This window comes from Nonomuraea sp. NPDC049695 (genome assembly GCF_040674955.1).
Classification (GTDB): Bacteria; Actinomycetota; Actinomycetes; order Streptosporangiales; family Streptosporangiaceae; genus Nonomuraea; species Nonomuraea helvata.
Genome location: NZ_JBFANV010000092.1, coordinates 1 through 40437, shown reverse-complemented (window position 1 = coordinate 40437; position 40437 = coordinate 1). Strand labels below are relative to the sequence as shown.

The window sequence follows — 40437 nt, the reverse complement described above, 5'->3', positions numbered from 1 at the left end:
GAGCACGGCGATGGCCCGTCCACCCAGCACATAGGCGAGCGAGCGGCCGTCCGGGGCCCAGGACAGGCCGCTCACCATCGAGTGCGTCAACGTCTGCCAGTCCCGGCGCCGGCCGGTGGCGACGTCGAGCACGGAGATCTTGGCGCCACCTCCGATGAGCGGCGTGGAGTAGGCCAGTCGGGTGCCGTCGGCGCTGAGGGCGAGGTCGTAGACGAGCGTCATGTCGTCGGGGTCGGTCTGGGTGACGGCCACCGGTTTCCCGGGCCGCCCGTCCTCGCCGAGGCGTACGAGGAAGAAATGAATCTCTGGGTTCTTCGGCTTGGTCCAGCCGGCGATGGCGAACGTGCGGTTGTCCCGGGCGGCGGCCACCAGGTGCCAGGAACTTTCGACGCCGGGCGGCAGCGGGATGTTCGCGATGAACGACCCGGTCTCGGCATTGTGTACGGCGGGCGGCACCGGGGTGAAGACAGCGGTCTTGGACTTGTCGGGGAAGTGGGCGAGCGGAGTGCGTGCGGAGAGGAAGAACCGTGGCGGACCCGTCGCAGCCAGGGGTGCTCCGGTCGCCATGGGCTCGGCCAAGGAGGTCGCCTGCGGGAACAGGTGCCGTACGGGACCCGAGGACACCATGGGTGAGGGCTGGGGCGGGACCACCGTGAGCGACGGCAGTGGCGGGGATGCCGGGGGCTGGGTCGCGCTGACGAGTGACACCCGGTCGGCGGCCGGATCGGCGCATCCGGCGGCCAGGACGGCCAGAGCTAAGCCCGCCAGGGTGACAGACGTACGGAACGACATGCAGAGATCATCGTATGGAACGGCCTTCTTGGCCAGCACCGGAGAAGTCCCGGCTCGAGGAAATCCACGCCAACCTCATCGTCCGGCTTGTCGAAGCCGAACAACAGGGCTGGCTCGGAGGAGTCGCCGCTATCGAGGCCACCTTCGCGGCAGCGGAGCAGAAGCTTCAAGCCATGCGTGAAGTGGCTGTTCGCACGAGCACCGTCGCCCTCGGGATGTCCGGCATCCGCAAGCCGGCCGGACGGTCCACCGATGCTTCGCCACTCCCGACAGCCGTGACCGGATCCGCACAGCGTCCGCTGCTCTTCCTCGACGTCGACGGACGACTCATCGCCGGCGGCACCCCGTCGCAGCAGTATCCGACCTACTGGACCGCCTCGTCGCCGCGAGCAGCGGCCAATCCGGGGGTCCCGTAGCGAACGGCGGAAATCCAGCGGATTACGGCCTGACCTGCTGTTTCTCGCGTTCCACGGTTTTCGTTGATCATCTCTGCTACGGGGGAGACCCGGAGAAACACGTGAAGCGCTAGTCGAAGACGCGGTCGACGACGGCGGCTTGCTCGGCCGTGCCAGCGCGGAAATACCGAGCCGAGGTGTCGAGGGACGCGTGGCCGAGGAGGGCCTGGACCTGAGCGACGTCGGCACCGCCTTCGCGGAGCCGGGTGGCGTAGGTATGGCGGAGCCGATGGGGGCGCAGGCCGGGGAGCTTGGCGTCGGCGCCGACGGCCAGTACGACCTGGACGATCCCAGAGATGGTCAGGGCTCCGCGCTGGCCGGTCCACAGCGGGCCGGGCTGGCGGCCACGGATGTCGAGCCATGCAGTAATGCGGGCCCGTGCGGTCGGTGGGATCGGGACTGTGCGGACTTGATCGCCCTTGCCGTGCAGGCGGATGGTGCCGGTGCGGGCGGTGATCGCGATGTCGTCGGCCTCCAGCCGTGCGCACTCCTCCTCGCGGGCTCCGGCAAACAGCAGGACCGCGATGATCGCCGCGTCGCGGGCACCGCGGCGGGCGGCAGCTCGTTCGACGGCACCCTGCTCGGCGGTGGTGAGGGCATCGGGCTCGCCCGGTTTGGGCACGGTGGCACGTTTGACGTCGATGCGCAGCCCCACCTGGGCGTACATGAGGGTGAGCGCGGCGATGCCCTGGTTGATGGTGTTGGGCGCGGCCCGGTCGTTGATCCGGCTCCGGCGCCAGGCGGTGACCGCAGCTTCGGCGCCCACCAGGTCGGCGAAGGCGTCGTCACGCTCGGCGGCGTGCTCGGCCAGCCACGCGACGTAGGCGGCGATCTGCCGCCGATAGGCCTTTACCGTGTTGGCCGACAGCTTGCACCGGTCGAGGTGACGGTGCGCCGCCACCACGGCCTCAAGAGCGGCAGCGCCGACGTCGCCGGCGGACTAGCGGAAAACGAACGGCGAAATGAACGCCGTGGCCGGTTGTGGCGGCCTCTGCGGCTGTGTCCCCGCTCGTGTTCATCAGACGTTCCTTAGATGAACGCCTAAGAAGGCCCCCTTCCCCGGGAGAGCCTGACGGTCCGTCCAGATCCTGCACGGGTCTGCGCCGCGGACGCTTAGGAGCGGCTAGTGCCGCAGCAGGCAACGTTTGCCCTGTTGTGAGATGACGCGCCGTCCGGGTGTCGCCCCGGGCGGCGCGGACGCGCCATGCTGTCCTCGTGGCAGAACGCGTGCGGGTTCGAGAGATCGATGACGAGGGACAACGACTGCTGCGGATCATCCGCCGAGGCACCGGGTCATTCGACTCCCTCTACCCGAAGTACCGAGGCGGGCGACCCAAAACGTTCACGCTTCCCGAACGCCGGGAGATCAAGAAGATCGCGAAATCCAAGCCGGCCGAGCACGGCCTGCCGTTCTCGACCTGGAGCCTGGCCAAGCTGGCCGACTTCCTGGTCGCCGAGGGGGTGGTCGACGACATCAGCCACGAGGGCCTGCGCATCCTGCTCCGCGAGGAAGGCGTCTCCTTTCAACGCGTGAAGACCTGGAAGACCTCCCGCGACCCCGACTACGCCGCCAAGAAGGCCCGCGTCGAGCACCTCTACGCCATCGCCGACGGCGAGGTCATTCCCGAAGTGGGCGAGCCTGAGGTCGTGTTCTGCCTGGACGAGTTCGGGCCACTCAACCTCCAGCCCCACCCCGGCCGGCAATGGGCCGAATGCGGGGGCAGGGGCAAGGATCCCGACCGCGAGCCGCGGCCCCGCCGCCGGGCCACCTACACCCGCCCGCATGGAGTGCGGCACCTGTTCGCCGCCTACGACCTGGGCAAAGACAAGCTCTATGGCCACGTGAAGAAAGCCAAGACGCGGATGAAGTTTCTGGAGTTCTGCCGCTACCTGCGCACCCTCTACCCGACGGATGTGCGCATCGCGATCGTCTGCGACAACTTCTCCCCGCACCTGGCCACCAAACGGTGCCGCAGGGTGGCCGACTGGGCCGAGGCGAACAATGTTGAGATCGCCTACACCCCCACCAACAGTTCCTGGCTCAATCGCATCGAGGCCCAGTTCACCGCCCTGCGCTACTTCGCCCTGGACGGCACCGACCACCCCACCCACAAGGCCCAGGGCAGCATAATCCGCCGCTACATCATCTGGCGGAACAAGCACGCCGCCGACGAGCGCCTCTGCAAGGTGGTCGCACGGGCGAGCGTCGCCTGATCGTCTCAGCGCTCGGCGAGCAGCAACTCGCCGACGATCTGCCCGTGGACCTCCTGCCCGGTCGGACGGAACCCGAGCCGCAAATAGAACTGTTCGGGACCGTGCTCGCCTGCCACCCACAGCACCGTTACCCGATCCTGCCCGCGACGGCGGGCTTCCGCACACACCGACTCCACCGCGAAACGCCCGTAACCCCGGCCCTGCTGACCGGCCGCGATGTTCAACCGCCAGATCCCACAGCGGAACACGTCGACCGGATTTTGCGGATCGAAGCCGCCCATGACGAAGCCCACGAGCTCGTCGGCATCGAAGATGAGCCGAGGCCAAGCCGTCTCGCCGTTCGCATACGCCTCGGCGAGCGACCACGCGACCGGAGCCACGAAATCCTCCTGCTCGGGCCGCACTCTCAACCGGCAGGCAGCGCCGACGTTGTCCGGCGTGATCGTTTCCAGGCGCAGCGATGAAGTCATTCCGCCACCCTACGGATCACCCCCGACAATTCAACGGGGCAAACGTTGCCTGCTGCGGCACTAGGCGAGTCGGTATCACCACGGATGCGGGCGTGGAGATGCATGCCTCGCCCGGAAGGTCAAGAAGTACGCCAAATAGCCACCCCCCAGAATCCAGTCACAGCGGTCAAAGTCATACACAAGCATCCATTTCGGTCTAGGCATCCCGGCTATCTATTCGTGCGCGGTCAGGTGATCGAGGAGGACCTGGCTGATCTCGCCGAGCTGCTGGATCTGCTCGGGAGTCAGCAGATCGATCAGGTGGGCGCGGACGCTGTCCACGTGAGCGGGAGCCGCGGCCTGCAGGGCCGCCAACCCCTGATCGGTCAGTACGGCGAGCCAACCGCGCCGGTCGCCCGCGTAATGCTCGCGCCGGATCCACCCGCTCTGCTCAAGCTTGTTGGCCGCGTGGGAGATGCGGCTGGGCTTGGAGTTCGTCCAGAGGGCCAGCTCGCTCATGCGCAGGGTGCGCTCAGGGGCCTCCGACAGCAGAACCAGCAGCTCGTAGTAGGTGGGCGGCATGCCGGCCGCCGTCTGCAGATCGCGTTCAAGCCGGTCGGTGAGTAGGCGCATCGTCAGCCCGAAGGTACGCCAGGTCCGCTGCTCGCCGTCGGAGAGCCATCTCGTCATATGAAGCATCCTACGCAATAGTTGCGCACTGAAATACTTCCATGTACTGTCCTGCTCAATCTTCCAGCACTGAAATATATTCGAAGGAGCGGGCATGTACCCCAGCAAGCTCACCGGCACCTACACCATCGACCCGGACCACAGTCGCTTCGGCTTCGTCGCCCGCCACGCGATGGTCACCAAGGTGCGCGGCAGCTTCCCCATCGAGGAGGCCACCGCCCACCTCGACGCCGCCAACCCGGGTGCCTCCAGCGTTCACGTCATACTGCGGGCGTCAGGCGTGGACACCGGCAACCCGCAGCGTGACGCTCACTTGCGGACCGGCGACTTCCTCGACGCCGAGGGCCACCCGTACATCACTTTCACCAGCACCGCCGTCAAGCACACCGGCGCCAACGGCTTCGAGGTGACCGGACGGCTGACCATCCGCGGCGTCACGCGCGAGATCACCATTCCGATCGACTACTCGGGCACCGCCATCGACGCCCAGGGCCTCACGCGGGTCGGCTTCGAGGGAGCAACCGTGATCAACCGCAAGGACTACGGCGTCAGCTTCAACGCCGTCCTGGAAACCGGCGGAGTGATGATCTCCGAGCAGATCACCGTGGAGTTCGACCTGTCGGCCGTCAAGGCCGCCTAACGATTCCGGCGCTACCCCGGACCGATCCACAGTTTCCTTCATTTCGACACCCTCATCCCCGTCCGTGGACGCAGCGGCCGGCGAGATGTATGCCGACTCCAAGGAACTCATCAACGCCGCCCAATAGGAAGCACTCAAGAATCAATTCATGACATCTCGGGTATGAGCCCCTCCGTCCCGGCGAAAGGTCTCGTGCGCAGGGGCCGCCAGCCGTTGTCGAGCTTGGCGAGCTCGGCTTCCACCTCGACGGGGATGGCGCCGAAGAAGTTGATGTTCTCGCTGCGGCCGGGGGAGATGTGGCCGAGCAGTTCGTCATCGACGGGCTTGCCGTCCGCACGAAGTTGCTGCACGGCGAGCCCGAAATATTCGGTCGTCCAAACCACTACACCGTTGGTCAAGATGGTCAGGCACCAGGCCTGTTCGGTCTGGTCGGACAGGTAGGGCCGGGCGGTGATGGTGCCCTGCTGGGCGTAGTGCAGGTCGCGGCGCAACGCGTGCAGGGACTCACCCTTGTTGAGCTGCCGGAAGATCCGCCGCCGGTAGACCGGATCCGACAGATAGCGGGCAGTGTGCAAGGTCCGTCGCAGCAGCCCCCATTCCTTGAGCGCGGTCGCCAGGGTGTTCTGGCGTGGCGCGGCCGACCACTTGCCGACCACCAGGGATGCGGTGGCCTGCCCGTACTTCAGCGAAGCGCCCATCCGCAGCAGGTCGTCCCACGTCCCCTCCACGAGGGGTTCGTTCCAGCGGGAGGTCAACAGCGGCCCGGTGTTCGGGTACAGCCGATTGATCGCGGTAGGGGTGTCATCCCGCACCAGGGTGACCTTGGTCAGGTCCCGCATCCGGGGGGTCAGGCGCTTGCCGACCAGGTCGAACAGACTGAAGTTGATCAACGTGGCGCCATGCGTGTCGGTCGCGTGATCATGCAGCGGGAGATCGGTCTTATTGCCGAGGAACTCATCCAGCGTGTACTGGCCTTCGCGGGTGGTCGGCACGAACTGCTGGGTGCCGAACGTTGACCACTGGTCGGAGACGTGGGTGTAGGACGACAGCACCTGGCCGCCGTAGATGGTCATGTTTCGGCTGGTCAGGCTCTTGCCGCGAACCGGGAAGCGCTGCCCGTCGGAGGAGGACATGGTGCCGCCGCCGAACACCTTCGACAGCTCCAGCCCGTGGTGGTGGTTGACGATCACGGTGTTGGCGTCCCGGAGCGTGTCCTCGCGGATGTACCACTCCATCGTCCAGGCGAGCACCTCATACGACACCCCGCAGGCCTCGCTCATCCGGACCAGGCCCATGTTCGTACCGAGGCCGATCAGGCAGGCCAGGATGTTGCGTTTGGTACCCGCCGATTTGGCCAGCTTGCGGCCTCCGGCGTGGGTGAAGCAGTCCAGGAACCCCGTCCGGGCGTCCAGTTCGATCAGCACTGAGGCGATCGGCGCGAACGGCAGCATCCCCGCCAGGTCCTCATGCAGGTCCTTGGCCTCCGACGGGATGTCCTCGGCCGACAGCGGCGGCACGATGAGGTTCCCGTCGGTGTCCAGGCGGACCACGCCGGCCTGGTCCGGCGGCGCGTTCCGCAGCGTGTCCTCCAGCTCGGTCAGCGCGGCGTGCAGCTCGGTCTTGCCGATCTCGACCGCGTCCTTCCCAGTGAGGGGCTTGCGGACCAGCTGGGCGTACTCCGTCCGCTTCGGCTTGCACTGATCAGCGGTGTACAGGTACGTCGATGGATCGGCGTACCGGCGCGACCCCGGCACGAAGATGTCGCCGGAGCGCAGCCCGTCGCGCAGACACAGGATCACTACCAGCTCCCAGTAGTGCCGGAACGCAGTGTCCTCCCCAAACGCGCGGGCCTTCTCCAGATAGTCGGCGTACCGGGCCGGCACAAAACCCGTCGGCGCCTTCGTGGGGACCTTGCGGCCGCCGGTCTCGTTCAGCACCCTCAAGATCTCGACAGCCGCCATCAGTTCATCGGTGCCGGGCCCGCCCTGGAAATGGACGGCCGCCAGCACGTTCGGGGTGAACTGGCGCAGATAGGAATAGGAGGAGTCCAGCTCCGACAGCCGTCCATGGTCCTTCGGCAGCGGCTTCCACGCATCGGAGGTGATCTCTCTCAGGCGCCGCATCCCGATCTGCTCACGCAGCATGCCGCCGACCTGCTCGTCCGGCACCGACGGATCGGCCAGCACGGGCAGGATCAGGTCCATCAGCAGCTGCCGGGCCTCGCCCTTCTTCGCCCGTTCAACCAGGGCCTCATCGGTCTTGCTCTTCGCCCGCGACTCACGCGCCGACACCGCCTGATCGAACAGGGCCACGACCTCGTCCAACTGGCCGATCGCGGCCTGCGCCACGAACGCCAGCAGGATCGGGTACTTGCGTTCCTCCCGCCGATGCAGCGCCTGGTTCGTCGACCGGCGCGCCACCGAGGCCAGGAACCGGCGCCGCTCGTTCGGCAAAGCCGACAGGTCCATGGTGTGAGCGTCGATCGCCCGCAGCCACAACAGCTTGTCGATCGACGTCTTCACCGCCGAGGCCGTGGCCTCCCGCGCCCCCTGCTTCAGCCACTCCAGCCGGTCATCCCCAAGCCGACATCGACGATCAGGAGCCGTTCCAGATCCGCCCGGATCTCGGCAGTCAGCAGATGCCCCAGCAGCTCCGTCGTCAACGCGTTCGCGCCGGTGCGGGCCTCGCCGACCATCTTGGCCAGCACCGTCGGCCCCGGCCGCACCACCTGCGCCGACATCAGAAACTCCCGCGCCAGGTTGAACAGCAGCGTCGGCGAGTCGTGCTCCATCACCCGATCCAGCAGGAACTGAGTCAGCTCCTTCAACGCCTGACTCCCGCGAGCGGTGGTCTTCCAATCCAGATACTTGACCACCGGCTTCAGATGATCAGTCCGGGTATGGTCCCGCTTGCCGTAATCGCGCAACGCCCCCGGATGCAGACCCAGCTGGACACCCTGCAGGTGGGCGGAACTCCCGGCGAGGGCAGCGGTAGCGACCTCGAGCGCGAGGCGAACTTCGCGCATCTGCGAAATCCGGTGTTGACGGCCCCACAAGCCGTCTGCACTGTTAGGTACACACTGAACCGAACGGTACACACTGAACCAAGCGGTACACACCTTCTCTCGAAAGGCGCCATGATGTCTCGTCCTCCCCTTCCCCCGTTCACTGAGGCCACCGCGATCCAGAAGGTCCGCGCCGCCGAAGACGCGTGGAACACTCGTGACCCCGAGCGCATCTCCCTCGCGTACAGCGAGGACAGCTGGTGGCGTAACCGCTCGACCTTCGTGCAGGGCCGCGCCGCCATCGTCGACTTCCTCGCCGGCAAGTGGGACCGGGAACTCGACTACCGCCTCATCAAGGAACTGTGGGCGTACACCGGCGAGCGGATCGCCGTGCGCTTCGCCTACGAGTACCATGACGCTGCCGGTCAGTGGTTCCGCGCCTACGGCAACGAGAACTGGCACTTCGACGAGGACGGCCTGATGACCCACCGCCACGCGAGTATCAACGACGTCGCCATCGATGAGTCCGAGCGCAAGTTCTTCTGGGACGCATCCGGCCCCCGCCCGGCGGACCACCCCGGCCTGAGCGAACTCGGACTGTAATGGCACGAACCGTCCTCGACCGCTCGGACGTCGTCCGCGCCCTCGCCAGCGTCTTCCGCAAGCGAGGTTTTGAAGGCGGCTCCCTGTCGGTCATTCAGCAGGAGACTGGCGTTGGCCGCGGCAGCCTGTACCACTTCTTCCCCGAAGGGAAGAAAGACATGGCCGCTGCCGTCCTCGAGCAGGTAAGTGAGTGGTTCGAGGAACGGATCTTCACCCCCCTGCGCACTGCCCACGACGCCGCCGAGGCGATCGAAGCAATGTCGCAGGAGGTGGCGCAGTACTTCACCTCGCGCGAGCGCGTGTGCCTGTTCGCCGCGATGACCTTGGGTGAAGAAAAGGACACGTTCGCCGACGCGGTGCGGACCTACTTCACCGACTGGGTCGACGCCCTCGCGGGAGCGCTGCGCACCGGCGGTCTCTCACATCAGGAAGCGGCAGACCGCGCACTGGACGCAGTCGCGGCAATACAGGGCGGGCTGATCTTAGCCCGTGCATACGGCGACGACGCGACGTTCCTCGGAATCGTCGCCCGCACCGAGCAGCACCTGCTCGGTCCCACTCGCTGAGCGGACACTCCAAACGGGCGTCAGTCAGGCGACCGGTCCGGTCCGCCCCCACTTCACAGCGCCCGCATGCGGCTGATCGCTCAGCCGCATGCGGCCTCTACCTCCGACCGGCCGGCACACCTCGCTGCTGCCGTCCTACCGGCGCAGCTCACCGTCGCGGCGAAGCCGTCGAGACGCCATGCGTGCCGCCGAACCCCGGCGGCACAGACAAGGAGTAAGACATGCCGTTCGTCACCACGCAAGATGGCACCGAGATCTTCTACAAGGACTGGGGCCCGCGCGATGCCCAGCCCATCATGTTCCACCACGGTTGGCCGCTGTCCTCGGATGACTGGGACGCGCAGATGCTGTACTTCCTCACCAACGGCTACCGCGTGATCGCCAGCGACCGTCGCGGACACGGGCGTTCCTCCGACATCGGCTCCGGTCACGACATGGACCACTACGCCAGCGACGTCGACGCCGTCGTGCAGCACCTGGATCTGCGCAACGTTGTGCACGTCGGACACTCCACCGGCGGCGGACAGGTCGCGCGGTACGTGGCCAAGTTCGGCCAGCCCCAGGGCCGCGTCGCGAAGGCGGTACTCGTCGCGGCGGTGCCCCCGCTGATGGTGCAGACCGCCGAGCACCCCGACGGTGTTCCCGTGTCGGTCTTCGACGGCTTCCGCGACGCTCTCTCGGCCAACCGGGCGGAGTTCTTCCACGCGGTGGCCTCCGGCCCCTTCTACGGGTTCAACCGTGACGGCGTCCCGCTTTCGCAGCAGGTCGTGGACAACTGGTGGCGCCAGGGGATGACCGGAAGCGCCCTTGCCCACTACGAGGGCATCAAGGCGTTCTCGGAAACCGACCAGACCGCAGACCTCAAGGCCATCACCGTGCCGGTGCTCGTCCTACAGGGCGACGACGACCAGGTCGTCCCGTACCAGGAAGCCGCCCTCAAGCAGGCGGAGCTCCTGCAGGATGCGACCTTGAAGATCTACGAGGGGCTGTCGCACGGAATGCTCACCGTGAATGCCAGCCACATCAACCCTGACATCCTCGCGTTCGTCCAGCAGCCCTGACTGTACTTGAGCCGAGACGTCCACGATCATCACCCGCCAAGCACCCGATGATCGTGAACGTCTCGGCTCAGCCGTCGCCCCCCCTTACGGACCGCGTGGAGGCCACGCGTTCGCGAGAAGTCGGCATCCTCGGATCGGATGCAGGATCAACAGCGTCCCCCGCTCTAACCCGCCGGCGCACAACAGCGTCCGGTGAACGATCCCCTATTGGGCAGCGCCCCAACTACACGCGTCGCCTCCGGTCGGGCTCGCGCGCTTCCGATTCCCACACCGGGGCGGCTCCGCGACCGAACCGCCCCGCGATTCTCACCGCTCCCCTGAACTCGCACCCTCGAAAGGAACACCACTCATGCACGCATCGCCCACCCTCACGAAGAACCTCCAGGCCGTCCTGGTGGACCTCATCGACCTGAACCTGCAGGGCAAGCAAGCCCACTGGAACATCCTCGGGACCAACTTCCGCGACCTCCACCTGCAGCTCGACGAGATCGTTGACGCCGCTCGTGGGTTCGCCGACGACACCGCCGAGCGCATGCGCGCGCTCTACGCAGTCCCGGACGGGCGGTCCTCCACGGTCGCCGCCACCAGCCACCTCGACCAGTTCCCCGAGGGCGAGATCACGACCCACGACGCCATCGACCAGGTGACCCTGCGCCTCTACCAGGCCATCGGAACCATACGCGACGTCCACGACGAGGTCGACGAGGAAGACCCGACGACCGCCGACCTCCTCCACGGCTTCATCGGGCGCCTCGAGCAGCTCGCATGGATGGTCTCCGCCGAGAACCGCGCGCCGAGCACTGCCGCGCAGCCGAGCGGTGGCCATGTCGAAGCCGAAGCAAAGTTGTAGACGAAGCGACTCGTCAACCCAGGACGTCGGCCACAGGAACCCCGCGCCCTCGGTGTCGACAGACTTAACCTCTGAATCTGAACCCGCCAGTGCACGCGCGATAGACCGGGCCGGAAAGTCCCGAAATTCCTGGGGCTCTTTCCAGGGGAGCGAGCACGAAGAGAGCCCCCGCCGCGCCCGCGGCATCGTCCGGGGTCCCGACACCTACGGCATGACCGCGTTGATCGCCGTCGAAAGCGCCCGCCGTCTCATCGCCGAACCTGCCAAACCGGGAGTACTCGCACCCGCCCAGGCCTACCACCCGACCGCCTTCCTCGATTTTCTCATCCCGCATGGAATCCAGTGGATCGTCGAGGACGCACCGGCAACCTGACAATGAGCCTTCTCCGGCAACAATCAGCCACGGTGTGTGATCGTCTGGGCAGTCGTCGGATCCCGATCAGGCCCGGCTCTTTCCCGACCCTCTTCGGGCTAGCCCCCGAAGACCTGTAGATCAGCTACCTGGCGGCTGGGGACACGTTCGGAAGCTGAGGGCCAACCCGATCGAGTCGACCTTCGCCACCGTCCGGCACCGCACCAAGGTCACCAAAGGCCCCGGCTCCCGCGCCGCCGGCCTGGCCATGGCCTTCAAGCTCATCGAATCCGCCCAGACCCGCCGGCGCGCGATCAACGGCGCCCACCTGGTCGCCCTCGTCCGCGCCGGCGCCACCTTCATCGACGGCAAACTCGTCGAACGCCCGACAGAATCACCCGTCCCCACAGCCGCCTAGGAACTCATGATCCACAGGTCTTGACTATTGCTCCATATCCTTTCGAACGTTTGCTGATATGTGGCCGGATAGTGGTCGTGGTCGGCGTCTTGGTTTCCTGCTGCCTCGATGCTGGCCCGGTCAGACCGAGGCCAGCGCCTTTTGATGCCGCGCGTCTCATCCAATCTGAAACGCTGCGGGTCAGAGCCTCCCTGCCTTCCCGCACCTCAAGTTAATGGGACGGGACAGCGGTTCAAGGGTTGAGCAGGAAGGTGGTGCCGGCCTCGGTGACCAGGGTCGGGCGCAGCGGCCGCCAGCCGTCGTCGAGCTTGGCGAGTTCGCCTTCGATGTCGACCTCGATAACGCAGAAGTGTCCGCGGCTGCCGACGCCGAAGCGCACCCCCTGACGGTCGACGCCGAGCGTCTCGGGGAAGTCGGTGGCCAGCCACGGCGGGGGTGAGGCGTTCGGGGTCGCAAGATTGACCAGGATGCCGTTGGACCACAGCAGATCCATGATGGCAGCCTGGCTACTGTCTTGAGGCCTGTGCGGAGCAGCATCGGCAAAATAGTGAACGTTCACCCAAACGGTAGTGAGAGATCACGCCCAGGTCAAGGCCCGCACACCGCCCGTAGCACGGGCTGGTGACGGGTTTGCTGTGGCGTGGAGGACGACCCTGAGGCCCGACCAGATGAGCGCTGTTCCCCCGGCTGGTGACCGCGCGGTCTGTGGGCCGCCAGCCGGGGGAGTTCATCGAAGCCGTTATGAAGGTGTCATGTGGCGGTGCAGGACGGTGTGGGGGCGTTGTTGCTGCCGTTCCATGACCCGAGGAAGCCGAAGGTCGTGCTTGCTGCGGCGGCGAGGTTGCCGTTGTAGGTCATGTTGCGGGCGGTCACGCCGGCCCCGTTGCTGGTGACCGTGGCGTTCCAGGCGTTGGTGACGGTCTGGCCGTTGGCGAAGGTCCACGTCACCGTCCAGCCCTTGATCGCCGAGCTGCCCGCGGTGACCTGGACCTCGCCCTGGAAGCCGCCGCCCCACTGGCCGGTCACCTTGTAGGTGGCCGAGCATCCGCCGGGCTGGGGCGTCGGCGTCGGTGTGGGGGTGGGGGTGGGGGTCGGGGTCGGGGTGCCGGTTCCGCCGCCGTAGATGGTGGCCTCCTTGGCGGTCGCCTTGAGGCCGTTGGCGCCGGTGGAGATCCTCTTGCCCCAGGTGGTGAGCTGGTTGGGGTCGAAGTTGACCGTCATGTCCAGAATCGGGTCGCTGTTGCCGCTCCAGGACCAGGCCAGCCAGCCAAGGCCACGCGACTGCGCCTCGGCCAGGATCGTCTCATGATCGACCTCGCCCGAGTTGAACTGCCAGCCGAACTCGCCGATGACCAGCGGCCAGCCCTTGGCCTGGAACCGGTTGAGGTAGTCGACGATGCTCGTGGCGGTGTTGAAGACGCTGTACATGTGGATCGACAGCACCGTGTTGTGCCGATTGTCGGCGTCCAGGATCGTCTGCGCGTTGTCGCGCATGACGTACTGCCAGTCCTGGCCCCAGTTGGGCGCATCCACCATGAGCAGGTGCTCGAAGCCGTTGGCGCGCATCTTCTTGACCGCGTTCGCGGTGGCGTCGATCCACTGGGCGGCGTTGGTGTTGCCGATCGGCTCGTTGCCGATGTTGATCACGACGTAGTTCTCCTGGCCGACCAGGACGCTCTTCTGGCTGATCCAGTAGTTGACCGCCTCGTCGAGCGAGGCGGCGGCCCCCTCCTCGCCGTACCCGGTGGTGTCGTGGACCTCCAGCACGCAGATCAGCCGGTTCTGCTTGCACAGCGAGATCACGTTCGCCACGTCGGCGGACGGGCCCCACCGCTTGCCGCTGCCCAGCACCACACGCACGGTGTTGGCGCCGGCCGCCTTGATGTTGGCGTACGAGCTGGTCTGACCGGTGAACCAGACGTGCGGGTGGCTGACGCCCCGCATGATGAATTCCCGGCCGCCGGCCTCGACGATCTTCGTACCGCTGATGTGGAGGCCGGTGGCCGCGGACGAGGGCTGGACGTACAGCATGATGGACGCGACGGCCGCGGGTAAGGCGGCGAAGAGGGCTAGAAGTGTTCTCCTCATGACCTACCTCGTAGTTGGGGAGGTGCGCCTGCCGGCCCGCACGCTACAAACGATCGGGACACATGGAAAGCCGTGAACGTTCACCACGGTCTCGGCCGGAGCGACCGGCCTCCTCTACCCCTCCCTTCACCTGCGACAACGTCATCCGGCGAAGATCGAGCCCGGCGACCGGTCCATGGAAGTTTCATACGTGGACGCGGTTGGATCATGACAGCGGCGGATGGATGGATAATCTGGTCATCGCCTGACATCGCCCAAGCGGTGATCGCTCAGCGGGCCGACCACAGGAGCCGGAGACATCGATGGCCAAGCGGGTGACGATCCATGACGTGGCCGCCCACGCAGGGGTCTCGCGTCAGACCGTGACCAGGGCGCTCAACGACATGGACGGGATCAACGACGAGACGAAGCAGCGCGTCCTGGAGGTGAGCAAGAGGCTGGGCTACCGCCCGAGCAGGTTCGCTCGGGGCCTGGTCGCGCGGGAGAAGACACGCACGCTCGGCCTCGTGGTCTGCTCCTTCCGCAACCCGTACTACACCGAGATCGCCGGCGAGCTGCTCGACTGCGCTGCCTCCAGGAACTGGCAGGTCATCATGGCCTCCAGCGAGTCGGCGGGCGAGGCCGCGGCGCTGCGCACACTGTCCCCTCAGGTGGACGTCGTGGTTGGGCATTTCTGGACGTCCCACGAGCAGATCGAGCAGGCACGCAACGGTATCCCCTTGGTGGTGCTGGACCGCACCGAGCCCATGCCGGGCACGCACTCGGTGGCACTCGATCTCCGCTCGGGGATCGAGGAGGCGATACACGCGCTACGCGCGAAAGGCGCCCGCGTCATCGGAATGATCGATTCGAACAACCACGTACGCCAGGGCTCGGTCTATGTTCCCTCGGTCCGGTACCGCGACTTCGAGGAGCTCATCGGTCCCGGCCGGCCGAAGGTGATGGTCGCCGGGGAGGAGTCGATCAGGGGAGGCTCACTCGGCTTCGTCGAGCTCATGCGCGCCCACCCTTATGTTGACGCGGTGCTGGTGTTCAACGATCTGATGGCCATCGGCGCCGTGCACGCCGCCCACACTCTCAACATCAAGGTCCCCGACCAGGTGAGGATCCTCGGCATTGACGGGCTCAGCATGGGGGAGGCGGTGCATCCCCCGCTGAGCACGATCTCGATCGACCACGAGGCGCTCGCGGCTCGTGCGCTGGACGTGGTGGACGCCCTGGCGGCGATCAACTTCGCCGAGACGGCCCCCATCCGGCACGTCGTACGACCACGCCTCCTGTGGCGCGAATCAGCGTGACGTGCGCGCTCTGACGTGAAGTATTCAGGCGCCTCACTACCATCTTGGTGCGTTATGCCGCCGTGCCGCCCGGTACTGTCGGTTTCAGTCGGCATCGTCTCGCATCCATCCGCCTCGGGGAGCGCACCGTGCTACGCCCGTTCGATATCGAGGCAATCTTCCCCGAGGCCGTCGCTGGACCGCCGCGGCGGCGGCAGTCGGGCGGCTCGGCACAGGGCCTGGGGGTGACCCTGATCGCTGACTACACCCTGCGTACTCGGGCCTGGTTGCCCTCGGGGGCGATCGTGGCCCTGCTGGGAGAGTTCGGCGTGAGCCCTGGCGCCGCCCGCACGTCCATCAGCAGGCTGGCCCGCCGGGGGGTTCTGGAGGGCAGTCGACAGGGGCAGTACAGCGCGTACCGCCTGACCGAGGACGCCGCGATCGATCTGTCGAACGGCGGCACCGCGATCGCCACTATCGGCGCGGACCCGCACTCCTGGAACGATGTGTGGACGGTCGTCGTCTTCTCCATGCCGGAGCGGGAGAGCACGCGGCGGCGGGCGCTGCGGGAGCATCTGCGGTGGAACGGCTACGCTCCGTTGTACGACGGTGTGTGGATAACGGGGGCATCAACACGATCCAGTTCAGCCCCACGACGTCCGACGGCCTGCCCAACATCGACTATCTCGTCGATGCGGCCCTGTTCGCCGAGTACCGCTGGTCGGGCAGCACGATCGAGTATCACCGGGCGCAGACCCGCCGGTTCCACGGCTTTCGCGAGCCGACGGTGACCACGATGGCGAGCCGGCGACGCCCGGCAGCGGGTTCGGCCCGCCGAACGCCTCGGCCTGCGGCGTGGACATCACCGAACCGCACGACAGGACCGGGTTGAGGCTGTGTGGTGCGCGGTCCGATCCGGGAGATGGATGTGTCGGATCCGGCTGTGACGTCGCCGGATGAGCTGGTCAGCTGATGGTCTGCCTGGAGGGGTCGTCGGGTGGTGGTGCAGGGGCGGTTTTGAGGGGTCTGTAGGGGTTTTCCGGTGGAAGGGTACGGCTTTTACTGATCTTCGTCGTGGGAACCGTCCGCATCCTCATGTACTCACGGAGCACTTCATGTCCGGACCTTTGACCGGCAAGGTCGCGCTGATCACCGGCGGATCGCGCGGCATCGGCGCGGCCACCGCCCAAGCCCTGGCCGACGCCGGCGCCGATGTGGCGATCAGCTATGTCAGTGCGGCCGACCATGCCCGTCAGGTGACCGACCGGTTGCAGAGCGCCGGAGTCCGTGCCACCGCCTACCGCGCCGACCAGGAGCATCCCGCGCAGGTGTCCGGCCTGGTGGATGACGTCGTCGCCGACTTCGGGCAACTCGACATCCTGGTGAACAACGCCGCGGCTCCCGGGTTCGGACTGATCGGCGATCCGGCCACCGATCACAAGGCTCTTGACCGGCAGTTCGTCATCAACGCGAGCGGGGTGCTGGCCACGATCCGGGCCGCCGCGGCGGTGCTGCAGCGGGACGGCCGGATCGTCACGGTCGGCTCGGTCGTGGCCGCCCGGGCCGGGTATCCGGGCGTGGCCGACTATGCCGCCGCGAAAGCCGCGATCACCGCCTACAGCAAGGCTGCCGCCCGTGATCTGGCGCCGCGGGGGATCACGGTCAACGTCGTGCAGCTCGGTTCCATCGAGACCGACACGAATCCGGCTGACGGCCCGTTCTCCGATCTTCAGCGCGGGCTGAACGCGATGGGGCGGTTCGGCCGTCCTGAGGAGGTCGCCGCGGGCATCGCCTTCCTCGCCAGTCCCGGTGCGTCGTTCATCACCGGCGCGGTCCTGGACATCGACGGCGGCTACCTCGCCTGATCGTGGCGGGCGGGCCGGGGTCAGCGCCATACGGCCTCCTGCGTGGGTGTCCTGGCCGATCGCATCGCTGTGCGGATGTTGTGCAGCAGGTTGCCGCCGGCGCTCATGGTGGTCAGCTCTCCTTCGAGGCGTTGAAGGGACGGCCTTCGGCCAGGTCGGCGAACGGCAGCGGGCCCGTAGGTCCGGCGTGGGGGGACCGCGCCAGCCAGTGTCGATCAGCTCGGCCACCTCCTCCAGGGTGAAGCCGAGCCGCACGAACCCGGCAGCGGTCCTGCGCTACGGGCCGGAGCGGTAGACCACCACCATGGCCGCCCGATCGGGGGCGACCTGCTCGGCGGACACCTGGCCGGGCACATTGCGGGCACCGGGGATGTGCTCGGCAGCGAAGGCGTCGACCGGCAGAGCCTCCACCAGTTGGACGGCCCCGGTTTCAAGGAGTGCGAGCAGATCCTCGCGGACGCCAAGGCGACGCCGCGGCGGCCGGGCGAGTCCCGGCGCGAGCAACCCATCACCGATGAATGCCGTCCAAGGCGTCCTGCCGCTTGCCGACCTGGTCGAGATCCCGACCGCCTCCGACTGGTGCAGGCGGTGGCGCGCACGTCCCGCCTCTCCCAGGTCCAGAAGGCTGCCATGGGGGCCTGCCGTCGGACGGACGAGCTAGCTGTGCCATCTCATGACATGGGTTCCTCGCTGTCAGGCTTGGCTGGCGTGGGCCGCGAGGCGATCGGCGAGCGCGATGACGAGGCCGCGCAGCTCATCGGGGCGCTCGATGACGAACGGCCGGTCGAGTGAGGCGAGTACCGGAGGCAACCAGTCGAGCCGCTCCGCCCGTAGTTCGACGCGCAGCCAGCGCTCGGCCGCCCGGTCCTGGCCTGCAGGGGGCTCGTGCTCCTCCAGGCTTGCGATGCTGGCGGGAAGGTGGGCGCGGATCTGCTCAACGGTCCCGTGGATCCGCAAGGTCACCTTATGCCGGTACTCGGCCGTGGCGAACCCTGACAACACGCGCTGTGCCGGACCGGCGCCCACGGGCGTTTCGAATGAGCCGGGCAGGGTCCTCGCGTCTGCGATGCGATCGAGCCGGAAGGTTCGGTCCTCGCCGATCTGGGCGTCCTTGCCCGTGACGTACCACCGGCCCGAATGGGCGACGATCCCGTACGCGTGCAGCGTGCGTTCGCTGCGCCGTCCGTCGCGGTCGGTGTAGCGGATCGAGACCGGTCGGCGATGGTGCACCGCATCGGCGATGGTGAGCAGGACCTCGGCGTCCGGGGTGTCGAACTCGCCGGGCTGATCCGTGAAGGCGAGGGATTCCAGGAGTGTGTCGAGCCGGCGGGCGATGTGCTTGGGCAGCACCCGCCGGATCTTGGCTGATGCCGTCTCGTTTGCCGTGTGCTGCGTCGTCGTCAACCCTGCTCGGCGGCCGGCGACCAGGCCGAGCAGGACGGCCAGCGCTTCGTCGTCGCTGAGCATGAGTGGAGGCAAGCGGTATCCGGGGGCGAGCCGGTAGCCGCCGTAGCGGCCGCGCACCGATTCCACGGGCACGTCGAGGTCGATCAGCTGGTCCACGTACCGGCGCACGGTGCGCCCTTCGACGCCGAGCCGGTCGGCGAGTTCGGCCACCGTCCGGGTGCCGCCCGACTGCAGCAGCTCCAGGAGGGTCAGCACGCGGCCGGTGGGGCGAGGCATGTTCGCAGCCTAACGCGAATACTGGACCGATTCTGTCCACTATTTCTCCTAGCCTGTGACGTGCACGCCTCCAGCACAGCCAAGGAGATCCCATGGACTTCGTCTCGATCCGCATCATCACCAGCGACGTAGCGCGCCTCGTCGAGTTCTACGAGCGAGCCACAGGGGCGCGGGCGACGTGGGCCACCGAGGACTTCGCCGAACTCAAGACCGCGGGCGCAACCCTCGCGATCGCCGGCACCCGCACCGTCCCGCTGTTCGCCCCGGGCTCTGCCCGCCCGGCGGACAACCACAGCGTGATCACCGAGTTCCTCGTCGACGACGTGGACCGCGTTCACCAGAACCTGACCGGCTTCGTCACCGACTTCGTCACCGAGCCCACCACGATGCCCTGGGGCAACCGGTCGCTGCTGTTCCGCGACCCCGACGGTAACCTCGTCAACTTCTTCACCCCCGTCACCCCGGCGGCCATCGAGAAGTTCGCACGTTGACGCCACGCACATCCGTTCGCCCGGGAACCCTGAGATCCCAGGGCTCCCGGGCGAACGCGCCCACCGAGTCCAGGAGCGCCACCAGCAGGGGGCACCGGAACGCACCGCTGACCCCCGATGGACGTCTGCGCTTGTGCCTGCGGATCGACGCCGGACGTCCGCTCGCACACGTCGCTGCGGAAGCCGGAATCTGCCGCCGCTGCCTGGCCAAGTGGTACGCCCGCTGGCGCGAGCACGGTGAGAACGGACTGCTTGACCACTCCTCCCGCCCCGCCACCAGCCCCGCCCGCACCCCCGAGGACATCGCTGACCTGGTGGAGGCATTGCGGCGGCAGACCAAACACGGCCCCGCGCGACTCGCCGCCGACCTTCAACGGCTGCACGGCATCACCGTCGCGCCGGCGACCGTCCACCGCATCCTGGTGAGGCGAGGAGTCAACCGGCTCCGTGACCTCGACCCGCCGACCGGCGAGCAGCTTCGCGAGGTCCAGGCTGACCATGGAGGCCGTCGTGGAACCAACGTTCTGAGACATCACAGCTCTAGCGGCCTTGTTCGGATGAAGGTTGCTGGGTCGAGTCTGGCTGGTGCCGGAGTTCGTGTAGCGCTCGGCGTACGGGGATAAGGGCGCGGAGGAGGTCGGTCAGGGCGGGCGGGACGCGGGTGGCGGTCTGCAGGAGCAGGACGGTCGTGCCGATCATGGCGAGGATCGTGGTCGTCATGGCACCTACGGTCGGGTCCGGCGGCGTTCGGGCGCATCCGGTATCACACACTTGCGGAAACGGGCAGGTAGCGGACGGCGGAGAGTTCTAGGATCCGAACGGAACCGAATAGCCCGAACCGGAAAGACCCCTCCAGCGGGAGAGGTGATGGTCGACCCGGCCAAGATCAACAGCCGTGCGGACCTGCACGCGGCGCTGCGCCAGCTGTTCGGGGAGTTCGGGGGCAGCTACCTGGAAGCGGCCACGGCAGCGGACAGCGGTGTGGCGACCGTGCACGAGATGGTCAGCGGCAAGCGCTTCCCGCGGTGGGGAACCCTGCGGAAGGTCTTGTGCGCTTTCGGGATCGCCGAAGCCGACCTGGGCGCCTGGAAGCAGGCCCATACCCGCGCCGGGCGAGACGACCATGACGACGCGGAGCCGTACCAGGGACTGGATGCCTTCGAGCCCGAGGACGTGAAGTACTTCTTCGGGCGCCAGGATCTGATTCGCCTGCTCCGGGACCGGGTGTCGGCGCAGCTCGGGCAGGACGGGATTCTGCTGGTGACCGGGCCCTCGGGAGCAGGCACGTCGTCGCTGCTGCGGGCCGGCCTCATCCCCGCCTCCGACAAGTCCTGGCCTGAGGGTCATGTGATCCTCACACCGAGTGGTGACTCCGTCCAAACCCGCGGCGACCCCCTCCGCATACTTGCCTTACCGGTATCCAGGGGTCTTCAGGCATGCCAGTCATGTCAGGCGTGCTGCCTCGGTTCTGCCGGCCTGAGCGGGCGGTGGCTGTCGATGAGTCGGTGTGGTGGGTGGTGGTCGATGATGAGGATCTCGGGCTGCATGCCGAGGCGTGCGCGTATCTGGCGGGACTGCGAGCGGCGGGCCGGATCGCTTTGTACTTGTCGTACTGCCTGGGCCATGGCGTGGACTGGTCGAGCCCGACTCTGCTGCAGCTGATGGCGATGATGAGCCGGCTGGTGGACGAGCCGACGCCAGCGCGGTCGCGCAGGCCGGGGTCGGCAGGAATGCCGGGAGACCGCCGCCGAGGTACTACTGAACGGCCGGCAGCAGCCGGACCGCCGGCGGAAGCGGCGCGGATACGGGGCCGGCACGGAACGACTGGATCATCAGGGCTGCGAAACGGCGCGATGCCGCCACTCGCAGCGCGGGTGACTCGGCGCGGATGCCCTCGTTCGCCATCATCGCCAGGATGAAGTCCTCCAGGACGAAGTCCGCCCGCAGGCCACCCGCCGTCTTCGCGCGCCGGATGAGTTGGAGCAGCAGCCGGATCGTACGGTCGCGGTCCGCGGTGAAGTACGGCAGCCGCGAGGTGAACGCTCCAGACAGACCTCGGTCGAGAGCGTGCACCTCCATCAGCTTCTCGATCACCAGGCAGAACCCGCGCCATGGGTCGGCCTGCGCCAGCCCTTCCTCGACGACCGACGAGCACAGGGCCATTGGCTTGGCGAAGACCTCGCTGAGCAGCGCTTCCTTGGTCGGGAAGTGCCGGTAGACGGTGGCCGCGCCAACCTGCGCGCGCCGGGCGATCTCCCGGATCGGCACGTCGAGGCCCTCGGCGGCGAAGGCCGCGCGGGCCACCGCGAGGATGCGTGCGCGATTGTCGCGGGCGTCCGAGCGCAGCTTCTGACTCACTTCGGCCGTCACCGCTCTCACTTTAGTCAAGCGGACGGGGTGTTCCGTTACGGTGCGGCACATGAGAGCTGTTCAGTTTTCGGAGTACGGCCCGGCCGGTGTGGTGCATGTCGCCGAGGTCGAGGAGCCGCATGCCGGACCGGGGACGGTCCGCATCGCCGTACGGGCGTCCGGATTGTCGACGGGAGAGACGCACATCCGCTCAGGGAAGATGCGTGACGTGGTGCCGGTGACGTTTCCGTTCCGGACCGGGTTCGACGCGGCCGGCGTGGTGGACGAGGTCGGCGACGGCGTCACGGACGTCGGGGTCGGCGACGAGGTGTTCGGCATGACCGCGACGACCGCGCGCGGCGCCAACGCCGATCACGCGGTCCTGGTGGCCTGGGCGCCGAAACCGGCCGTGTGGAGCTGGGAGGAGGCCGGTGGTGCCGCGGGCAGCGTCGAGACGGCCACCCGGGTGCTCGACCGGCTCGCGGTCGGCGCCGGGCACACCGTGCTGGTGCAGGGCGCGGCCGGCGGGGTGGGCACGGTCGCCGTGCAGTTCGCGGTCGCCCGTGGCGCCACCGTCATCAGCACGGCCGGCGAGCACAACCACGACTTCCTGCGCTCGCTGGGCTCCGAGCCAACGACGTACGGGGCGGGCCTGGTCGAACGGGTCCGCGCGCTGGCACCGGGCGGGGTCGACGCGGTGTTCGACTGCGCAGGAGGAGCGCTGCCCGACCTGATCGCCATCACCGGGAACCCGGCGCGCGTGGTGACGATCGCTCCCGACCTCACCGCAGCGGCCCTCGGCGTGCACCTGTCGCACGGCGTTCCGGCCAGCGACACAGCGGCGGTCGTTGGAGCCGCCGACCCGCTGGCGGTGCACGGCCTCGGCATCGCGGTCGAGCTCGCCGGGCAAGGCCGGCTGCGGGTGCCGGTCGCGGCGGCGTTCCCGCTCACTGAGGCGGCTGCAGCGCACGAGCTGAGCGAGAGCCGCCACTCTCGCGGGAAGATCGTGCTGGTGAACTGACCCGCCCCACCCAGGCAACGCCCCGCCTCAGATCCCCCGCCCGACGCGGCTCCAGCACGTGCGGCGCCCTCATTACCGCCACTCGTCGAACGCGCCCAAGGCCAGCGCCCGCCGATCAACCCGGTACGGCGCCTGCCCCCCATGGGCCGCATCCGCTCGGACGCCGTCAGCCTTCCCAGCGCGCTCCCGCCCGTCCGACCGTCCTTGCCCGTCCATCGAGGCCGTCCGCCGCCGCCTCGGCCACGCCTCGGCCACGCCTCGGCCGAGACCACCCAGCTGTACGCGCTGCTGGACGACAAGGCCGCCGACGCCGAGGTCCGCGCCGCCCGGCGGCGCCGAGAACGGTCAGCACGCTGATCGTCGCCTTGAGGCCGGGCTCGGACTTCGACCTGGGACCCGCCGACAGCAGATCGGCCTGATTTCCGTATCAGTGCAGGTCAGCGAAATCCGACCAAAATTTCCCCGGGACTACATGAACCCTTCAGGTGGCGGCCATGCGGCCCGATGTCCTGCTGTAGATGTCCACGCATGCCGGGCTTGACGAGATCGAAGCCGCCCGCTGTCTCGTGGCAGCCGCCGCAGCGTGCGGCTTCCTGCTGGAGAAGTGCTGGCCGGAACACCTGCCGACTTCGCCGCAGTCCGTCATACCTGATCAGGGGACGGAGGGCATTCCCCATGCGTGCCAGGCGTCAATCTCGATCCAGCCGCTCACCCGCGGTCGTTCGTGGTCGGGGTAGGGCACCCCCGTGTAATGACGGCAGATCCGGTCGATGTCCTCCAGCCTCTGGTCGTCCTCCATGAACACCACCCGCCCTTGGAGGCTGATATGGCGGTACCAGCTGTCGGAGTCCAGCACGGTCAACGAGACCCGGGGGTCGGCACGGAGGTAGTCCAGCCGCTTGCGCCGGGCATCCATACTCACCAGTAGCTGCCCCTTCTCCCATAGATACCAGGTCGCCACGGAGACAGGTGCGCCGTCCGGGCGGATCGTGCTGATCACACAGGGATTCGGGCGGGTGAGGGCCGCGACGAGGGGCTCGGGAAGAGGCGCGCGAGACATGAGTGGGAGGCCTTTCGTCGGCGTCTGGGGGCGAGGGACTGTCAGACGGCATCGGCCGCCGTCGCCCGTGGCGATCCGGACGACGGCGCCCTGGCCGGGCGGCGGCTCATCCCGCCGGACGGCTTGACCGGCGATGTCATGGCGTATATGCCTCAGCTTGGAGCTTGAACAGTGCGGCGTAGATGCCACCGGCCTGCAAGAGTTCCGTATGCGTTCCGCTCTCGGCCAGGCAGCCCTCGGACAGCACGTAAATCTTGTCTGCCATGAGCACGCTGGTGAGCCGGTGCGTGATCAGGACGACGGTCTGAGGATCAGTGGGGTCAGCGTGAGCCGAGTGGCGGACGGCCTCGAAGAACGCGTGCTCCGCTCTCGGGTCGAGTGCGGAGGTAGGTTCGTCGCAGAGCAGCAGGGGAGCGCGGCGGTAGAACGCGCGCGCTGCGGCGACACGTTGCCACTGCCCTCCGCTGAGTTCGTGGCCCGCCTTGAACCGTGGATCGAGCAAGGTGTCGTAACCTTCGGGAAGTTCCTGGATGGTGCGGTGAATTCCGGCGAGTTCGGCCGCGCTGATCATGGCATCGTCGTCGGCGTCCGCGCCGGCTGCGATGTTCTGCCGGGCTGTGAGCGGCCATGGGGTGTGATCCTGGGGGATCATGGCGATCTTCTGGCGTACGGCGCCGGGATCGAGCCGGGCCAGGGAAGTGCCGTCCCACAGGATGGTGCCGGAGTCGGGTTCGTACAGGCCGGCGATGATCTTCGCCAGCGTGGTCTTGCCCGAACCGTTCTCACCGACCAGGGCTATTACTTCACCCTTTCCGATGGTGAGAGAGATGTTCCTCAACGCGGTTCTGTCCGCGCCGGGATAGGCGAACGACACCTCGCGTAGTTCGATGCCGGCGAACTGCGGTGCCAGCAGGTCAGGGCGGCGCTGCGATCTGCGCCGTTCGGCCTCCTCGCAAAAGTCCAGGTAGTCGGAGAAATAGAGCCCTTCGTCGTAGACGCCGTTGGCGGCGCGGATCAGCTCGGACAACGAGGACCTGCCCATACGGATGGCCAGGATCGCTCCGCCCGCGATCGCCAGAGGGACGACTCCCGTCGCGAGGAGCACGCACAAGGCGGCGTAGACGAGCCCGCCCACGATGCCGCTCGTCGCCTCTCCCGTGATCCGGGCCAGGGCCTGGCGGCCTGCCAGACCGATGTGCGCGTTCTCGGACACGCGGGCAACGTCGTCGTATTGCTGGAGCAGGAAGTCCCGCATGCCGAAGGCGCGGATCTCCGCCGCGGGGCGGCGATCGGCCATGAGGTCGGAGAGGATCCATTGCCGGCGCATGCTGGTCGACAGCATGTAGATGACCTGGTATTGCATGCGGGCGGAATGGGCCGCGGCCCAGCCGGCCGGCAGCACGCTGACCAGAAGTAGCGGCAGGAGAATCGGGTGGAGGACGGCCAGCGTGCCGGCCGCGGCGACGATACCTGCGGCGGCCGCGAGCAGGCCGACGCCGGCGTCGACGACCATGGCGGCTCCCCGTGCCCCGCGGCTGCGGGCGCGTTGCATGGCGTCGTAGAAGTCGGCGTCGTCCATGGCGCGAAGAGTGACGTCTGTGGTGAGTTCGAACAAGCGACGGTCTGCCAAGCGATCGACCCTCGGTCTGAGCCTGGACTGCGTCCACGCGGCGGCCGACTGTAGCAGCGAACGTACGGTGAGGACGGCCGCCAGTCCGATCAATGCGGGGAGGGCCGCGGGCAGCCGGTCAGGAGTGGGGCCGCTGGTGAGGAGGGCGTCGAGGACACCGGTGGTTGCGAGCAGTCCGAAAGCACTGAGGAGGCCTGCGCCCAGATTGAGCCCGATCGTGAAGGCGGTGTCAACAGGGTCGGCCTTCCACGCCAGCCTGAGGGCCGCCGAGACGAGGGCCGGCAGTCGCCTGGCGATCGTGACGAGCCCCGCCTGGGGCAGGCTCTCCTCGTGGTACCACCAAGAGTCGCGTGCCAACTCGGTGGCATCGGTGGTCGTCGACGCCACGCTGTCCGGTAGCGCGTCGTCGAGGTTCTCTTCCGGCATGCTGTTCCGCGTCGGCGGGGGTTCATGTGGCATATGCGTTGCCTTTCTCCTGTCGTCCGCATGAGCCCGCCGGAGGCCTGCTGCTAATCCGACACACCGGACAGGTAGTCGGCCATGGCCGAGGCCAGGTTCAGGCCGGGAACTTCGTCATCGAGCCAGGCGAACTGGCCTGCGGGGTTCACCTCCAGGAAGTAGTGTTCGCCCACTTGGTCGACCGCGACGTCGATTGCCCCGTAGGCAAGCTCGAAAGTGCGCATCAGCTGTCTGAGCCGATTTTCGATCTCGTCCGGGAGCGTGGCCTGCGTGTAGCGGAGATTTCCGAGGAAATTCCGGGAATCGACGTGTGGTTTGCCGTCGCCATCCGTGCTGTCGACGCGGACGGTGAAGAACTTGCCGCCGATGACGGTGATCCTCAATTCGTACGCTTTGTCGATTAGTTCTTGGAAGATGCATGGCGAATAGCGCACCCGCGGCAGGATCTCCAAGGGGATCTCGGATAGTGCGGTGGTGAGCAACCCGCGCGGCCAGCCGCCGGGCTGGTGGATCAAACCGCTGTTGAGCGCCTTGTAGACGATGGATCCGTCACATTCACGGGAGAAACGTGCGGCCTCCTCCGGGTCGTTGGTGATGATTGTCTTCGGGATGCGCAGCCCCACGTCGCGAGCGACTTTCAATTGCAGCGGCTTGTAGTGCGCCCGCAGCTCGACGGCAGGCAAGTTCACCCACCGTGCGGGAAGCGCGCTGAAGATCCCGCCCATTGCGTGGGCGCTCTCTTTGACCGCGAACTCCTGGTGCACCTCTTGCAGCGAAGAATCGGCGGTGAAGGGCGTCGGCCGCCGGTACCAGACCGATGTGACGTCTTCGAGCCGAAGTGACCGGCGGCCGTATGTCGTGTCGACGAGCGTCGTGAGCCAACCAGTGTCGGTGGACCTGTATGTCAGCGTCGAGTTGCGCGGGAAGTAGCTGGTGTCGTAGCGGAAAACCCGCACGTCGCGTTCGTTGAGTATCTTGACGACGCTGTCGGCGGTGACATCGAATTCCTGGGTCAGGACGAGGACGACCGGATCAGGCATGGTCGACAGGACTCAGCTGACGTCGTCGACCTGGCCGTCGAACTGCCAGAAGTAGGCGCAGGTCCCCCTCAGACAGCTCGTCAGCGCGGAATAGATCCGCGTCGAGTCGTGCGAGCTCGACCAGATCTGGGACTCGGGGTCGTAGTGGTGCTCGGTGAGGTCGATGTCCAGGTCCCGCAGTTGCGGGAAGGCGTCCGCGTCGAGGGTGCCGTCCAGGTCGAAGGCGTAGCCGAAGGGCTTACTGTCGTCGGGCGTGGCGGCTTTCAGATCCGCCGCCTCTCTGGCGTCCTTGAGTTCCTCCTCCATCTGCAGGAACGAACGGGACATGCCGAAATTCTCCTGGACCAGCTCGCGGTCGAAGAAGTCATCGAGGTCCGTGGTCGTTGACATGGCGTGATTCCTCTCTGCTATTCCCCTCGTCGTGGACGAGGGGGGTCGAAGGTGACAGGGAGCGAGGACAGCCCCCTGGTGGCGCCGTTGTTCGTATAGACGAGTTCCTCGGCCGGCACAGCCAGCCGCAAGGTCGGCACGCGTTCGGCGAACTGCTGGACCATGACCTGAAGTTGCATTCTGGCCAGACTGGCGCCCAGGCAGTAGTGATGGCCGTACCCGAAGGCCATGTGCGGATTAGGCGAACGGTGGACGTCGAATACGTCAGGGTCACGGAAATAGGTCTCGTCACGATTGGCCGAGGCGATGGAGGGGAGCACCGCCGCGCCTTTCGGGATGACGCCCGACGGTAGCTCGACATCCTCGGTGGCGATGCGCGGTTGCCCGCCTTCACCCGGTATCTCCAAGCGGAAGAGCTCCTCCACCGCGGACTTCACCAGAGAGGGGGAGCCGGCGAGCAGACCGAACTGGTCCGGGTGGCGGACGAGAACACACGCCGCTCTGGTCAGCATGCCGACTGTCGTCCCGTGCCCCGCCCCGACTATCGCATAGATCAGGCCGTGCAGTTCCTCTTCGGTGAGCCTGCCTTCCTCGGCACGCGCATCCGTGAGGGCGCCGACAAGTCCTTTGACGGACCCGCCCAGGCGTGCTTCCATCAGCAGCCCGACCACGTGCCTGTTGAATTCGTTGGCCTTTCTCATGCGCTCGGCCAGGGTGAGAGAACTGGTGAACGTGAAGCCGTCGAAGTGCCGCACAACGTTCTCGCGGCCATTCTCCGGCGTACCGAGCAGGTCCAGCAGCAGGTGAGCAGAGAACGGTCCCGCGAATGCATCGATGAAATCGAGCGGAGGCGCCCCCATGTCGTCGATGAGCTCGTCCGCGAGGCGAACGGCACGAGGGCGCAGCTCCTCGATCCGGGCGGGCGTGAACAATCCCGTGACGATGCGCCGCAACCGTGTATGGTCGGGAGGATCAGTGTTCATCAATGCGCCCACCATGCGCGGAGGCGCCGTCCGGGCGAGCACCAACGGAGCGTCTGCATGCCCGAGCTGCAGCGCCTCCATGCTGAAGGAGGAACTGCCCAGGATGGCTCGGACATCGTCGTAGCGGACGGCCAGCACCACCTCGTCCGCCGTAGGAAAGATCACACTGCCCAAGGGTTCGTCCGTCTGACGCCTCCTGTGCTCAAGAGGAGGTGCGCCGAATGGGCCGGCCTCGAAGGGGAAGTGATTGATTCGGCTCATGTGCTTACGTCTCCTTGGCTAAGCACGGCTCCGACTTCCGATGACCAGAGACGAGCATGACCAGCGTGCCGTCGGCACGCTTCAGGTGGAAATCGCTTTTTCGAGATTGCCGGCGCGGAAACCGCGTCATACCCGATGGCCGTGACAGGCCGGATTGGCTGATGTCATCCCCGTCAAACGCACGAATCTCTCATGTCCTTAACGAGGAAAACACAGCCGTCCGGCTTCGTACATCAGCCAGAGAACTGAATTCGTCGGTAAACTTCCGGAGTAGTCCCGGAGACTTCTCCGACCTCCGCTGTAGATGGGTCAACCAGCCGTGCACGGCGATGAGGCTCGGCGGGCTTACCCGTGGACATGGTCACCGTCGCGGCGTGGACGGTGCGGAAGCCATTGCGGCTTCGTCAGCGCCGCGGTTCAACGTATGCGTCTCCGCTGGGAGATCCGGGCTATCTCCTGCCCGGAAGCCCACCCGCAGGCCCTGCCCCTGGGGCACCGCGCCGCGTCCCTCAAGCCGAGCTCGACACAGACCTACCGGTCGTGGCTGCGCCGCATGCGTGACGCTCTGGCCTGGGCTGAACGAGGCGAGCACATCCCGCCCCCGATGTAGGCCTCGGTCAACCGCTGGGCCCCTACAGCTTCGCCCAGCTGGCGCGGCTGTGCGAATGGGCCGAGAGTCTCACCAGGCAAACCGGCGCCGACGCCTTGGCCTTGATGGCCCTGGCCGGTGGCTGCGGCCTGTCCCCGGTGACCTGGCGGCGGTTCGTGGGAACACGTTCGCATCCTGGGCTCTGGTGCCGTGGTGGTCACCACCCCTGAGCACGGCCGCGTGATCGTCGCGCGGTTGATCTGGGAGCAACATTTGGTCGAGGCCGCCCAAGCCGTCGGCGGCGACTAGATGATCAATTCCAAGGGATGCCTGCGGAGGGTGTGGGGTGGGCGGCGGCCGAAGCCACCACGAGACGGTCAGGCGGCGGGCTGCCGGCCCTGGTTGTCGAGGTGGCAGCGGGCGGTCAGGCGTCAGGGTCGACTTCGGGGTGCGTGAACCGCACGGGCTTGTCCAGCGACCGGGCGTAGGCGATTTCGGCTCGGGTGCTGTCTCCGATGTAGTCGCCGACTACGAGCACCTCATCAGCGAGCCGGATTTTCGCCCGGTGCAGATCGTCGAGTCGAACCTTCAGCGCCTCGGCCTCGACAGGATCGGACCAAAGTTCGTGCGGCGACTTCATGTCGCAGCCCGGTTTGACGACAATCTTTCCGGCGTTGGTCTCCCGCAGATCGGCCTCGTTCATCTCGGTCATGAAGCGGGTGGAGCCGCAGATCACGACGATGCGCGGGAGGCTCAACAGCTTCTTCGCGTCGGCGAGCTTCTCCTCGGGGGTGAGCAGTTGCGGGTATGACACTGGTTCCTCCTGGTGGTGTGGTCCAAGGGGTGCCTGCGGAGACGAGAACGAGGGTGCCCAAGATCGTTTTGTGACGAACGACGTGGACACCCTCGCGACAGCACTCTATGCGGCGACCGACGACATGCTGAAGGAGCATCCCGACCTGGCGCCGTGGCGCCCACCGGTCGGCATTGCGCCCCGCCTGAGCGATGCCGAACTGGTCACCCTCGCCACGATGCAGGCCATACTCTGCTACACCTCCGAGGCCAAATGGCTCCGCCATGCCCGTGCCCACCTGCGCCACCTCTTCTCCTACCTGCCCCAGCAGCCCGGCTACAACAAGCGGCTGCGCAAGGCCGCCGGTCTGATGCGAAGCGTCAACCGGATCCTGGCCACCACCACCTCGGTGTGGAGCGACGACGTATGGGTCGTGGACTCCACCCCGGTGGAATGCGGCCGCTCCCGCGAGACCGTCAAACGCTCCGACCTGGCAGGTTGGGCCGAATACGGCTACTGCGCCAGCCACAGCCGCTTCTTCTGGGGCCTGCGCCTGCACCTGGTCTGCACCCTTCAGGGCCTGCCCATCGCCTTCGCCCTGACCGGGGCCAAGGCCGACGAACGCGAGACCCTGCTTGACCTCCTGGCAGCCGAATGCGAGCTTCTGCGAGAGCGCCCCCGACAGACTCTCATTGGCGACAAGAACTACTTCGGCCGTGGTTTCGAACGCGAACTGTCCGAGCATGGAGTCCAGTTGCTGCGGCCTGCCCGTAAAGGTGAACGGGACGGCCTGGCGCAGCCCTGTTCAAGCCGCTGCGACAGGTCATCGAATCGATCGACGAGACCTTCAAGGGACAGCTTGACCTCGAACGGCACCGAGGGCGCACACCCGGAGGTGTCATAGCCCGCGTCATGCAACGCATTCTCGCGCTAACCGCCGCGATCTGGCACAACGACGCCACCGGACAAACCGTCCTACGCTCACTGATCGCCTACGATCACTGACCCCTTGGAATAGATCATCTAGTGCTGCGTTCCTCAAAGGTGTAGTGGACCGTCGGCGTAGCTGCCGTTGTGGCGGTGTGGGCGTCCCCAGACCCAGGGATTGGCCTGGGCGTTGAGCTGGGCGGTGGCGATGCGGGTGGCGTAGTCGATGTCGTCGGGGCCGATGAAACACTGCCCGGCGATGGCGTGCCGCCGGAAGATGCGCCACCAGGCCTCCTGCAGGTTGGGCCGGCAGGCGCCGACTGGGATGAAGACCTGCCGGATCCGGGGATGGCCGGCCAGCCATTCCGGGTGGCGTAGCTGTTCTGGCTGGATAAGTTGTCGGTGATGACGAAGATCGGGTGGGCTCCAGGATCGGCGGCCTCGATCGTGGCGAAAAACTGCTGGTAGTAGTGGCTGCTGCGGGACGGGGCGGTCATGGTCACCGCAGTCCCCTCGGCGATGCGCGGACTTCCGTATACCCAGGTCTTTCAGGGCCGCGAGAGTAGTCCAGCGGCGCTTTGATCCGGTGTCCATCAGGCGACCAGCCGGATGCGGGCGGGAAGGCCCACGGCACCAGTCTGGCCGCGATTGCCGGCACCCGCAGCCCGTCCCAGCTGGCCACCACGATCCGGGCGCGCTGAATCCAGTCACCGGGAGCGTGCCGGGCACCGGCCAACCGGCGCATAGTGCGTTCTTCCCTCTCATCGCACGGAGCCCGCGCGAACAGTAGCTTCGGCATGGCGGAACCCTCCTGCCATGAGAATCCGCCTGCTCAAGGCTCATGGCCAGGGGCAATCCCGCACCCTTTGAGGAACGCAGCACCAGTCGTCCGTCGACCTCAAGCGCGCCCGCGTCCGCTACGCCAGCAGCGACACTGACGTCGCCGCGGTGATACCACTGGGTGGTCTCGCGCGTGAGCAGATAGCCGGCCCCGTTGCGCTGCCATGAGGGGGAGGCCATCCGGGCGTCGAGCACGGGGACGGCCAGAACCTGGTGGGCCAGCCGGGGACGGCCGCGCTGCGCGGCGGTCAGTGCGACAGCGGCGGCGAGGTTACCGCCGCTGCTGACTCCGCCGACCGCGACGAGGCCGTACTCTCCGACGTCGGCGCCATGTTCGGAGGCCCACTCGCACACGGCGGCGCAATCGTGCAGCGCCACGGGGAACGGGTGCTCCGGGGCGAGCCGATAGCCGACCGACACCGCGATGCAGCCGGCCCCGAAATGTGGCGGCTCATGTGAATTGGTACGCCGGTGCGTCCCGATGCCACAAGTCGGCACAGAGACGTTCGATGCCGGCCCTCAGATGGCGATGGTTGCTGGTGAAGGGACGCCGAGCCGTTCGGCGGCCATCTCGTGGGCCGGCGTGCCGTGGGGGAACGTGACGGACAGCGCCCGGTGGACCTGACGAGCGCGGGTCCGTGCGGCCGGGTGGGGCTGAATCGCGTGCCCAACTTCTGGCGATCAAGGGGTGGCGCGGACCTGCAGCCAAGTTGCCGGCGAACGTCCGTACAACCAGTCGGGGCTCAGAGCTTGCGGATCGATACGGCGTTGTCGCCGACGCCGCCGCCTCGGGCGTACACGCACAGGTAGGTCTGCACGACGGCGACGACGGTCCAGCCGGGCGGCGCCGACTGGACGCCGCAGATGATGAGTGTGCGGCCGGAGGGCAGACCGTTGATGTTGGTGAGGGTCTGCTGGTTATTGAGGACACCGTTGGGGGTCTTGCTGATTTCACAGTTGGTGGAGTAGGACAGCGCCGTGGCATAGAACCCGGCCGGGGGCGGAGGCGTGATGCAGGTAGTCACCGTGCCGCCGGCGGAGGTGTCGCTGATGACCTTGATGGTTTTCGCGTTGTAGTAGATGGTGCCGGGCTGGCCACACTGGTACCAGTCGAAGTAGGCCGTCGGCATCGAGCCGGTGGGGATGGGGGCGTTTGCGCAGACGTTCGAGCTGGGGCCGAGCATCTGCGTCGATGCTCCTGCCGGGGAGGGAGAAAGGCACATGACGGCGGCCACCGCGACGACGATGGCGGTCAGCAGTCTTCTCATCGGCGCTCCTGGCGAATCGATGCTGGGGGAACATCACGGCTCATCATTACTGGGAATCTGCCTCCGAGAAAAGCGCATCGTTGCCTAAATGTGCGAATGGCATTTTTTGTCACACATATTGCGCGTTTTGGCGAAAGCTGCGATACTCCCGCCAAAAATGGGATATGCCTCTCGCCTATTTAAGGTAGCGACCTCAATGCCGCATCCTGCTGGCCGGCGGCAGCGACGACAGGACGACGCGGATCTGGGCCCCGGCCCCCGGCGAGCAGAAAACCGAACTGGTTGGCCGCGCAACGGGCGCAGCCAGTCTGTCCTCTCACCGCAGAAGTGGAGATCGCGGGCATGGATGCCGGTACATGTCCACGGTGGCGCTCCTGGCCGCGCGTCCGCAGATGGCCTGAAGAGAGCAGAGCCAGGGCGGAAGCGGCGGGCCCCAAGGCATGATCCACGGCGCGCTCCCTGTGCCACCATCCGGTCCACTGCCTGGCGACGCTGCTGCTGGCCTCCTCAGCGCTGCCGTCCTTTCCCCGACTCGCCGGGGGAGTCCCGTCAGCGCCTCCACGGCTACGCCACTTGCTCAGTGCGTTGACGAGGTCGGCGTCGTGGAGCCGGCCTAGGGTCATGCTGACGTCGGTTCGCTGGAACAGGTGGCGCCTGCGCTCGGCCCTGGCCGCCATCGCCGACGCGTACTCGTCGTTCGCGGAGCGGCGGCCAGCGCTGTACGACGCCATCTTCAGCCAGCACGTGGACCTGCCGTTCGCGACCCCGGAGGCGCCGGCCGCCCTGCAGGCCGCCTTCGGCGAGTTGCTGGAAGCCGTGCGGCCCATAGCGGGCGACGACGACCTTGGTCTGCTGACGGAGACGTTGTGAAGCGGCCTACACGGGCTGATGACGCTCATGCGGGACGGCAGACTGCCGCACGAGGCCCACGCCCGCCGCGTCGCCATCCTCCTGGACCGCTTCACCCGCTGAGCCCAGACCGGACACCGGAACGCCGAAGGCCGCACCTCACCAGACCTCACCCTTCAGCCGCCTTCAGGCCGCACGTCTCGGCCGCGCATCTCACTCCGGACGTCGCAGCGCGACCATCCGGGGGTGCGGCCATCCGGGAGGCAGCCGCCTGGGGGAGGTGGTCTGGAGCCGGTGGTCTGGGGGCGGTGGTCTGGGGCGGTGGTCTGGGCGTCGGTCGCGAGGGACGACGACTGATGGGAACAGCCATTGGCGGCGGTGACAAAGATCCTGCTGATCAACGGCGAAGGGCGTCGCTCCTGCGGAGGACGCCCTTCGTGGGTTGCGTGGTTGGTTACAGTGCGACGGGAAACCTTCCGGTACCAGCCGGTGATGACGGTGACCAGGTGGACGATGTTCTGGGTCCGCATGATCGGTGCAGCCGCGTTCGGCTCGAAGTCGACGCGGGCGGCGGTGTGGCCGCCAAAGCCGCTCTCGGCCGTCCGACGGGTCAGTGCACGCAACTGGCCGAGACGGTCACTTCGTAGACCCACCAGGAGCTGTCCGGCGCAATGAAGAGAGCGCGATCGCTCTGTGACCAGTTCGTGCAGTCACCACCCGCCGCCAGCACCGCCGCCCTGGCCTCCTGCGCGCCGTTGTGCTTGGCCACGTCCGAGGTCCGGCCCTGGCCCACCGCGCTCGCCGAACGCGGAACCGTGTAGGACATGGCGGACTGATCGGTGGTGGCGTCGGCCGCCACGGCGCCGAGACCGAGCGCCGTCACCGTGACGAGGGACGCGGCCGATACGCGCCAAAGGAGCGCTCTCCTGCGGCGGCCTGTGCGAGATTCCATTCTGGCCTCTCCATTTTGTCGGACGTAGGGGGATCGCGGCGCCTGGCGCGCCGCGACGTCAACGTAGATCCGTAATTGCGGCCACGCCAGATTCGGTTGGTCGCCGCCGCATTCGCCCACGATGCGGCGTCCGGCTGGCTGAAAGTTTCACGAAAGTGAAGCGGTGAGCTGGCGGTCCTGAAGCTGGCCACGGGTGGAGACGCGGGCGTAGCCGATCAGCGCCCTGGTGGGGCCCGCGGGTTCGGCCGCAAGCGGGTCCTCGCCGAGAGTTCCCTCCAGCAGCGGACCTTCGGGAAGCTCGAGGTCCATCTCGGCGGCACAAGATGCAGTCGTTACGGGCGTGGGGGTATGGCAGCATGGGCTCGGCGAGGGGCTCCATGACCCGGGAAGAGAGGTCCGGAGCCTCGCGGGCGGAAGCGTTGAGAATCGATCCATTAACAGACAAGATCAAGGGGCTGGCCGAACCCGCGACTCCCCGAACGCTGACCCGAAGCCCCGAGACGACTACACAAGCACCCCCGGTACGACGCGGGCTGTGGAAGTGCCTGTCGACGGTGCGGGACGTGTGTCGTTCGTCAGGGCGAGTTTTGCTTGACCGAGACTGTGCTCTCGCCTTCGATCACGCGGACTCGCAGATGCAGAGTTGAAGCGGCATGTCCACGGCAAATGGCCGACCGGACCAGTCGCCGAAGCGCTCGACGAGCCGAAGGCCGCCGAGCGAGACGAGCAGCGGCAGCTCCTGCGGGAAGATGCTCCTGATTTCGAGCGGTGCGACGAAGAAGTCGGGCTCGGAGTCAGTCGAGAGGTGCCACGTCCCGCGTGTGACTTGCGCGGGCGCATCGTAGATCTCGGCGACATCGACGCTGACGTTGCCACGCTCAGGATCCATGAACGACTCCCGGGTGCGCCGCACGCCATCGGCCCCGGCAAGCAGGCGCACGCTCGGGTTGAACACATCGAACACGAACCGTGCTCCAGGCGCCAGGTGTCTTCGGACCGACCGTAAGCAGCTCACCAGATCCTCAGCCTCATGCAGATGCAGCAAGGAATTGGCTGCGATGAACACGAAGTCGAATGTGCGGCCCAGATCGAAGGCCCGCATGTCGCCCTGCGTCCATTCCACCGCCACACCGCGATCATTCGCCTTACGCTGAGCCTCGGCCAGCATGTCTGACGAGAAGTCCAGGCCGACGCACGGATGCCCGTCGGACGCGATGGGGATCAGCTTGTGCCCGGTGCCGCACCCGAGTTCCAACACGCGCCCGCCTTGCCGGTCGGCGGGTGCTCTGGGGCATCGCATGGACGTTCGCGACCGGCTCGGATGTGGCCTGGGCAACTGACGAGATCGACCGGCCCGATCGCATGCACCTGCTGATCGCGGCTCAGGGCCGCTGGCAGATGATCGGATCAGGCGCCGGCATCGCCGCCTTCGGCGCCCTGGCCGCAATCGTGGACCGTCCGACTGCCATCGTCGGTGCGGGCGCGGCCATGCTGCTGCTGCTGGGCGTCTGGTTCGCTGCGGCCTTCCCCGAGCACAACTTCACCCGGGTACGCACCAATCGCCTCAAGGCGGCCTTGGGCATCGCCCGCAAGGGCGCCCGATTGGCCCTGGGCGACCGGACCCTGCTCATGCTGGTCTGGGTCACCGTCCTGGTCAACGGCGGCACCGTGTGGTTCACGGCGGTCGGACTGGCCGGCTATGCGACCGCGGCGCTCGCGCTCGCCGCGGTCCAGCGCCGGCTCGACTCCGATCGCGGGACCCGCCTCTGGCTGGTGCTGGCCTGCCTGACCGGACTGGCCAGCCTCACGCTGCTGGGGCTGACGCCCAACCTCGCGCTCGGTGTTGCGGCGGTGCTTGCTGCCAACGGTGTCGCGATGCCGCTGGTGCGGACGGTTACCACAATCTGGGTCAACCGGCGCACGAGTAGTGACGTGCGGGCCACGACGCATTCGTTCCTGGCACAGGCCGAGTCGTTCGGCGAGATCGTGTGCGCGGCTGTCCTGGCGGGGGTGACCGGCGCGGTCGGAACGGGCTCCACACTGGTGATGGCCGGATCCCTCTTCGCGGTCAGCGTGGTCCTGCTGATGCTCGGCCGATACGACGCTTTGCTGCCGGGCGAGGATGTCGAGGGTGAGGCTGTCGCGTCCGGTTCAGCTGTGGCCGGGCACTGCGCTGCGTCTGCCGGAGTCGGAGGTTGCGGCTGCGGGCGGACAGGTTGTCCGACCAGCTCCCACGCCCTAGACAACCGCACACCACGGGATGAAATCGGCCGGCAGGTCTTCCCCGGGGTTGCGCCGGCGGCGGGCGCCGGCGATGTAGATCTCGCGGCGGCGCAGTGCGTCCTTCAGCGACACGATCACGCACAGCTCGTAGGAGGCCCGCTCGAGGACCCCGTTCTCATCGACGGCTGCTTCCAGCCAGCCGTCCGGAACCACGCCCTCGATCGGGACGTTCTCCGAGGTGTCGTAGTGCCTGGTCGTGTTGGAGATGTCGGCGTATCGCTGCAGCAGGTCCACGGCGTCCATCACCGGCCGACAGGCAGTGTTGTTGCACTTGAACTCGATCGCGGCCGGCAGCTCGGGCAGCATCCGCCGGTAGCAGGAGGTGCAGGAACTGGTCAGCACGGTCCGCACCTGGGCCTTGAACGTCTTGGCATCCGCTCTCGCCTCGGCCACCAGCGCCTGCAACGTCGCCTCCCCGCCCGCTACCGAGGGGAACACCACCTGCCGGACCGTGCCCTCCGGCCGGCGCAGCGACGCCTCGGCGATCGAGAACCGCCGCAAGCCCGAGCGCCCTCGGGCGCGTCCGTAAGGGGAACGCGCCGTCAAGATCAGATGTGAGAGGCGGGGTGCGACCGGCACGGTCTTGCAGGACGGCAGTGCTGGTGTTGTGCGCCTCTGCAGCACGGCCGACCACCGTTGAGGAAGGCGGCGATGTCGGCGCGGGTCATCGCGGCCAGGACCATGATGATTGCCGGGCCGGTCGCGGCCGGCGGGTCAGGATGGGGCGACGTCAGTGGCCGCGGCCAGGATGAGATCGAGGGCATCGGCAAGGTCGACGAGGTCCGTATAGCGGACGGTGGCGGTCGAGAAACGGCCACCAAGGGCAATCTGCCGACGGGAAGGCATTCATGGTCAGCCAGGGTCCGGGTCAGCCGGTGACGACCAGTTCGGCTTGGTCACGGCGTTCGTAGAGATCCCAGTACCGGGCGGCGATGGCGTCGGGTTCGGCGGACGGGAAGCCTTCCGGGACGCTGGCGCCGATCCAGACGTTGATCGCGACGTGTGCGGCGAACACACCCTTGCCGGTGAGGACGTTGTTGAGGTTGAGAGCCCAGTTGCGCAGGGCGGCTTGAGCGGCGTTGACGTTGCCGAACATCGGATTCGGCGTGACCGACCCGCCGCCGGTGGTGAACAACAGGGCGCCGGCCCGTGCGGCCAGCATCGCGGGCAGCACGGCGTTGGCGGCGGTCACGGCGCCGTAGAGGTTGTACTCGACCTGCGACTGCAGGTTCTCCGGCGTGACCTCCAGGGGTCCGGCGATCTCGATGTCGCGGGTGGCGGGGGAGTACTCGAGGACGTCGATGCCGCCGAAGCGTTCAACGGCGGCCTCCAGGGCGCCGGTCAGCGCGGGGCGGTCCATGACGTCGGCGCTGAACCCGGCCGAGGTGATGTTCCGCTCGCTGAGGCGGGCGACGAGTCCGTCCAGCTTCTCCTTGTTACGGGCGATCAGGGCGACGTCGAAGCCGCGGCTGCCGAAGGTATGGGCGATGGACAGACCCATGCCGGGGCCTGCGCCGACGATGGCGATGGTGGGCACGATCAGTTCTCTTTCGTGTAAGCAGGGGCGAGGGTTCGGAGTGTGTTCAGGGGCAGGTGATGGCGAGCTTGCCGAGCGCGCCGGAGGCGAAGGCGGCAAAAGCGTCGGGGGCCTGCTCGAGCGGGTAGGTGGCGGTGACCGGGACGCGCAGCGCGCCGGAGGCGGCCTGCGCGGCCAGGACGGACAGCGTCTGCGTAGAGGTGTCGGCCATCACCGCATACGCGGTGACGTCCTGGCCTTGCACGGCGTCGGGGCCGAAGCCGAGGGTCGAGGCGATCCGCCCGCCCGGCCGCAGCAGGCTCGCTAGCTGGGCGCCGTCGCCCGCCAGGTGCAGCGCCGCGTCCACCCCGCCGGGGGCGATGGCGCGCACCTGGGCTTCCAGGTCGCCGGCGAAGTCGACCACGTGGACCTCAGCGTCCGTCAGCGCGGTGATGAAGTCGGCCTCGGCACCGGGGCGGGCGGTGGCGATCACCTGCGCGCCGCGCGCGACGGCGAGCTGCACGGCCAGCGCGCCGACTCCGCCGGTGGCGCCGCAGATCAGCAGCGTCTCACCCCTGCTCGGGTCCACCGCGGTGATGCTGTCCAGCGCCGCGGTGCCGGCCAGTCCCAGGGCGCCGGCGTCCCGGACGCTCAGCCCCTGGGGGAGGGGGACCAGGCCGTATCCCGCGGGTACGGTGACGTACTCGGCCAGCGAGCCGGTGCCGAGGAAGGGCTTCATCACGACGCCGAAGACGGCGTCGCCGACCGTGAAGCCCTCCACACCCTCGCCGAGCGCCTCGACGGTGCCGGCGAAGTCCTTGCCGATCACCAGGGGGAAGCGGTGCTCCATCATCCCCTGCAGGTAGCCGGCCGCCGTGGCGGCGTCGAACCCGTTCACCGACGAGGCGGCCACCTTCACCAGCAGCTCGCCGGCCTGCGGGTGCGGCGGTTCCACCTCGCCCAGCTGAGGGGAGGCAGGTACGGAGTTCAGAGTTACAGCACGCATGACCTTCACCTTCACAAGAACTGGAACGGGCTTCCCGCTTTCGTGGCGTCAGCATAGCAACACAACTGGGCACCCCGTTCCACTTCGCTAGGATGGGGGCATGACACCCTCCGCGGCTCCCGCCGAACCGCCAGGCCACCCAGGCGAACCAGGACTGCGCGCCGACGCCGAGCGCAATCGCGACCGCATCCTGGCCGCCGCCCGCCGCGTGTACGCCGCCGAGGGGCTCGGTGCCTCCATGGCCTCGGTCGCCCGCGAAGCCGGCGTCGGCAAGGCCACCCTGTCCCGCCGCTTCGCCACCCGCGAAGACCTCATCACTGCGGTCTTCACCGACCGCATGGACGCCTACGCCGCCGCCGTCACCCGGGCCCTCGCCGACTCCGACCCCTGGTACGGCTTCACCAGATACATCCAGGCCGTCTGCGCCATGCAGGCCGCCGACCGGGGGTTCGCCGACGTGCTGACCATGACCTTCCCCGCCGCCAAAGCCCTGGAAGCCCGCCGCGCCGAGGCCTACAACGGGTTCGTCGAACTCATCGCCCGCGCCAAAGCCGCCGGCTGCCTGCGCGACGACTTCACCTCGCAAGACCTCGTCATCCTGCTCATGGCCAACGCCGGCGTCGTCGCCGCCACCGGCGACGACGCCCCCCGCCCCCGGCGCCCCCCGGTCGGCCCCCAGCAGCCCGCCCACCCCCCCCCCCGCACCCACCTCCCAGCACTAGC

At 67.5% G+C, this 40437-nt stretch carries 46 protein-coding genes and 2 pseudogenes; 22 read left to right on the top strand and 26 right to left on the bottom strand.

From position 1 onward, the window contains the following. The coding region (locus AB0J64_RS46545; RefSeq protein ID WP_364042510.1) for a hypothetical protein at positions 1 to 792 on the bottom strand (792 nt) is incomplete at its 3' end. Positions 793 to 806: 14 nt separating this feature from the next. On the opposite strand from AB0J64_RS46545, the gene AB0J64_RS46540 reads away from it, so the two are divergent. Further along, positions 807 to 1208, top strand: a complete 402-nt coding sequence (locus AB0J64_RS46540) for a hypothetical protein (RefSeq protein WP_364042508.1) — start codon at positions 807 to 809, stop codon at positions 1206 to 1208. Positions 1209 to 1317: 109 nt separating this feature from the next. Here AB0J64_RS46540 and AB0J64_RS46535 read toward each other — a convergent pair whose 3' ends face one another. Continuing rightward, a complete protein-coding gene (locus AB0J64_RS46535; RefSeq protein WP_364042506.1) occupies positions 1318 to 2148 on the bottom strand; it encodes a tyrosine-type recombinase/integrase in 831 nt (276 codons plus the stop codon). A gap of 314 nt (positions 2149 to 2462) precedes the next feature. On the opposite strand from AB0J64_RS46535, the gene AB0J64_RS46530 reads away from it, so the two are divergent. Next, on the top strand, positions 2463 to 3461 hold the full coding sequence (locus AB0J64_RS46530) for an IS630 family transposase (RefSeq protein ID WP_364042504.1): 999 nt from the start codon (positions 2463 to 2465) through the stop codon (positions 3459 to 3461). Positions 3462 to 3466: 5 nt separating this feature from the next. On the opposite strand, the gene AB0J64_RS46525 is transcribed toward AB0J64_RS46530, so the two are convergent. Together AB0J64_RS46525 and AB0J64_RS46520 are read right to left on the bottom strand one after the other, a co-directional pair. Beyond that, entirely contained in the window at positions 3467 to 3931 is a 465-nt protein-coding gene (locus AB0J64_RS46525; RefSeq protein WP_364042502.1) for a GNAT family N-acetyltransferase, read from the bottom strand. A 213-nt stretch (positions 3932 to 4144) separates the two neighbouring features. After that, positions 4145 to 4600: a MarR family transcriptional regulator gene (locus AB0J64_RS46520; protein WP_364042500.1), complete on the bottom strand. Its 456-nt coding sequence runs from the start codon at positions 4598 to 4600 to the stop codon at positions 4145 to 4147. 94 nt (positions 4601 to 4694) lie between these two features. Between AB0J64_RS46520 and AB0J64_RS46515 the strand changes: the two genes are divergently transcribed. Beyond that, positions 4695 to 5240: a YceI family protein gene (locus tag AB0J64_RS46515; protein ID WP_364042498.1), complete on the top strand. Its 546-nt coding sequence runs from the start codon at positions 4695 to 4697 to the stop codon at positions 5238 to 5240. Positions 5241 to 5386: 146 nt separating this feature from the next. On the opposite strand, the gene AB0J64_RS46510 is transcribed toward AB0J64_RS46515, so the two are convergent. Together AB0J64_RS46510 and AB0J64_RS46505 are read right to left on the bottom strand one after the other, a co-directional pair. Further along, a complete protein-coding gene (locus AB0J64_RS46510) occupies positions 5387 to 7762 on the bottom strand; it encodes a Tn3 family transposase (protein ID WP_364042496.1) in 2376 nt (791 codons plus the stop codon). 32 nt (positions 7763 to 7794) lie between these two features. Continuing rightward, the gene (locus tag AB0J64_RS46505; protein WP_364042494.1) at positions 7795 to 8265 is read right to left on the bottom strand and encodes a DUF4158 domain-containing protein; all 471 of its coding nucleotides are present in this window, start codon (positions 8263 to 8265) and stop codon (positions 7795 to 7797) included. Positions 8266 to 8379: 114 nt separating this feature from the next. Here AB0J64_RS46505 and AB0J64_RS46500 point away from each other — a divergent pair, with 114 nt between their 5' ends. From AB0J64_RS46500 to AB0J64_RS46475, 6 genes and pseudogenes are all read left to right on the top strand, one after another. Continuing rightward, positions 8380 to 8847: a nuclear transport factor 2 family protein gene (locus tag AB0J64_RS46500; RefSeq protein WP_364042512.1), complete on the top strand. Its 468-nt coding sequence runs from the start codon at positions 8380 to 8382 to the stop codon at positions 8845 to 8847. Continuing rightward, the gene (locus AB0J64_RS46495) at positions 8847 to 9413 is read left to right on the top strand and encodes a TetR/AcrR family transcriptional regulator (RefSeq protein ID WP_364042492.1); all 567 of its coding nucleotides are present in this window, start codon (positions 8847 to 8849) and stop codon (positions 9411 to 9413) included. Before AB0J64_RS46500 ends, AB0J64_RS46495 begins: the two co-directional genes overlap by 1 nt. Before the next feature lie 221 nt (positions 9414 to 9634). Continuing rightward, positions 9635 to 10474 (top strand): alpha/beta hydrolase, encoded by an 840-nt coding sequence (locus AB0J64_RS46490; RefSeq protein WP_364042490.1) that lies wholly within the window; start codon positions 9635 to 9637, stop codon positions 10472 to 10474. 349 nt (positions 10475 to 10823) lie between these two features. Further along, a complete protein-coding gene (locus AB0J64_RS46485) occupies positions 10824 to 11324 on the top strand; it encodes a DNA starvation/stationary phase protection protein (protein WP_364042488.1) in 501 nt (166 codons plus the stop codon). A 211-nt stretch (positions 11325 to 11535) separates the two neighbouring features. Continuing rightward, positions 11536 to 11697, top strand: coding sequence for a hypothetical protein (locus AB0J64_RS46480; protein ID WP_364042486.1), 162 nt, complete (start codon positions 11536 to 11538; stop codon positions 11695 to 11697). Positions 11698 to 11860: 163 nt separating this feature from the next. Then, positions 11861 to 12094, top strand: a pseudogene (locus AB0J64_RS46475) (IS256 family transposase); the annotation flags it as partial. 232 nt (positions 12095 to 12326) lie between these two features. Here the strand turns inward: AB0J64_RS46475 and AB0J64_RS46470 are convergent. Both AB0J64_RS46470 and AB0J64_RS46465 read right to left on the bottom strand, forming a co-directional pair. Beyond that, positions 12327 to 12587 carry a beta-galactosidase gene (locus tag AB0J64_RS46470; protein WP_364042484.1) on the bottom strand — a complete coding sequence of 87 codons (261 nt, stop codon included), beginning with the start codon at positions 12585 to 12587 and terminating at the stop codon, positions 12327 to 12329. 257 nt (positions 12588 to 12844) lie between these two features. Next, on the bottom strand, positions 12845 to 14182 hold the full coding sequence (locus AB0J64_RS46465) for a cellulase family glycosylhydrolase (protein WP_364042482.1): 1338 nt from the start codon (positions 14180 to 14182) through the stop codon (positions 12845 to 12847). 302 nt (positions 14183 to 14484) lie between these two features. On the opposite strand from AB0J64_RS46465, the gene AB0J64_RS46460 reads away from it, so the two are divergent. Continuing rightward, positions 14485 to 15480, top strand: a complete 996-nt coding sequence (locus AB0J64_RS46460) for a LacI family DNA-binding transcriptional regulator (protein WP_364042480.1) — start codon at positions 14485 to 14487, stop codon at positions 15478 to 15480. A 47-nt stretch (positions 15481 to 15527) separates the two neighbouring features. Further along, the gene (locus AB0J64_RS46455; protein ID WP_364042478.1) at positions 15528 to 16250 is read left to right on the top strand and encodes a hypothetical protein; all 723 of its coding nucleotides are present in this window, start codon (positions 15528 to 15530) and stop codon (positions 16248 to 16250) included. Here AB0J64_RS46455 and AB0J64_RS46450 read toward each other — a convergent pair. Continuing rightward, positions 16240 to 16355: pseudogene (locus AB0J64_RS46450) on the bottom strand (vitamin K epoxide reductase family protein); the annotation flags it as partial. The gene AB0J64_RS46455 and the pseudogene AB0J64_RS46450 overlap by 11 nt on opposite strands. A 219-nt stretch (positions 16356 to 16574) precedes the next feature. Between AB0J64_RS46450 and AB0J64_RS46445 the strand changes: the two are divergent. Then, on the top strand, positions 16575 to 17324 hold the full coding sequence (locus tag AB0J64_RS46445) for an SDR family oxidoreductase (protein ID WP_364042476.1): 750 nt from the start codon (positions 16575 to 16577) through the stop codon (positions 17322 to 17324). A gap of 276 nt (positions 17325 to 17600) precedes the next feature. Here the strand turns inward: AB0J64_RS46445 and AB0J64_RS46440 are convergent, their stop codons facing one another. Both AB0J64_RS46440 and AB0J64_RS46435 read right to left on the bottom strand, forming a co-directional pair. Continuing rightward, positions 17601 to 17828 (bottom strand): rhodanese-like domain-containing protein, encoded by a 228-nt coding sequence (locus tag AB0J64_RS46440; protein WP_364042474.1) that lies wholly within the window; start codon positions 17826 to 17828, stop codon positions 17601 to 17603. 189 nt (positions 17829 to 18017) lie between these two features. Further along, positions 18018 to 19007 (bottom strand): YafY family protein, encoded by a 990-nt coding sequence (locus AB0J64_RS46435; protein ID WP_364042472.1) that lies wholly within the window; start codon positions 19005 to 19007, stop codon positions 18018 to 18020. A gap of 92 nt (positions 19008 to 19099) precedes the next feature. Here AB0J64_RS46435 and AB0J64_RS46430 point away from each other — a divergent pair, with 92 nt between their 5' ends. Together AB0J64_RS46430 and AB0J64_RS46425 are read left to right on the top strand one after the other, a co-directional pair. After that, positions 19100 to 19498 carry a VOC family protein gene (locus tag AB0J64_RS46430; RefSeq protein WP_090932844.1) on the top strand — a complete coding sequence of 133 codons (399 nt, stop codon included), beginning with the start codon at positions 19100 to 19102 and terminating at the stop codon, positions 19496 to 19498. Next, positions 19495 to 20121, top strand: a complete 627-nt coding sequence (locus tag AB0J64_RS46425) for a leucine zipper domain-containing protein (RefSeq protein WP_364042470.1) — start codon at positions 19495 to 19497, stop codon at positions 20119 to 20121. Before AB0J64_RS46430 ends, AB0J64_RS46425 begins: the two co-directional genes overlap by 4 nt. On the opposite strand, the gene AB0J64_RS46420 is transcribed toward AB0J64_RS46425, so the two are convergent. Next, positions 20039 to 20218, bottom strand: coding sequence for a hypothetical protein (locus tag AB0J64_RS46420; RefSeq protein WP_364042514.1), 180 nt, complete (start codon positions 20216 to 20218; stop codon positions 20039 to 20041). The two genes, AB0J64_RS46425 and AB0J64_RS46420, sit on opposite strands and share 83 nt — an antisense overlap. A gap of 147 nt (positions 20219 to 20365) precedes the next feature. On the opposite strand from AB0J64_RS46420, the gene AB0J64_RS46415 reads away from it, so the two are divergent. Beyond that, positions 20366 to 21160 carry a hypothetical protein gene (locus tag AB0J64_RS46415; RefSeq protein WP_364042468.1) on the top strand — a complete coding sequence of 265 codons (795 nt, stop codon included), beginning with the start codon at positions 20366 to 20368 and terminating at the stop codon, positions 21158 to 21160. A gap of 93 nt (positions 21161 to 21253) precedes the next feature. On the opposite strand, the gene AB0J64_RS46410 is transcribed toward AB0J64_RS46415, so the two are convergent. Next, positions 21254 to 21868 carry a helix-turn-helix domain-containing protein gene (locus tag AB0J64_RS46410; RefSeq protein ID WP_364042466.1) on the bottom strand — a complete coding sequence of 205 codons (615 nt, stop codon included), beginning with the start codon at positions 21866 to 21868 and terminating at the stop codon, positions 21254 to 21256. Between the two features lie 49 nt (positions 21869 to 21917). Between AB0J64_RS46410 and AB0J64_RS46405 the strand changes: the two genes are divergently transcribed. Next, positions 21918 to 22868 carry an NADP-dependent oxidoreductase gene (locus AB0J64_RS46405; RefSeq protein ID WP_364042464.1) on the top strand — a complete coding sequence of 317 codons (951 nt, stop codon included), beginning with the start codon at positions 21918 to 21920 and terminating at the stop codon, positions 22866 to 22868. Positions 22869 to 23009: 141 nt separating this feature from the next. Continuing rightward, on the top strand, positions 23010 to 23225 hold the full coding sequence (locus AB0J64_RS46400; protein ID WP_364042462.1) for a hypothetical protein: 216 nt from the start codon (positions 23010 to 23012) through the stop codon (positions 23223 to 23225). Positions 23226 to 23520: 295 nt separating this feature from the next. Here the strand turns inward: AB0J64_RS46400 and AB0J64_RS46395 are convergent, their stop codons facing one another. The 6 genes from AB0J64_RS46395 to AB0J64_RS46370 form a co-directional block, all read right to left on the bottom strand. Then, positions 23521 to 23928, bottom strand: coding sequence for a TIGR03618 family F420-dependent PPOX class oxidoreductase (locus AB0J64_RS46395; RefSeq protein WP_364042460.1), 408 nt, complete (start codon positions 23926 to 23928; stop codon positions 23521 to 23523). Positions 23929 to 24064: 136 nt separating this feature from the next. Continuing rightward, positions 24065 to 25507 (bottom strand): ATP-binding cassette domain-containing protein, encoded by a 1443-nt coding sequence (locus AB0J64_RS46390; protein WP_364042458.1) that lies wholly within the window; start codon positions 25505 to 25507, stop codon positions 24065 to 24067. 560 nt (positions 25508 to 26067) lie between these two features. After that, positions 26068 to 27057 carry an MvdC/MvdD family ATP grasp protein gene (locus tag AB0J64_RS46385; RefSeq protein ID WP_364042456.1) on the bottom strand — a complete coding sequence of 330 codons (990 nt, stop codon included), beginning with the start codon at positions 27055 to 27057 and terminating at the stop codon, positions 26068 to 26070. 12 nt (positions 27058 to 27069) lie between these two features. Further along, entirely contained in the window at positions 27070 to 27447 is a 378-nt protein-coding gene (locus tag AB0J64_RS46380; RefSeq protein ID WP_364042454.1) for a hypothetical protein, read from the bottom strand. A gap of 17 nt (positions 27448 to 27464) precedes the next feature. After that, the gene (locus tag AB0J64_RS46375; RefSeq protein ID WP_364042453.1) at positions 27465 to 28691 is read right to left on the bottom strand and encodes a cytochrome P450; all 1227 of its coding nucleotides are present in this window, start codon (positions 28689 to 28691) and stop codon (positions 27465 to 27467) included. A gap of 1013 nt (positions 28692 to 29704) precedes the next feature. Beyond that, on the bottom strand, positions 29705 to 30094 hold the full coding sequence (locus AB0J64_RS46370) for a hypothetical protein (protein ID WP_364042451.1): 390 nt from the start codon (positions 30092 to 30094) through the stop codon (positions 29705 to 29707). Between the two features lie 70 nt (positions 30095 to 30164). Here AB0J64_RS46370 and AB0J64_RS46365 point away from each other — a divergent pair, with 70 nt between their 5' ends. Continuing rightward, positions 30165 to 30977, top strand: coding sequence for an IS982 family transposase (locus AB0J64_RS46365; RefSeq protein WP_364042449.1), 813 nt, complete (start codon positions 30165 to 30167; stop codon positions 30975 to 30977). Between the two features lie 134 nt (positions 30978 to 31111). Here AB0J64_RS46365 and AB0J64_RS46360 read toward each other — a convergent pair whose 3' ends face one another. Further along, positions 31112 to 32338, bottom strand: coding sequence for an alpha/beta hydrolase fold domain-containing protein (locus AB0J64_RS46360; protein ID WP_364042447.1), 1227 nt, complete (start codon positions 32336 to 32338; stop codon positions 31112 to 31114). A 245-nt stretch (positions 32339 to 32583) separates the two neighbouring features. Continuing rightward, positions 32584 to 33108: a hypothetical protein gene (locus tag AB0J64_RS46355; RefSeq protein ID WP_364042445.1), complete on the bottom strand. Its 525-nt coding sequence runs from the start codon at positions 33106 to 33108 to the stop codon at positions 32584 to 32586. A 621-nt stretch (positions 33109 to 33729) separates the two neighbouring features. Here AB0J64_RS46355 and AB0J64_RS46350 point away from each other — a divergent pair. Continuing rightward, positions 33730 to 33978, top strand: a complete 249-nt coding sequence (locus AB0J64_RS46350; RefSeq protein ID WP_364042443.1) for a TetR-like C-terminal domain-containing protein — start codon at positions 33730 to 33732, stop codon at positions 33976 to 33978. Positions 33979 to 34567: 589 nt separating this feature from the next. On the opposite strand, the gene AB0J64_RS46345 is transcribed toward AB0J64_RS46350, so the two are convergent. From AB0J64_RS46345 to AB0J64_RS46335, 3 genes are all read right to left on the bottom strand, one after another. Beyond that, a complete protein-coding gene (locus AB0J64_RS46345; protein ID WP_364042441.1) occupies positions 34568 to 34909 on the bottom strand; it encodes a hypothetical protein in 342 nt (113 codons plus the stop codon). Between the two features lie 147 nt (positions 34910 to 35056). Further along, complete coding sequence (locus AB0J64_RS46340; RefSeq protein WP_364042439.1) at positions 35057 to 35218, bottom strand: hypothetical protein; 162 nt, start codon at positions 35216 to 35218, stop codon at positions 35057 to 35059. A gap of 310 nt (positions 35219 to 35528) precedes the next feature. After that, a complete protein-coding gene (locus AB0J64_RS46335) occupies positions 35529 to 36209 on the bottom strand; it encodes a class I SAM-dependent methyltransferase (RefSeq protein ID WP_364042437.1) in 681 nt (226 codons plus the stop codon). Here AB0J64_RS46335 and AB0J64_RS46330 point away from each other — a divergent pair. Together AB0J64_RS46330 and AB0J64_RS46325 are read left to right on the top strand one after the other, a co-directional pair. Then, positions 36191 to 37750: a hypothetical protein gene (locus tag AB0J64_RS46330; protein WP_364042435.1), complete on the top strand. Its 1560-nt coding sequence runs from the start codon at positions 36191 to 36193 to the stop codon at positions 37748 to 37750. The two genes, AB0J64_RS46335 and AB0J64_RS46330, sit on opposite strands and share 19 nt — an antisense overlap. A 93-nt stretch (positions 37751 to 37843) precedes the next feature. Beyond that, complete coding sequence (locus AB0J64_RS46325) at positions 37844 to 38071, top strand: hypothetical protein (protein ID WP_364042433.1); 228 nt, start codon at positions 37844 to 37846, stop codon at positions 38069 to 38071. On the opposite strand, the gene AB0J64_RS46320 is transcribed toward AB0J64_RS46325, so the two are convergent. Together AB0J64_RS46320 and AB0J64_RS46315 are read right to left on the bottom strand one after the other, a co-directional pair. Further along, on the bottom strand, positions 38061 to 38729 hold the full coding sequence (locus AB0J64_RS46320) for an SDR family NAD(P)-dependent oxidoreductase (protein ID WP_364042431.1): 669 nt from the start codon (positions 38727 to 38729) through the stop codon (positions 38061 to 38063). The two genes, AB0J64_RS46325 and AB0J64_RS46320, sit on opposite strands and share 11 nt — an antisense overlap. A gap of 46 nt (positions 38730 to 38775) precedes the next feature. Further along, a complete protein-coding gene (locus AB0J64_RS46315; RefSeq protein WP_364042429.1) occupies positions 38776 to 39714 on the bottom strand; it encodes an NADP-dependent oxidoreductase in 939 nt (312 codons plus the stop codon). Positions 39715 to 39814: 100 nt separating this feature from the next. On the opposite strand from AB0J64_RS46315, the gene AB0J64_RS46310 reads away from it, so the two are divergent. Beyond that, positions 39815 to 40437, top strand: a 623-nt coding sequence (locus AB0J64_RS46310) for a TetR/AcrR family transcriptional regulator (protein WP_364042427.1), incomplete at its 3' end; no start/stop codon positions are given.

What these genes read in the sequence shown, in the direction of transcription:
- AB0J64_RS46405 (WP_364042464.1), top strand. Translation starts at nt 21,918, where the DNA reads ATGAGAGCTGTTCAGTTTTCGGAGTACGGCCCGGCCGGTGTGGTGCAT.
- AB0J64_RS46515 (WP_364042498.1), top strand. Translation starts at nt 4,695, where the DNA reads ATGTACCCCAGCAAGCTCACCGGCACCTACACCATCGACCCGGACCAC.
- AB0J64_RS46315 (WP_364042429.1), bottom strand. Translation starts at nt 39,714, where the DNA reads ATGCGTGCTGTAACTCTGAACTCCGTACCTGCCTCCCCTCAGCTGGGC.
- AB0J64_RS46380 (WP_364042454.1), bottom strand. Translation starts at nt 27,447, where the DNA reads ATGTCAACGACCACGGACCTCGATGACTTCTTCGACCGCGAGCTGGTC.
- AB0J64_RS46470 (WP_364042484.1), bottom strand. Translation starts at nt 12,587, where the DNA reads ATGGATCTGCTGTGGTCCAACGGCATCCTGGTCAATCTTGCGACCCCG.
- AB0J64_RS46460 (WP_364042480.1), top strand. Translation starts at nt 14,485, where the DNA reads ATGGCCAAGCGGGTGACGATCCATGACGTGGCCGCCCACGCAGGGGTC.
- AB0J64_RS46445 (WP_364042476.1), top strand. Translation starts at nt 16,575, where the DNA reads ATGTCCGGACCTTTGACCGGCAAGGTCGCGCTGATCACCGGCGGATCG.
- AB0J64_RS46490 (WP_364042490.1), top strand. Translation starts at nt 9,635, where the DNA reads ATGCCGTTCGTCACCACGCAAGATGGCACCGAGATCTTCTACAAGGAC.
- AB0J64_RS46375 (WP_364042453.1), bottom strand. Translation starts at nt 28,691, where the DNA reads ATGAGCCGAATCAATCACTTCCCCTTCGAGGCCGGCCCATTCGGCGCA.
- AB0J64_RS46355 (WP_364042445.1), bottom strand. Translation starts at nt 33,108, where the DNA reads ATGAGAAGACTGCTGACCGCCATCGTCGTCGCGGTGGCCGCCGTCATG.
- AB0J64_RS46525 (WP_364042502.1), bottom strand. Translation starts at nt 3,931, where the DNA reads ATGACTTCATCGCTGCGCCTGGAAACGATCACGCCGGACAACGTCGGC.
- AB0J64_RS46435 (WP_364042472.1), bottom strand. Translation starts at nt 19,007, where the DNA reads ATGCCTCGCCCCACCGGCCGCGTGCTGACCCTCCTGGAGCTGCTGCAG.
- AB0J64_RS46345 (WP_364042441.1), bottom strand. Translation starts at nt 34,909, where the DNA reads ATGGAATCTCGCACAGGCCGCCGCAGGAGAGCGCTCCTTTGGCGCGTA.
- AB0J64_RS46485 (WP_364042488.1), top strand. Translation starts at nt 10,824, where the DNA reads ATGCACGCATCGCCCACCCTCACGAAGAACCTCCAGGCCGTCCTGGTG.
- AB0J64_RS46390 (WP_364042458.1), bottom strand. Translation starts at nt 25,507, where the DNA reads ATGGACGACGCCGACTTCTACGACGCCATGCAACGCGCCCGCAGCCGC.
- AB0J64_RS46395 (WP_364042460.1), bottom strand. Translation starts at nt 23,928, where the DNA reads ATGTCTCGCGCGCCTCTTCCCGAGCCCCTCGTCGCGGCCCTCACCCGC.
- AB0J64_RS46340 (WP_364042439.1), bottom strand. Translation starts at nt 35,218, where the DNA reads ATGGACCTCGAGCTTCCCGAAGGTCCGCTGCTGGAGGGAACTCTCGGC.
- AB0J64_RS46540 (WP_364042508.1), top strand. Translation starts at nt 807, where the DNA reads ATGGAACGGCCTTCTTGGCCAGCACCGGAGAAGTCCCGGCTCGAGGAA.
- AB0J64_RS46415 (WP_364042468.1), top strand. Translation starts at nt 20,366, where the DNA reads ATGGTCGACCCGGCCAAGATCAACAGCCGTGCGGACCTGCACGCGGCG.
- AB0J64_RS46505 (WP_364042494.1), bottom strand. Translation starts at nt 8,265, where the DNA reads ATGCGCGAAGTTCGCCTCGCGCTCGAGGTCGCTACCGCTGCCCTCGCC.
- AB0J64_RS46335 (WP_364042437.1), bottom strand. Translation starts at nt 36,209, where the DNA reads ATGCGATGCCCCAGAGCACCCGCCGACCGGCAAGGCGGGCGCGTGTTG.
- AB0J64_RS46400 (WP_364042462.1), top strand. Translation starts at nt 23,010, where the DNA reads ATGGGCCGCATCCGCTCGGACGCCGTCAGCCTTCCCAGCGCGCTCCCG.
- AB0J64_RS46385 (WP_364042456.1), bottom strand. Translation starts at nt 27,057, where the DNA reads ATGCCTGATCCGGTCGTCCTCGTCCTGACCCAGGAATTCGATGTCACC.
- AB0J64_RS46430 (WP_090932844.1), top strand. Translation starts at nt 19,100, where the DNA reads ATGGACTTCGTCTCGATCCGCATCATCACCAGCGACGTAGCGCGCCTC.
- AB0J64_RS46420 (WP_364042514.1), bottom strand. Translation starts at nt 20,218, where the DNA reads ATGACGACCACGATCCTCGCCATGATCGGCACGACCGTCCTGCTCCTG.
- AB0J64_RS46500 (WP_364042512.1), top strand. Translation starts at nt 8,380, where the DNA reads ATGTCTCGTCCTCCCCTTCCCCCGTTCACTGAGGCCACCGCGATCCAG.
- AB0J64_RS46325 (WP_364042433.1), top strand. Translation starts at nt 37,844, where the DNA reads ATGTCGGCGCGGGTCATCGCGGCCAGGACCATGATGATTGCCGGGCCG.
- AB0J64_RS46520 (WP_364042500.1), bottom strand. Translation starts at nt 4,600, where the DNA reads ATGACGAGATGGCTCTCCGACGGCGAGCAGCGGACCTGGCGTACCTTC.
- AB0J64_RS46480 (WP_364042486.1), top strand. Translation starts at nt 11,536, where the DNA reads ATGACCGCGTTGATCGCCGTCGAAAGCGCCCGCCGTCTCATCGCCGAA.
- AB0J64_RS46495 (WP_364042492.1), top strand. Translation starts at nt 8,847, where the DNA reads ATGGCACGAACCGTCCTCGACCGCTCGGACGTCGTCCGCGCCCTCGCC.
- AB0J64_RS46465 (WP_364042482.1), bottom strand. Translation starts at nt 14,182, where the DNA reads ATGAGGAGAACACTTCTAGCCCTCTTCGCCGCCTTACCCGCGGCCGTC.
- AB0J64_RS46350 (WP_364042443.1), top strand. Translation starts at nt 33,730, where the DNA reads ATGCTGACGTCGGTTCGCTGGAACAGGTGGCGCCTGCGCTCGGCCCTG.